The following is a 56119-nucleotide window of genomic DNA, read 5'->3' as shown; positions in this document are numbered from 1 at the left end:
GACGCGGAGGCCGCCAGTGCTCATCCCGAAAAGTCGGCACATATTCGTCGCCCTTCCCATGATCTTAACTGTGGGTGACGGCGATTTTACCGAACGTCGCGGCGGGCGTCCGGCGAACGCGCCGTGTCCCCGACAGGCAAGCCGGGACGTCCGGCATGGAGAAGGCGCGGCCGGACGTGCGCAGTTCACTGCTGGTCAAGGGACCGACCAGCTGGAGGATGCCATGCCGGAGGACGCGACCACCGAGTTCTGGAAGAACCTGAAGCCGATCCAGAACTCGCAGAAGCCGGACGCACTGCCCGAGGTGTGCCTGTCGAAGGTCGCCACCGACGACGACCGCTACTACGTGCCGTTCACCGAGACCGTCGGCTCACGCCCTCTCTGGATCAACGTCAAGGACAACTCCTGGGCCGACGTCCTGCGGGCCACCAGTGCCGGTCTCGTGAACAGGCACTACCACCCCCACGAGGTGTTCGCGTACACCATCTCCGGCAAGTGGGGCTACCTGGAACGTCCGTGGACCGCGACCGCGGGCGGCTTCGTCTACGAGGCGCCGGGGGAAGGCCACACGCTCGTCGCCTACGACAGCGATGAGCCCATGAAGACGATGTTCATCGTGAAGGGCCCGCTCATCTGGCTGGACGAGAACGGCGACGCGGAGGGGTATTTCGACGTCCACGACTACATCGCGATGTGCCGCGAGCACCACGACAGGGTCGGCCTGGGGTCCGACTACGTCGACTCCCTCTTCCGCTGAGGGACGGTGGTTAGACTCGGCCTCCCCACCTGCGAGACCACGCCGGGAGGTCGGGACGGCGGCCGTGCTGGAGTCGCGCGTATCGACCGAGGACGTCCCGCCGGGCGACCGGATCTCGTACTGGGAGGAGTACGACGCGCGTGCGCTGGTCGGGCTGGCCTGCTCCTCCTACGCGGACGGCGGCCTTCTGGCACGGCAGACCAACCTGCGAGGCGGCGGGCTTCGCTTGGCCGACATCCAGGGGAACGAACACGTCATAGAACGCACGCCTGGCATCTGCCGTGACTTCCCCAAGGAATCCGTGTTCGCCAGCCTCGTCCTCAAGGGCGAAGCCGTCTTCTTCCACTCGGGTGGCTGCCTGACGGTCGGGCCGGGAGACATCGTCCTCTACGACACGGCCCGTCCGTACCTGTTCGGCTTCTCCACCCCCATGCGGAAACTCTTGCTGGACGTCCCGCGCGAGGTGTTCGCGGAGCGTTTCCGTTCCTCGCTCCTGCCTGCGCCCGTCGCCCTCAGCGCGTCCCGTACCTCGCCGGCCTCGCGGACGCTCCGGTCGCTCCTCCACAACCTCGCCTCGGGCGGGGGCCCCGACCACGCCGAGGACCTGGCGCTCGAACTCCTCGGCCTGCTCGCAGCAGAGCGGGCCGGTGACCGCCCCGCCTCCCCCACCCGCCTGCTCCACCTGCTCGTGGCGAAGGACTACATCGACCGGCATCTGCACGACCCGGGGTTGAGCGCCCGACGCGTGGCGTCCGCTTTGGGGATCTCCGTCCGGCATCTCAGCCGCGTCTTCGAACCGGAGGGCCTCACCCCCGCCCGCTACGTCCTGGACCGCCTTCTCACGAGGGCGAACGCGGAGCTGGCCGACCCGGAATCGGCCCGGACGACCGTCGCCGAGATCGCGCACCGCCACGGGTTCGCCAGCCAGGCCCACTTCACCCGCGTCTTCCGCGAGCGCTTCGGCCGCACTCCCGGCGCCGCCCGGCCCCGCTGAATTATCCACAGAATGCCGTTCTAGTGATCCGGGTGCGGGCGGCCGCGCATGCTGGCCGTGTCCGTCCTGGAAGGAGCGGCCGATGGCCACGATCACGTTCCCGGTCCCGGCGACCACGACCTCGCGGTTCGCCGTCGCCTCCGACACCGTCCCGCACGACCTCGCGGGCCTTCTGCAACGGGCCGCGTCCGGCCCGTACCACGCCCACATCGCCGGTCGGCTTGGCTCGTCCCAGCTGCGGGTCGCCCGGGAAGACCTCGCGAACCTGCGGTGGGATCCGGGCGGCGTCCGCGCGGCCGGCCCGGAGGACCGGCCGGCCGCGCTGGCCTTCAACGACGCCTCGGAGTTCGCCGTCGTCACCGCATTCGCGCCCGTCACCGACCAGCCTCGCAGCGCCCAGGTCGCCCGCGCGGCCGCCTACACCATCGCCGAGGCCACCGGCGGCGTCATCGCCGACCTCGTCACCGGTCACGTCCTCGGCCCGTCCACCGCCGAGCGGACCCGCTTCGTCCTCGCCGACCGCTGGCTGGGCGACGTCCTGCCGCCCTTCCGCGCCAACGGCCGCTGCACGGCCCCCGACCCGGGCCTCGACCCCGAGGGCGTCAACGGCTGCGCCTGCGTCCGCCTCCGCACCCGCGGCCTGCGCCGCTTCGGCCTCCCCGAACTGCAGATCACCGACGTCGCCTGCCCGCACGACCTGGCCGCCCTGAACGTCCTGCGCACCACGGCCCGCCGCCTCCTGACCGAGCACTGGTCCTGGCTCGCCACGGGCCCGGCCGGCGGCACCCGGACGATCTCCGCCGCTCTCGGCCTCACCCGCCGCGACTTCAACGACTTCTGGGGGACCACGCGCCGTGTCGCCCTCAACCCGCCGTCCCCCTTCCAGGTCGCCCTCTCCCCGCTGACGTCCCGCCTCCTCTCCGTCGGCCCGCCCGATGACTTCGGCGGCACGGTCAACGACTGGCTCTGCGGCGACACACTCCCACTGGGCATGTACGACATCCTGAAATCCCCGGCCGACCCCCCATTCGCCGCCTAACCGGCCGACTCACCTCACGCAACCTCGTGGCGGCCCGTTGCCTGTGGCCCGTCCACTCGCCGCCAAATCGAACTCAGACGGCCTCAACCTCACGAAGCCCCGCAGAGCGCGGACGGCTTCCCGAGAAACGGAGCACCTACCGATCAAGGAGCAGAAGCCCAATGACCAGACCTCCGCTGCCCGCGAGCCCTTCGGGGCCCTGCCGAGACGGCTTCGATCGCGATGACGGACGAGCGTTGATCCCGACGTAATGGGCCCGCCGCATGCCCCCAAAGCCTCAACCCCCCGCCGCCAAGGCCCAGAGGAGCGGCCCAGCGCTAGATGTACTGACCCCAGAGGTTGTGGACGTGGCGACTCGCTGATGATCTTGGCGTGCGGGAGGGCCTCCGGGGTCGATGTGGATTGCGAGATCTACACCCAGCCCCCAGGAGGCCCTCATGCCTCACGGTAACGCCCCGCTGACCGAGACCGGCAGGCTCCACCTGGCCCACTGCGTGGCCGAGGACGGCTGGCCGCTGCGGCGGCCGCGAACGCCTTGAAGCAGGTGGCAACCGGCCGGCGGCTTCCGACCCAGCGAGCTACGCGAAGCACGCCAACCGACTCCACCTGGAACAGGGGTCAACCAATCCATCCATCGGGACCAATGACGCCTCCCCGGGTTGTACACGAGAGCGAGATGGCGGGTCGGTCAGGCGACGAACGCCGATGGACGTCAAAAGGTCACCTCGAAGGCCGACGACGTGGACGGAGGGAGTTCAGGCAACCCGCAGAATTCGGTGGATTGAGGATTGCCGACTCGGGACCTCACTCGATGACCGAGCTACGGACCCTGAAATTCCGGTCGACCCTCCCAAATCACCGAAATCGCTCTACCACTCGCGCCGGTGCGATCCCCGGCGGACGCCCTTCGGAGCCGCAACACCCGCTCTTCGCGTCGATAACGCCGAGTGAGACTTATAACACCATGCGGTCACCAGGGCATGTCGCATCGCCGCCTTCCGAATGGGAGGTCAGCTTGCACATTCACGCACGGGGTCAGCGTGCGGACATGAGGCCCGCGGATGCGAAAGCGCGTACCGGCAGGCGAAGCAGCGGAGTTAGCGGCACTCGTCCCGGGCCGCCGCCCGCCCGCCGGCCACATCATCCTTCTTGCTTCCATCCAGGACATAGCGCGCTTTTCGGCAGCCGTCCCGGCGGAGTCGGCGACAGGGAATGTTCCGTCGACTGTGAGCAATAAGCAACGCTCCGTAGCCAAACTGACTACGATCGGCATTCTCACGGTGACCGACGCGATCCCCCGGGGCGAAGATGAACCGTTTTCTGGCACATCCCAGGCTTGCCGTCCTGCTCGGCGAGTGGCTCCGCTGCACCTGCGGACTTCTGGGCTGTACCGCGGTGGCCGGCGCCATCTCCATCGGAGCCGCGGCGCCGTCCGACGCCGCCGCCCGGCCCGAACCGGGGCCCCGCAGGTCCGTGCCGCCGAACTGCCGTCACGCGGTGAGCATCGGCGACTGGTACACCGCGCACAAGTGCAAGGAGGCATGGCGGTCGATGTACGAGAGGTCTCGCAGAAGGTCCGGACGCGGCCGGGACTTCCCCCGCTGGACGGACCGGCACACCTGGAAGCCCAAGACAGGACACAGGCCGCCCTCGCCAATCCCGATCGAGAGGCCGAGTCCACGCGCCGCCCTGCCGGGCCCGCCGAGCAGCGAACCCCCGTTCCCCACTCCGAAGAAGAGCACCCCTCCTCCTGCACCTTCCTCCCCGCTGCCGACCCGCCCGCGAGAGCAGGCGGAGGAGCTGGATTCGCGTCCGGCCACGCTGCAACCGGTCTTCCTGCTGGGCCTGCTCATTCCCGCCGCGGCGGCGATCTGCTACCCCTTCCGGCACCGGCTCTACGCCGTCGCCACCGCGGGTCTGCCCGCTCTCCCCGCCGTACCCGAGGCGGAGACGACGCCGATCGGCTTCGGGTACCACTCCGCCCTCGACCCGTTCGCCGCCCCGGCGGCGGGCCTGTCCGGTCCCGGGGCCGTCTCCACCGCGCGGGTGCTCGCGCTGACCGCCCTCGACGAGCACGGCGACGACTCCTTGCTCGTCCTTCCGCGCCCCGACGCCACCACGCTCTTCGGGCTGGCCGAGGACGAACTGCTCGACGACAACACGGACGGGCTCTTCATCCCCGGCAATCTCGACGCCGCGCTCGCCTACCTCGAGACGGAACTCGCCATCCGCCAGAACACCGGCGTGACACAGGGCCGCCGGCTCCTCCTGGTGGCCGACTGCACCCAGGAGACCGACCGGATCCAAGCGCTCCTCACCCGGCACCCGGGCGGCGCCTCCGCCATCCTCCTCGGCCCGTGGACTGGCGACCAGGCCCTGATCGACGACAACGGACTGGTCGAGGCCCCTCCCGCACTCGCCACCACCCTCCCCGACCACGTCCCGGCCCTCTCCCGAACCGAAGCCCGCGACCGCCTTCTCGCCGCCCTGGCCCGACACAGCGAGACCAAGAAACCTCCACCCAAACGCCGCTCATCCCCCCGCCGGCCTTGACCGCAAACCACCACCAAGAGCGATACGAAACATCGCCAGACATCCAAAGTCAACGGCACCTCTCCGCCCACCTCCCCGGCCCCGGAGAGGTGCCCTTAGCCGGCCACACCCCGACTCGTACACATCCCGCTCAGCGTCTCCCCCAGACCGGTCGGACGTGACCCGGACGCGTCCCCCAGCAGCAACCCACTAAGACATGTGACCCAACGCCCCCGACCCCCACCCCCACCCCCACCAACGCCTGGCCCACCCAGCCCACATCGGTCCAACCCACATCGGTCCAACCCACATCGGACCTACCCAGCACCGCTCGACCCGCCGCATGCCACCGGCCCGGCACCCCCTCGCCTCGGATGTGAGGCGGCACCCAACTTCCACCCAACCCAGAGCACAACCCGTCCCGAAAGCCGACGCGAGGCGCCAGAAATTCGCCCAGCAAGCGTTTACCCCAGGGACCACCCCCACATCGGTCCTGCCCGGTACGCCGCGCGACACGGCCCAATCCCACTCGACACGAACCCGACCCACATCGCGTCCCCCATGTGCCTCCGGCTCGGCACCCGCTGGCAATCGCATCGCACGGCGGGACTCAGGGTCAGGCGGCAGTGCGCTCCTGTTTCTCGATCTCGCCCCTGACCGTGCCGAGGCTTCGGATCGCCCGGCTGAGGGGGCCGATGTCCGGCGGCTGGTCGGCGTCGCGGTCGACGTAGGCCGAACAGCGCAGAGTCCAGGCACGTATGACGTCTTCGACGTGGGCTTCGGTCTTGCGCATTCTCTTCAGGGTCAGGTGACGTTTCTCCTCCGCGATTTCGCGGGTGAGGTCCTCGTCTGCTCGCAGGGCCTGGACGTCGGGGAGGGCGTAGCGGCCGAGCCGGTCGGTCGGGAGTTCGCGTTCAGCGGCGATCCGGTCGAATGTCCGACGGGGCCATCCGAGGATCGCCGCCGCTCCGCCGGAGTCGACCGTGCCGCTGAGCGGGCCCTTCCTGGTGGTGACGACCGTCCGCACGGCGTCGGGGGCGAGTTGGTCGAGGTCGCGCATGAGGTAGACGGGGTGCCCGCGGAAACTGCTCACGACGTTGAGGGCGCCTTGGGCGACCAGGACCTCGATGTCCGGCCGCTCCACGTCGAGGCCCACGCGGGCGGCCAGTCGGGCCGCCGCGCGCGTGGAGCCGATCGGCGGATCGCCGCCGAACCGGGCGATGACCTCCTTGCCGGCCTCTCCGGCCTCCTCGGCCCGGGCGGCGGACCACCGGTCGCCGTCCAGGTCGGGGGCGGGGAGGATCCCGTGCTCCCGCCCTACGCGCAGCTGCCATCGGGTGAGGCCCAGGTGACCGGCGAACTGCTGGGCGCCGTACTCGGTGCGGTTGATCTGTGCGGGCATTGCCGTACCTTTCGTGCCGCGATCGGCATTGACGTGAGACAGCCTCGCGGACGCGCAATCCCGAGAACACTAGAACTCGATTCTGTGGATAAATCATCGAACAGAACGTCGCACTAATGGACAGGCCAGGCAAATAGGTCGTCTTGGGGGTGAGGCGCGGCGTGCGAGTCTGGAGACATGAACGCCATGGGTCACTTGGGGGTAGGGCTCGCCGCATTGGGACGGCCCGCATACATCAACGTCGGCAGCGCCGATGAACTACCGCCCGGACGGAGTGCGGAACTGATGCGCGAGGCGGCCTGGAGCGTCCTGGACGCCGCCTACGCGGCGGGCATCCGGTGGGTCGACGCAGCACGTTCGTACGGGAGGGCGGAGGAGTTCCTCGGGGGCTGGCTCAGCGCACGTGACCCCGAAGATCTGACCGTGTCCAGCAAGTGGGGCTACGCCTACGTGGGCGAGTGGAAGACCGATGTCGCGGTGCATGAGGTCAAGGAGCACAGTCTTGCCCGCTACCGAACCCAGTACAGGGAGACCCGCGAGTTCCTGGACGGACACCTTTCGGTCTACCAGGTTCACTCGCTGACCGAGGAGAGCCCACTGTTCCACGATGTCCGCCTACAGGAGGCCTTGGCGGAACTGAACTCCGACGGCGTCCGGGTCGGCTTCTCCACCTCGGGCCCGAGGCAATCGGACACGATCCGCCGGGCGATGGCGCTGAGCATCTCGGGCCAGAGGTTGTTCAGCACTGTCCAGTCAACATGGAACGTCCTGGAGACCTCGGCAGAGGACGCTCTGCGGGAAGCCCATGATGCGGGGCTGCACGTCCTGCTCAAGGAGGTGCTGGCCAACGGGCGGCTCGCCGTGCAGCCGCCGGCGGCCTTGCAGGCGATCGCGTCGGAGAACGATGTGGGGCCGGACGGCCTGGCGTTGGCGGCGGCTCTCAGTCGGCCATGGGCGGACACCGTTCTCATCGGCGCGGTCAGTCCGGCTCAACTGGAGTCGAACCTGGCGGCCGCGGAAGTGTCCCTCGACGAGGGGGAACTGCGGGTACTGGCAGGTCTGGGGGTCCCACCTGAGCGCTACTGGGACGAGCGGAGTGCGCTGCCCTGGACGTGACGCCACGCATTGCCGGACGAGTGTCCGCACATGGCACGATTAGGCGCGCCCCACCATGATCGGATCTCCGTGCCCATGCAGTCAGAACTCCCAGAGATGATCGGCCCGTACCGGGTGGTCGCCCGCCTGGGCGCCGGCGGGATGGGCGAGGTGTTCCTCGGGGCGTCCCCCAGCAGGCGCCTTGTCGCGGTGAAGGTCATCCGTCCGGAGCTTCTGGACGATCCCAGGTGGCGGACGAGGTTCGCGCGGGAGGTGGCGTCGGCGCGGTCGGTCAGCGGCTTCTACACGGCGCCCGTTGTCGACGCCGACCCCGACGCCGACCGGCCGTGGCTCGCGACCCAGTACATCCGCGGCGTGAGCCTGGCGAAGGTCATCCGCGAGAAGGGGCCGCTCCGCGAACGCACGGCATGCCGACTGGGAGCCGGCCTCGCGGAGGCGCTGATCGCGATCCACCGCGCGGGCATCGTGCACAGGGACTTGAAACCTTCGAACGTCCTGCTCGCTTCGGACGGGCCGAGGGTCATCGACTTCGGTATAGCAAGGCCCCTGAACGCACGGCCGCTGTCCCGCACGGAGATCCTGGGGACACCGGCCTACATGTCGCCAGAGCAGGCCCTGGGCGACCCCGTCCACCCGGAGAGCGACGTGTTCTCCCTTGGGTCGACCCTCGTGTTCGCTGCGACGGGAGCCGCACCCTTCGGCACCGACCACAAGGTCCGCGGCCGGATCGTGTACGGCGAACCGGACCTCACCCGGGTGCCCGCTCCCCTGCGCGGGCTCGTAACCCGCTGTCTCGTCAAGGACCCTGGGGAACGTCCCACACCGGAGCAGATCCTCGTCGCCCTGTCCACATTGCTGGACGCGCACTACGGCGATGAGTGGCCGCCCGTGGACGTCGAGCAACTCATCGGCGTCCAAGAGCAGACGCTGGTCGAGGTCACAGCCGAACTGCCCACGCTTCGGGAGTAATGGCCCGCCCGGTCAGGGCAAGCCGTCGGCGAGCACGTCCCAGAAGGCGGTCTCGTAGGCGTGCAGGAGGCGGGCCGCACGGGCCGCCTCGACCGGGTCGTCACCGGATGCGAGCCCTGACGCGATGACGTCCAAGGCTTGTTCCTCGAAGCCCGGCGGTGATTCGGCGAAGAACTCGAAGAACCCGACGGCTCGGTCCGAGAAGCCGTACCGCGTTCGGAGGGCCTGAGCGGTGCGGGCGCAGTAGGCGCCCCACTCCTCCAGGTTGGCCAGCATGGCCAGGGCGACCTCGCCGGCCGTCCCGAAGGCCGCCCTCTGCGCGAGATAGGCGGGGTAGGCCTGCGCGAGGGGTTTCGGCTCGTACGCCATGAGATTCTTCTCACTTTGACCGAGCGCGGCCGCGAAGTCGCCGAGCAGTGTCAGCGCCTGCCCTTCGCCCTGCGCGAGCCCCAGAAAGAGCCCACCAGACGGCGAATCGGGAAACCTGGCCGCGAGCAGGGCGAAACTGCGCCGATCGCTACTGACGATCCGATACTCCTCGCCGGCCAGCCAGACCAGGCGATCCTGGGGCATCTCGCCCGTTTCGAGCATGCTGACGAAGCGGTTGGCGGTCGTCGAGGCCGCGATCTCCCGGCGGGTGCGTGCGACGAGTTCGGCGGCGCCGTGATCGGTCATGACTCCACCGGAGCATCCGAGCCGGTCTCCCGTCAACGGGACGGGCCGGATCAGTGCGGGTGATCACGTGGATACGATGAAGAACGGAACGTCTGCGCAGGTGTGGACGCAGTTGGGAGTGAGCGAGTATGTCGGATTTCGAGCTCGACCACGCGAGCGGCCGGATGCCTCTGGAGGTCACCGAGGCGACCGAGGGGCCGTCAGGGCTGGTCGTCGGCAGCCTCCTGAAAGAGACGGGGCATGTCACGCTCGATCCCGGCTTCACCAACACCGCCTCCACCACGTCGGCCATCACGTACATCGACGGTGAGGCGGGCATCCTCCGCTACCGGGGCTACCCCATCGAGGAACTGGCGGAGAAGTCGTCCTTCCTCGAGGTGGCCTACCTGCTCATCTACGGCGAGCTGCCCACGCCCGGCCAGCTGAGCACGTTCACCGACAACGTGCGCAACCACACCCTGCTGGACGAGAAGTTCCGCGCGTTCTTCTCTGCGTTCCCGCGCCGGGCCCACCCGATGGCCGTGCTGTCGTCGGCGGTCAGCGCCCTGTCGACGTTCTACCAGGACAGCCTCGACCCGTTCGACCCCGAGCAGGTCGACCAGTCGAGCATCCGGCTCATCGCGAAGCTCCCCACCATCGCGGCGTACGCCTACAAGACCTCCAACGGGCAGCCGCTCCTGTACCCGGACAACTCCCTCGGGTACGTGGAGAACTTCCTGCGCATGATGTTCGGGCTCCCGACACAGCCCTACGACATCGACCCCGAGATCGCTCGTGTTCTGGACATGCTGTTCGTCCTGCACGCCGACCACGAGCAGAACTGTTCGACCTCGACTGTGCGGCTCGTCGGGTCCAGCCAGGCGAACCTGTTCTCGTCGGTGTCCGCGGGCGTCGACGCACTGTTCGGCCCGCTTCACGGCGGCGCGAACCAGGCCGTCCTGGAGATGCTGGAGCGCATCCACGAGGACGGCGACGACATCGACTCGTTCGTGGAGCGGGTCAAGAACAAGGAGCCCGGCGTCAAGCTGATGGGCTTCGGGCACCGTGTCTACCGCAACTACGACCCGCGCGCCGCGGTCGTGAAGAAGGCGACGGGCAAGGTCCTGGACGCGCTGGGCAAATCCGACCCGCTGCTGGACCTGGCGATGCGTCTCGAAGAGGTCGCGCTGAGCGACGACTACTTCGTCGAACGCAAGCTCTACCCCAACGTGGACTTCTACACGGGCGTCATCTACAAGGCGATGGGCTTCCCCACGAACGCGTTCACCGTGCTGTTCGCGCTCGGCCGGCTGCCCGGCTGGATCGCCCAGTGGCGCGAGATGATGAACGACCCGTCCACGAAGATCGGACGTCCGCGCCAGGTGTACGTGGGGCCGGGCGAGCGCCACTACGTGGACCCCTCCGCCCGCTAACCGGCCGGAACGTCGCCGGGTCGTCCACCGCTGCGCTTCGCTCACCCTTTCCGGGCCACGCCGGCGCCTCCTGACGGACGATCCGGCCGGGCGCACTGATGCAGGGCAAGGTCGATCCGGGAGTAGGCCCGGCGGGGGCGCCGTGGCGCTGCGCCGACGTCTTGCCCGACCGCGATCCCCGTATAGGGCCGGGGCCGTAGTCGAACCGGGCGCGGACCTGGGCATTCGGAGCCCTTATCCACAGAATCGCGTTCTAGTGAAAGTGCTCGGCGGCCTCCTCGAAGCTGGACTGCGAACGCCGGTCCACGGCCACGAGGAGGCTGCACATGCGCGTCACCATCACGGTCCCCGAGGAAACGACCGCCTGCTTCGTCGTCGCGACCGACCGGGAGGCCGGTGATCTCGCGGCAGCAGTCCGGCAACGGCTTCCCGTCCCGTTGGCCGCCGCGGTATCGGGACGCCTCGACACCCCGCATCTCAAGCTCGCCCGCCATCCCGCCGGGAACTCCCCCTGGGACCTCACCGAGGTGACCGGCGCCGACGAGGACGACGCGGAGAGAGCCCGCCAGGCAACCCGGCACATCGGTGTCACGTCCGTCCTCCCTGTCGGCGACCTGCCGTCCGGGCCGCACCTCGCACGGGCGACCGCCAGGGCGATCGCGGACTCCTTGTGCGGTGTTCCTGTGGACATCGCCACTGGCCGGACGCTGTCGCCGACGAACACCGCGCACCCGGAGGACTTCGTCCTCGCCGACGACTGGCTCGGCACCGTGCTGCCCCCGTACCGGAACTCGGGTCGCTGCACCGTCGACGAGGACGACATCGACGGCTGCGCCTGCGTCACGCTCAAGACCCGCGGCCTGCGCAGATTCGGGCTGCCGGAGCTTGAGATCGCCAACGTGGCATGCCCGCACGACCTGGCCGCGCTCAACGTCCTCCGCACCACCGCGCAGCGGCTTCTCCCCCTCGGCAGGCACCCCGGCGACCACGCCCTGCCTGGCGAACTGATGCTGACCAGCGCCGACTTCTCCACGTTCTGGGGCCACCGAGAGCCCATGTGGGACGACGGCCCCATCGAGGTACGGCTGACCGAAGTGGGGCCCCGCCGCTTGGGCATCCGGCCGCCGGCCGGCTTCCCGGGCACCTTGAACGAATGGCTCTGGGACGACCTCCCACCCGTCCTGCACGAGTTGCTCACCAGCGAACCCGACCACACCCCGCCGCCCAACTGACCAACGACGGCCCGCACCACGGGAACGGCAGAAGCTTCCCGGACAAGGTGTTCACCTTGCAGGGCGGCAGGAGCGCGCCCTCGAATTCGGGCACCTCAACGCACCGCAACGCCAGCAGGCACTGCCCGAACGGAGGCGTCCTTACAGCCTCAGGATCGGCAGGTTTCCCCCGGCGGGTTGTCCTCGCATCGCGGAAACGGCAGGTGCCCCTCTGGCGAACCGTCCTGGGGCGCCTAGACCCGGTGGTGGCTTCCGGGGGGAGACATCTCACGCCCCCTGAGGGAGGGGGGACCGTCTCCTGACGGGTGTCTCCTTGCGCCTCTGAGGGCTGTCGGCACGGCCCTGTCTCCCCGCACCGCCATACAGCATGCGCTTCCCCCGGACGGGGCGTCCTGCCGCGTTCCTGGGATGGCGGACGCCTCCGGGCAGGTGTGTCATTGCGCGCCACCGGAACGGCGGACGTCTCCCTCCCAGGTCAGGATGTCACTGCGCGCCACGGGGGCGGCGGAGGCCGCGGGGACGGGCGATCCTTGCGCGTCACGGCGGACGGCTCCCGAGCGGGCTGTCGTTGCGTCCTGCCGAAATGGCGGGCGCCTCCCTAGGGGCATGCCTGCGTCTCGTAGAAGTGGTGGGGCCGTCTCGGATCCGGGTGTTGCGGAGCGTTGCTGCGACGGCTGGTGCCCCTTGAGGAGGATGTCCCGGTGCGTCGTGGGGAAAGTCAGTGTCGTTCCGGTTTGAGGGGTCGAGGGGATGGCGAAGGGCGGTCGGGTGCCTTCAGGCCCAGACTCGATGGAGGGTCCAAGGAGCGGCTCCGGGGGCTTCGGGGCCGAGGACCTCCGCGATCGCGAGGCCGTCCGGTGTGGCGACCTGGAGGCGGTAGAACCTTGCCTGGCCGGGGGCCTGCCACTCCTCCAGGACACGGCGCACGGGGTAGCGGCCGCGCGGGCCGGTGAGGTGGGACGGTCGGCCGGTGGACGTGGTCTCCGCGGAAACGGGTTCATCGATCAGCACGAGACGACACCGTAATCCGAACACGCGTTCGAGGAAAGCGGAACACGCGATGAGGTTCTCATCGATGTCGCGGCTATCACGACGACCGTCGCGGGCCTGCGGGAAGCGGCGGGCCAGGATGCGGTTGGCGGTCACTTCGTCGCCGTCCGGTTGGAGGGAGCTTTTCGGGCGGCGTCCACCATCGGTCGTCCACCGAAGATCACTGCTCTGAAGGGGCCGACGTCCGTGGTGAGCGCAACTTCGGCGGCAGGTGCCTCGGCGCTGGTGACCTGGAACCGTCCGTTCTCGATTTCGGCGAGGAGGCGAGCGTCCTCGAAGTGGCCGGCCTTCGAACGTGCAGCGCGGCCGCAGCTTCTGGGGCAAGCGTCGTCTCTGAGTGCGAATGTCATGGCGTCCACGGTCGACTCCGCGGTGGGCGCGCCGAGCGGGTCACGTCCACCCGGGCGGGCGAACGCGAACGAGCTCGGCTCGGGTTCACGGCGCGCGAAACCATGTCGTGCACGGGCGCGCTCACCAGCGGGCCGGGTCGCCGGCGGAAGAGATCCTGGAGCCTTCGAGGTCGCTCAGACGCCGCGCGAGGACGTTCTACCTCATGCCGCGCAGCGCGGTGCCGCGCAGTGGTCGAGCGGTGCGATGCGGTGCCGCGCAGTGGTGAGCGGCGATGCAGCGCTGCTGAGCGCGGCGCGTGTAGTGCGGGGCGGTGGAGCGCGCCGCGGTGGAAGGTGCGGTCCGGTGCGGTGGTTGGAGGGCGGTGCCGCGCGGTGGACGTTGCAGCGGTGCAGCACGGGCAGTGCGGCGCGGGCCACTGCGGCGCAGGGCAGTGCGGCGCGGTGGACAGTGCGGTGCGGCGGTGCAGCACGGGGCCGGTACGGGGCAGCGCGGGGCGGGGCTGCCCGGGGCGGTGTTGGAGGGCGGTGCCCGCGGTGTAGTGCGGGGCGGTGGAGCGCGGCGCGCTGGAAGGTGCAGTGGGGTTCAGTGCAGTGGTGGAGGGCGGTGCCCGCGGTGGATGTGCGGTGCGGTCCGGTGCAGTACGGGGCCGGTGCAATACGGGGCCGATGCGGGGCAGTGCGGCGCGGTTGAGGGCGGCGCCGCGCGGTGGAGGGTGCAGAGCAGTGCAGTGCAGAGCGATCGAGGGCAGGGCGCTGGAGGGCGGCGCGGTGAGGCGCGAGGCAGTGCAGTGCGGGGCAGTGCAGTGCGGGGCAGTGCAGTGCGGGGCAGTGCCGAGCAGTGCAAGTGCGGGACAGTGCAGTGCCGGGCAGTGCAGTGCCGGGCAGTGCAGTGCCGGGCAGTGCAGTGCGGGGCAGTGCCGAGCAGTGCAAGTGCGGGACAGTGCAGTGCCGAGCAGTGCGGGGCGGGGCGGTGGAGGGCGGGGCAGCTGCGTGGTGCGTGTGGTGGAGAGCGGTGCCGCGCGGTGGACGGGGTAGTGCCGCGGGGTGGGCGGGCGGGGCGGTGGGGTGTTTCGGTTCGGGTAGGGAGTCGTGGGTGATCAGTGGTGCCGTTGGTCTCGGGGGCGTCGAGTGGGCGGGCGATATCGACACGGATCGTCGTATCTTCTCGCGCCCGCCGCGGCCGAGTGGTGCGAGGCGATCATCGATCGGGGGCGGGAGGTGAGAAATGTCAGTCGAGGCTCTTAGCCTGGCCGGTGTCGAAGCCGATCACACGGGACGGTGACCATGGCGACCTATGCACTCATCCCCGGAGCGGGCGGGCAGGCCTGGTACTGGCACCGCCTCGTCCCCGAGCTGCGAGCGCGGGGGCACGACGTCGTGGCCGTCGACCTCCCGGCGGGGGACGAATCGGCGGGACTGCGGGAGTACGCCGACACGGTGGTGAAGGCGGTCGGCGACCGAACCGAACTCATCCTGGTGGCGCAGTCCATGGGTGGGTTCACCGCTCCGCTCGTCTGCGAACGGCTGCCGGTCGACCTGCTCGTCATGCTCAACGCCATGGTTCCCGTCCCCGGCGAGTCGGGAGCCGCCTGGTGGGAGAACACCGGTCAGGCGCAGGCGATGGCCGACCAGGCCCTTCGCGAGGGGCGGACGCCGTCTGCGGAGTTCGATGTGGAGGAGTGCTTCTTCCACGACGTCCCGCCGGATGTGAAGGCCGAGGCGCTCTCGCAGGAGCCCCCGCAGTCGTCGACGCCGTTCGCGGAAGCGTGGCCGCTCAGCAGGTGGCCCGACACCCCGACCGTGTTCCTGCAGGGACGGGACGACCGCCTCTTCCCGCTGGACTTCCAGCGCCGTGTCGTGCGCGAACGGCTGGGGATCCCGGTCGACGACATGCCCGGTGGCCATCTGCTCGCGCTCAGCCGGCCCGAGGAACTGGCCGAACGCCTTGAGGCCCACCGCACCCGTTCCCAGTGACCCGGCCGCGGCCGGCGGTCGGCGGTCGGCGTCCAAGGAGGACGCGGCGCGCCGGCCGGCGGCCCTCGCGTTTGGCGATGCCGTCGTCTCCGCGCATCCGGAAGAGACGCCCACGCCAATCAGATCGCCAAGCGTCGCTGCACGCCTCGGCCATCCGGTCGAGGCCGTCCGCGCCCCGAGGCGTTCGTTAGACCCGGCGGCGGATAGATACGCCGCGCGCGATGGTGCGGCGAGCCATTCAGGTCACATTCCGAGGGGCAGGATATGCCTGCCTGTGGCGCATCTGTTTTGCCGTCTTGGGTACGGTATCCGCCTTATCTGACGGCATGTCGATTCGGCCGGGGAAAGGGTCTTAGGAGCCCGGGATGAGTGGCGGAACTGGGGCGCCGACGAGTTCAATGGTTGGAGTTGACGAGGCCCGAGCGAGAGGTTTTGACTGGTCAGGGCATTCCTAGGTGTGCGGCTAGGCCAGGAGGTACGGGGTAGGGACGTTCCTTCGGGAGGAGGGGATTTGCTTGGGTCGACCGGCCGGCCTTGAGGAGATCGTGGATTTTGCGGGCCAGGGGTGTGCGGTCTTCGATGTCCAGGATCCAGTCGTCGACGTAGCGGTCGATGATGTGGCGGCTCAGGCCGATCTGGATGCTGCGCATTTCCAGTTTACTGCCGTGCAGTGACCGTTCGGGATCCCATTGGACGTGGACGGCGGCGTTCGCGAAATGGCGGCGCCATTCGTCGGAACCGCGGAAGACGCGGCGGTCCGGGTCCGTCGGAACGGCCAGGCTCAGGGCCTCCTCCCATCCGGTGCGGCTGATCCGGACCGCGAGGACCGTCTGCTGCCCCGGCTTGCGGGCCCAGCCGCTGCGCGCCATGAGCCACAGGAACGACGGCTTGATCCACGTCATCCGCCCGCGGGAGAAGGGAGGGACGAAGGTGCCGTGCTCGGTCGCGGGCAGGCCGATCTCGGGGGCGTACGCCTGGTAGACCGTGATCGAGTCGCGGTCGTAGCGGGCCCGGATTTCGCGTGTGCGCATGATCCGGCCAGGCTGGCCAGGCCGGGGAAGCCGCTCAACCGCTTTTCGGGGCCGCGTTCTTGCGGCGATGCGCCTTCTGACGGCATGACGCACTGCAGAAGCGGGCGGGACGGCCGGTCGGGGCCGGCGTGAGCGGAGCCCCGCACCACTCGCACAGTGCGTCATCACAGGAGACGAAAGTTTCGTTTCGTTTCGTCACAGGGCGGAGCGCATCACAGGCCAGGGAGGTCATGCGGCCGGGACGGCCGTCCGGACGACGCAGGCGCTCCATCTGCATCATGCCCGCAGTGAGGGCGCGGACGTCCCGGATGTCCACGTCGGGGCGTACGGCGCCCGCGTCCTGCGCCCTCCGCAGCAGGACGTCGAGGGCCGCGGTGAACTGCTCGTCCATGCCGCCCGCGTCGAATCCGCCCTGGCCTGCCGACAGCGCATCGCAGACGGCGTGGTTGAACATGGCCTGATCGACGACCCGCGTGACGAAACCATAGAAGGCCCCGGCAGGGTCTTCCGCGTCCCCGAGGGCTTTCGCCTCGTCCACGATCGAGGCGATCCGGGCCGTGACGACGGCCTGGAACAGCACCTCCTTGGTGGGGAAATTGCGGTAGACCGTGCCCGCTCCCACACCGGCGCGGCGGGCGATGTCGTCGAGCGGAACGAGGCGCCCCTCGGCGGCGAACGCCTCGAACGCCGCCCGGAGGATGCGCTCACGGTTCCTGCGCGCGTCCGCGCGGCGGGGCGGGCTGCTCAACCGGTACTCCTTCACGCGTTGACAAGCGGGGCGAGCGTTCCGGTACGCTCCTTAAACGGGTGGCACGTTCCGATTATAGGAGGACCGATGACGATCGCGGCTGTGGCGGACATGCGCGGAAGGCTGGGCCGGGTCGGCGCGGCGCTCATGACGCCGATCGCCCCCGCCGGCGAATGGCGGCGCACGGCACGGCGTGTCGAACGGGCAGGCTACGGATCGCTCTGGACGAACGAGGCCGTCGGAGGCCGCGAGGTGTTCACGCAGCTGAGCGTGATGCTCGCCGCGACGGAGCGGATCGTCCTCGGGTCGGCGGTCGCGAACCTGTGGGCGCGGCATCCCGCCACGATGCAGGGTGCGGCATCGGTTCTCGCGGACGCCCATCCCGGCAGGCTCGCGCTCGGCGTGGGGGTCAGCATGGCCGGACTCGTAGAGCAGAGCGGGCAGAAGTGGACGAGTCCGCTGAACCGGATGCGCGAGTACCTCGACGGGATGGACGCGTCCGTCGAGGCGGCGCCGGTCCCCGAGGTGCCGTTCCCCCGGCTGCTGGCGGCGCTCGGCCCGAAGATGCAGGGACTGGCCCGCGATCACGCGGACGGCGCGCTGCCCGCCGCGATGCCGGTCGAGCACACCCGTGCCGCCAGGAAGCGGCTGGGCCCGGACAAGCTCCTGATCGTCATGCAGACGGCGATCCTTGAGACGGATCCCGAGAGGGCGCGCGCCAGCGCGAGGCGGACTCAGCTGTTCAGCCTTCCTGGTTCTCCGTATGTCCGCTCGCTGAGGGAACTCGGGTACCCGGACGAAGCGCTCGCCGGCGGCGGCTCGGACGAGGTCGTCGACGCGTGCTTCAGCTGGGGTGACGAGGCCGCGATCGGCGAGCGGGTCCAGGACCACCTGGACGCCGGCGCCGACCATGTGGCGATCGCGGCCCTCGCCCCGGACCTCGCGTCGGCCGCCGACGTTCTCGAACGGCTCGCTCCCGCACTCCCCTGAGATGCCACGCCTCCCCCGGGGTGCCACGAGGCGGCCGAGGCGCGGGGTCAGGCCGGGTGGATCAGGCGGGTTTCGTAGGCGGCTATCACCAGTTGCGCTCTGTCGCGGGCCTGGAGTTTGGACAGCAGGTGGCCGATGTGGGTCTTCACCGTGGCGGGGCTGAGGTGGAGGTGTTCGGCGAGTTCGGTGTTGGAGAGGCCGCGGGCGACGAGGGTGAGGACTTCGCGCTCGCGGTCGGTCAGGGCGTCCAGGGCGGCGGGCGGCGGCTGGACGGGGGCCGGGCGGCGGACGAACTCGGCGATCAGGCGGCGGGTCACCGTGGGGGCGAGGAGGGAGTCGCCGGCGGCGACGGCGCCGATGGCCGAGAGCAGGTCGGCGGGCGGGGTGTCCTTCAGCAGGAAGCCGCTCGCCCCGGCGCGCAGCGCCGAGTAGACGTAGGAGTCCAGGTCGAAGGTCGTGAGGATCAGGACGCGCACGTCCGGAAGGTCGGCGCAGATCCGCCGGGTCGCCTCGATGCCGTCCATCTCGGGCATGCGGACGTCCATGAGGACGACGTCGGGGCGTTCGCGCTCGGCGACGGCGACGGCCTCGGCGCCGGTGCCGGCCTCGCCGACGGTGCGGAGGCCGGGCGCGGTGTCGATGAGGACGCGGAAGCTCCCGCGCAGCAGGGCCTGGTCGTCGGCGACGAGGACGCGCAGTTCCAACGGGGTTCCTAGGGCTCGTACGGGAAGGCGGCCGACACGGCGAACCCGCCGCCCGGCCGGGGTCCCGCGGTGAAGTCGCCGCCGTACATCATGACGCGTTCGCGCATGCCGATGAGCCCGTGCCCGTCGCCGCCCGGCAGGACGCGGACGCCGGGCCCGTCGTCGGTGACGTCGATGCGCATGCGGAGCCCGTCGGTCTTGACGCGCACGTCGCAGCGGGCGGGCGCGGCGTGCTTGACGACGTTGGTGACCGCTTCCTGGACGATGCGGTAGGCGGAGAGGGCGACGCCCTCCGGCAGGTCGGCGGCGTCCACGTCCAGGTCGACGCGGACGCCGGCCATCGCGGCGCGTTCGGCGAGGGCGGTGAGGTCGGCGAGCCCGGGCGCCGGGCCGAGGTCGGCGTCGGTGCGCAGGACGCCGAGGAGGTGGCGCATCTCGGCGAGAGAGCTGCGGCTCGTGGTCTCGATCACGCGGAGGGCGTCGAGGGCCTCCTCCGGGCGGGCCGCGGCGACGTGGACGGCGACGCCCGCCTTGACGGCGATCAGGCTCATGCTGTGCGCGACGACGTCGTGGAGTTCGCGGGCGATGCGGAGCCGCTCGTCCGAGACGGCCTGGTCGGCGAGGCGGCGGGCGGAGCGCGCGGCCTGCGCGCGGCGTTCGCGGACGACGCGGCCGAGCGTCCAGGACGCGCCGAGGACGGCGAGGCCGAGCACCAGCCTCCCGGCGATCTCGGCGTGCCAGTCCGCGGTGCCGACGAGGGCGCCGGCGAAGATGAGCAGGGCGCTGAGGACCCCGATCAGCGGGGTGGGGACCCAGCGGCGGCGGCGCCGGGTGAGCGCGACCGGGTAGAGGGCGAACGCGGCGGCGGCGTAGGAGTCCCAGGGCAGGCCGAGCGCGAACGAGACGGTCGAGGCGGACAGGACGGCCGCGAGGACGGGGACCGGCCAGAGGCGCCGCACCGCGAGGGGCAGTCCGGTCGCGGCGGCGAGCGGGACGACGGCGAGCGCGGACGCGCCGGTGTCGGCGGGGAGCATCACCAGCGCGAACGTGCAGCCGATCGCGGCCGCCGCGTCCAGCTTGATGAGGGCGCGCCGGCCGAGCCGCATGAAGAACGGGGCGCGCAGCTCGGATTCGTCCACGTCGCGACGGTATCCGGACGGCGCCGCGCCGCGCCTCCGACCGGCGGCCGTCATACCGGGGTCGGAGGCGGGCGGTGCTTCTCCGCGCACGGTCGGACGCGCGGGTCCCGCCCGTGCTCCGATGCGCGGCGGGCCGGTCCCGTACGAGCGTCGACCCATGATCGAAGTACGCGAGCTGACCAAGCGCTACGGGGGGACCACCGCGGTCGACCGCCTCTCCTTCGTGGTGAGGCCGGGGACGGTGACCGGCTTCCTCGGTCCGAACGGCGCGGGGAAGTCGACCACGATGCGCGTCCTGCTGGGACTGGACGGGGCGACGTCCGGCGAGGCGCTGGTGAACGGGGGCCGGTACGCGGCGCTGCGGCGGCCGATGCTGGAGGTGGGGGCGCTGCTGGACGCGGGCGCCGTGCACGGCGGGCGCCGGGCGTTCGACCACCTCGGGTGGCTGGCGCGCAGCAACGGGATCGGGACGCGGCGGGTGGCGGAGGTCCTGGAGCGGGCGGGTCTCGCCGGGGTGGCGCGCAAGCGGGTCGGCGGGTTCTCGCTCGGCATGCGGCAGCGGCTCGGGATCGCGGCGGCGCTGCTCGGCGATCCGGGGGTGCTGATGTTCGACGAGCCGGTGAACGGCCTGGACCCGGACGGCGTCCGCTGGGTGCGGGAGCTGATGCGCTCGCTCGCCGCCGAGGGGCGGACGGTGCTGATCTCCAGCCATCTGATGAGCGAGATGCAGCTGACGGCCGATCGGCTGGTCGTCATCGGGCGGGGGCGGCTGATCGCGGACACGTCCGTGCGGGAGCTCGCGGACCGGTTCCGGCGCGGCGTGCGGGTCCGCTCGCCGCGTGCGGCGGACCTGACCGCGGTGCTCGCCGCCGCCGGCGGCGGGGTCGAGGCGGTGCCGGGCGGAGCCCTCACCGTGACCGGGCTGGACGTCGCCGCCATCGGGGACGCGGCGGCCGCGCACGGAATCCCCCTGCACGAGGTCACGCCGCACAGCGCCTCGCTGGAGGAGGCGTACATGGAGCTGACCGCGGGGAGCGCCGAGTTCGGGACGGCGGCGCGATGACCGGCCCGGCGAGCGGCGCCCGGACGTCCGGCCGAGACCGGGTGAACGTAGGTGGTCCGCTGAGGGACGTGGCCGATGTGGTCGCGGCGGAATGGTTCAAGTTGCGGAGCGTCCGGTCGACGGGTGCGGTGCTCGGCGTGGTCGCCGGGTTCACGGCGCTGTGCGTCCTGTGGTCGTGGTACGTGGCCCGCTACTGGGACGGGCTTTCGGCCGCGCGGAGGGCGACGGCCATGGCGGCGCCTGCGGAGCAGCCGCTCGCGGTCTCGCTGCCGGTGTGCGCGGTCGTGCTGGGGGCGCTGGCGCTGACGCCGGAGTACTCGTCCGGGATGATCCGGACGACGCTGGCGGCGGTGCCGCGCCGCAACGCGCTGTTCATGGCGAAGGCGGGCGTGGCGGGGGGCGTCATGGGCGCGGCGGCCCTCGCGGCGCTGGCCGCCGGCTCCGCCGCGGGCGCGGCGGTCGTCGGCGACCGGCCCGTGGCGACGTTCCAGGGGCCGGCGGCGGAGGTCGCCGCGCACCTGCTGTGGCTCGGACTGACGACGGCGGCGATCACGCTCGCCGCGTTCGGGCTGGGCGCGGTGCTGCGCTCGACGGCGGCGACGATCACGTCCGGAATGGCGGTGCTGTTCGTGCTGCCCGCGCTCGCGCGGCTGCTGCCGTCCCCGTGGGACGAGCGGATCTGGTCGGCGCTGCCCGGCAGCCTGTCGAACCAGATCGCGGGGGCGCCGGGCTCGTCCGGCGACCACGGCGCCCTGCCGCCGCCGGCCGCGGCGGCGGTCCTGGCGGGCTACGTCGTCGTCGCGCTCGGAGCCGGCGCGTTCGCGTTCGCGCGGAGGGACGCGTGATGGGCGACGCGATCGCGGCCGAGTGGTGGAAGCTGCGGTCGGTCCGCTCGACGTACACCGCGCTGGCGGTGACGGCGGGGTTCACCGGGGTCGTCCTGCTGCTGGCGTTCCAGATGGCGCACGTCTGGGACGGCCTGCCGGCCGAACGCCGCGCCGACCTGCTGCTGCGTCCGCTGCAGGAGCTGAGCGGCTGGGCGGCGTCGCTGTGCCTGGGCGTTCTGGGCGTGCTGTCCGTGGCGTCCGAGTACCGGACGGGCATGATCCGCACGAGCCTCGCCGCCGTCCCGAGGCGCGGCGCGCTGCTCCTGGCCAAGGGCGCGGTGGTCGGGGCGGTGGCGCTGGCCGCCGGCGAGGCGGTGACGGTCGGCGCGTTCCTCGGAACCCGGCTCGTCGTCGGCGACCGGCCCTTCCCCGATCAGCAGGCGTCCGTCGCGCACGAGCTGCCGGGTTTCGTCCTCGCGGGGACGGTGGTGCCGGTGTTCGCGCTGCTCGGCCTGGCGCTGGGCGTGCTGCTGCGCTCCACGGCGGGAGCGCTCGTGTCGGTCGTCTTCGTGTGGCACGTCCTGCCCCTGCTCGTCTTTCACCTGCCGGGGCCGTGGAGCGAGCGCGCCGGGTCGGTGATGCCCGCGGGTCTTCCCCGGCAGATCGCGGGGCTCGGCGCGGACGGCTCCGTGTACGGCGATCTCCTGTCCCCGGGCGCGGCGTCGGCCGTGCTGCTCGCGTACGCGCTCGTCCCGCTCGGGTTCGCGGCGCTCATCCTGACCCGGCGCGACGCCTGAAGGCCGCGACGGACACGGGCGGGCTGTCAGGATCAGCCCGCCTGGAGGGACGTCGCCCGGACGGCCAGGCGCTCGCGGAGCATGTCGGTGGCCTCGCCGATGCGGGGCGCGGCGGCCTGGGCGCGGACGCGCCGGCCGTCCAGCTCGACGACGGCCTGGGCCAGCGCCGGCCTCGGCAGCGACGGGTCGTTGACCACGCTCAGCGTGACCTGGACGGACGTGACGGCGGGGGCGCCGGCCAGTGCCGCGCGGACGGCGCGCTCCGCCGCCGTGCGCTCGTGCGCCGAGACGTCTCCCGAGGTCAGGAATCGGATCTCCGGTCGCTCACGGGTCGCGTTCATGATTTCTCCCAGATGCGTGGTGGTGGTCGCCTCTCCTGCAGAGCGGCGGCCGCGGCCGCCCTCTGCGGGGTGAACGCCCGGGCGGCCGGAGATCTTGCCCGGCCGGGACGAGAGCTTCGTCACGCCGCCGCGCGCCGCGCGCCGCGACGGTCCGCGACCGCCCGCGCCGCCGCCTGGAGATTCACCGGAATGTAAGACGCGCGACATTCACGCGTCATCCGACGCGCCCTGGAATGGCCTGTCAGGATTGGTCGCCGACAATGCCCGGGAACGGCGGGCAATTGGCGGGCCGGCGGCGGTGCGGGCGCCGGCGAAATGACCCGTCGGCCGTCTCGGGCGGCGCGCCGGCGCCACGTTCCGCAGCCGCGCCGACACCGACAGCACTGGTCACCGGGCGTCCGGGCCGCCGGGCGAGTCGCGCTCGCCGGGCGCGGCCCCGAGCGGGAACGCTTTTCCATACCTCCCAAAAACGTCTCCGCATCCTCTAACATAGGGCGATGCCGTCCGGCCTCCGCACAGACCCGTCAACTGGCTGGTGACCCCTTGTCCGAGGATTCAGCTGCCCCCGCACCTCCGTCCGAAGGTGATCCGGCCGGACGGCTGATCGATTATCCCCGGCGCGGCGGCCCCACCGTGCTGCGCATTCTGCTGGGCGCGCAGCTGCGCCGGCTGCGCGAGGCCCGCGGCATCTCCACCGAGCAGGCGGGCTACGAGATCCGCGGCTCGCACTCCAAGATCAGCCGGATGGAGCTGGGCCGGGTCGGGTTCAAGGAGCGCGACGTCGCCGACCTGCTCACCCTCTACGGCGTCTCCTCCACCGCCGAGCGCGCGCCGCTGCTGCAGCTCGCCAAGGAGGCCAACGACCCCGGCTGGTGGCACCGGTACGGCGACATCCTGCCGAGCTGGTTCGAGGTGTACCTCGGCCTGGAAGAGGCCGCCTCGATGCTGCGCGCCTACGAACTGCAGTTCGTCCCCGGGCTCCTGCAGACCGAGGACTACGCGCGCGCCGTCGTCCGCCTCGGCTACTCCGACGCCTCCGAGGAGGAGGTCGAGCGGCGCGTCCAGATCCGCACGACGCGGCAGGAGCGGTTCACCTCTCCGGGGGCGCCGACGCTGTGGGCCGTGCTGGACGAGGCGGTCGTGCGCCGCCCGCTCGGCGGACGCGAGGTGATGCGGGCCCAGCTCCAGCACCTCATCGAGGTGTCGGAGCTGGCCAACGTGACGCTGCAGATCGTGCCGTTCGGGGCGGGCGGGCACGCGGCCGCCGGCGGCCCGTTCACGATCCTGCGCTTCGCCGAGCCCGGCCTGTCCGACGTCGTCTATCTGGAGCAGCTCACCAGCGCGCTCTACCTCGACAAGCCGACGGACGTCGACACCTACATGCGCGCGATGAACAACCTGTGCATCACGGCGGCGCGTCCCGACGACACGGCCCGGTACCTCACCGGGGTGCTGAAGGACCTCTGACCCGGGTCAGGGCGGGTCGCCGCCGCTGACCCGCAGGTCGCGGCTGCGGCCTCCGCCCCGGAACTCCGGTGCCCGGCCGGGGGCGATCTCGACGAGGTCCATGGCGAGGTCATGCACGACCTTGTCACGTGCGTACTGCACGACCTTGTCACGTGCGTACATCGTCTCGGCGCATCGCCGCGCCGCCTCCGCCGCGTCGTCCACCGGGCCAGCGCAATGACCCGGGACGCGGGCGGGGCATGGGCAGGGCGTGAGCGGGGAGGTCTGCGGGGCACGGCTTGATGTCCGCGCCGCTGGGAAGGTCATCCTGCGTTCGGGGGTTGGCACCTGTGGCCGCGCAAGGGCCCAGTGCCGGAACAAGGAGGACCGATGCTGTACGGCAAGGAACATGTCCAGCGCTACCAGGAGACCGACGGGGCGGAGGGGCACGACTGGCAGGGCACGACCACGCTGCTGCTCACCACGACGGGGCGCAAGACGGGCAAGGAGCGCACGACGCCCCTCATCTACCAGCCCGAAGGCGACGCCTACCTCGTGGTGGCGTCCAAGGGCGGGGCGGACGAGCCGCCGCTCTGGTACCAGAACCTCCAGGCGAACCCGGAGGTGAAGGTGCAGGTGAAGGGCGACAGGTTCACCGCGCGGGCGCGGACCGCGAAGCCCGCGGAGAAGCCGCCGCTGTGGCGGAAGATGGCCGCCGTCTGGCCCGACTACGACGAGTACCAGAAGCAGACGAGCCGCGAGATCCCCGTGGTGGTGCTGGAGCGCGTCTGAACCGCCGCCCGGGCGGGTTCCCTTTCGCGGTGCGGGCCGGGCGTGTAGCGTCGGCGTAGAACATCCATTCGACCGCCGTCCGCCCGACGCAGCCGAGGTGCCTAGGTGCCCACGACCGAGACCGCCGACACCGGTGAGCCGCCGCCGCGGCTGCTGAGACGCTGGGACATCGGCGCACCGGACGGCGCCAGCCCGCTGGCGGCCGGGCCGGGCCGCCGGTGCTGGCGCGTCGAGGCCGCCGCGGGGACGTTCTTCCTGCGGGAGTACGCCGAGCCCGACCGCCGCCGCGTGCTCTTCCAGCACACCGTCACCGCCGCGCTGGACGAGGCCGGGCTGCCCGTGCTCGCGCCGCTGCCCGTCCGCGCCGGCCGGACGCTCGTCGCGTCCGGCGGCCGCGGCTATGTCCTGTACCCGTGGGTCGGGGGCCGCGGGCGCGGCGGGCTGGAGCTGACGTTCGCCCAGTGCGAGGCGCTCGGCGGGCTGCTCGGACGGCTGCACGCGGCGCTCGACGAGGCGACGGCGCCCGTCCAGCAGAGCATGCTGGTGCCGACGCCGCGCGCCGCCGACGCGGCCGCCGCCGTCGACGGCATGCTGGCGGACGTCCCGGGCGACGGCACCGACTTCGACGCGCTGACGGGGCGCCGCCTGCGCGAGCGCCGCGACCTGCTCGCCGAGTTCGCGGGGCACCAGCCGCCCGACATCGAGGTGAGCACGGTCGGGCATCTGCACGGCTCGTTCCACGCCGGGCACCTGCGCTACGGCGGGTCCGGCAACGTCACCGCCGTCCTCGGCTGGGACGGGCTGACGGCGGGCCCGGTCGCGGGCGAGGTGGTCCGCTCGGCGGCGCGCCTGTTCGCCTGCGACGACGAGCGCGGCCTCGACCTCGACCGCGTGCAGTCGTTCGTGCGGGGGCACCGTTCGGCGTATCCGCTGGACGCCGGGCAGATCCAGTCGGCGGTGCATCGCGAATGGTGGGAGCGGCTCTGCGACGTCGCGCCGCTGCGGCACCGGTACCTGGGCGAGGACGGGACGGGCGGGCGCGGCCCCGCGTCGCTCGTGGCGTGGTGGTCGGCGCAGCTCGACCGCACCCTCGACGCGTTCGCCGCGCCGTACACGGCCGGGTACGCCGACGCGCCGGACGACGGCCACGCGTTCGGCTGACCGCGCCGGCCCGCCGCGGTCACCGGCCCGATGGCGGGTAGGGACCTCCGGGAATCGGACATCGGACAACGGGAGTACGAGATGACACAGGTCGCGCTGCTCGGAACCGGGATCATGGGGGCCGCGATGGCCCGGAGCCTGCTCCGGGCCGGCCACCGGGTCGCCGTCTGGAACCGCACGGCGGCGCGGGCCGAGCCGCTCGCCGCGGACGGCGCCGCGGTGGCGGGCTCCCCCGCCGAGGCGGTCGACGGCGCCGAGGTCGTCATCACGATGCTGAAGGACGGCGAGACCGCCCTGTCGGTCATGACCGAGGCGGCGCCCTCGCTGCGCTCCGGGCAGATCTGGGCGCAGATGGGCACGGTCGGCCTGCCGTCCCTCGGCCGGCTCGCCGCCTTCGCCGCGGAGCGGGCGATCACGTTCGTGGACGCGCCCGTCCAGGGGACGAAGCAGCCCGCCGAGCAGGGCAGGCTGATGGTGCTCGCCGCCGGGCCGCAGGACGCGCGGACCGTCCTCGCCCCGGTGTTCGACGCCGTCGGCGCCAGGACGCTCTGGCTGGACGAGAGCGGCACGGGCGGCGCCGGCACCCGGCTGAAGCTCGCCGCGGTCAGCTACGCCATCTCGCTGACCTCGGTCGTCGCCGAGTCCGTGGCGCTGGCGAAGGGCCTCGGGCTCGACCCGGCGCTGCTCGGCGAGGTCCTGACCGGCGGCCCGCTCGACAGCGCCTACCTCCAGGCCAAGATGAAGGCCATGATCGAGGGCGACTTCGAGCCGAGCTTCGCCGTCCGCAACGCGGAGACGAACACGCGGCTCATCCATGAGGCGGCGGAGTCCGCCAAGATCCGCGTGGACGTCAACGACGCCGCCGGGGAGCGCTTCCGGCGCGCCATCGAGCGTGGGCACGGCGACGAGGACATGGCCGCCACGTACCGCGCCAGCTTCCCCACGTGAACACGGTGACCGGCGGCCACCGCAGCCCCGGCCCGATCGTCCGGCAGAAACCCCGCCGGCCCCGGACCGCCCGCTGACCCCGGGCGCGCCGCTGATTCCCGGTCGGGACCGCAAAGCTGGAAAACACTGGAACTGTCCGGAAGCACCTGTACTGTCTGCGGCATGTCCAGGTCCCCCGGCCTGCCGTCCCCCGACGAGCTGGAGACGCGCATCGGCGAGCTGCGCACCGCCGTGCGGCGGGCCATGGCCGCCGGCGACCGGCGGGCGGCCCGCGACCTGCGCGCCGAGCTGCGCGAGGCCGAGCGGGCGTGGGACGACGCGGTGCTCGGCGCGCCCGCGCCCGCGCCCCGCGAGGAGGCCGGGCGCGGCCTGCTGCCCGTCCGCGAGCAGGTCCACCAGGCGCTCACGCTCCTCGGCGCGCCGGCCGCGCCGAAGCTGATCGGGTCGGTGTACGCGGCGTTCTTCCCCGGCGAGATCCCGGGGGCCCGGCTGACGAGCCTGCGCCGCGACGAGGAGCGCTCGTTCCGCACCGCGCCGTACGCGCGGCCGTACTACCTGTGCGCCGCGCTCACCGCCGATCTGCTCGCCCCCGCGCGCGGCCTGCTCACCGTGAGCACGTGGCCGCTGGAGCAGCGGATCGTCGGGCCGCTGAGCCCGCGCACCGACTTCCTCACGTCCGCGCTGCGCCTCGCCGAGCACGCCGGGCGCGGGACGCCGTCCCCGGACGTGCAGCGGCTGCTGTGGCGTTTCGCGTCCAACATTCCCGGCGCGGTCACCGGTACGGTCGGTACGGCCGATCCGGCCGTGCTCGCCGACGCCGCCCGGGCCGAGCTGGACGTCCACCGCGAACCGGACCGGCGGCGCCGCGAGGCCGCCGCGGCCCGCGCCCGGGAGCGGCTCGACGACGCGGAACGGCTGTTCGGCAGCCGGCTGCGCGCCGTGCGCGCGTCCGGGCGGCGCCCTGCCATCAACGGAGAAACGGACCCATGACCGACACCGCACCGGATCTGGACCGGCTGCGCGGCGGCGCTCCCCCGCGCAACCACGACGCCCGCACGATCGCCGCGCTGACGTCCAATCCGGGCTGCGCCCGCCGCGGGGTGATGGACGCGGCGGGCGTCGACAAGGACGCGGTGGCGCGGGCCCTCGGGTTCCCCGCGCCGTTCGGGCAGTCGCAGTTCGCGATCACGCGCGGGAACGCGTTCGAGGCGCAGGTGAAGGCGGACGGGTGCGCCGAGCTGCTGACGCTGCTGCGCGAGCGGCTCGGCCTCGACGTGCCGGAGGTCGCCTACGACGACCTGGAGGTGGTCGCGGGCAACGAGGGCCGGGAGCTGCGGCACTCGCGGACCCGGCGGCTGCTCGCCCGCGCGCTCGAGTCCGGCGAGGGGACGCTGTTCGACCATCCGCTGCTGCGGCTGGAGATCGCCGGGTGTCCCGCCTACCTGGAGCCGGACGTCATCGCGTTCCAGCTCGCGGGCCGGCTGCACGTCATCGAGATCAAGTCGTTCGCCGTCGTGGACGGGCAGGCCGAGCCGGAGCAGGTCGCCGCGGCGGCCCGCCAGTCGGCGGTGTACGTGCTGGCGCTGCGCCGGCTGGTGGCCGAGCTGGGGCACGACCCGGCGCGCGTGTCGCACGAGGTGTTCCTGGTCTGCCCGGAGAACTTCTCCAACCGGCCGACGGCGACGCCGGTGGACGTGCGCCCGCAGCTCGCCGTCCTCGAACGGCAGCTCACGCGCCTGACCCGCGTCGACGAGCTGCTGGCGGAGCTGCCCGGCGGGCTGACGTTCGAGACCGGCGAGGCGCTCGCGGCGTCGGTCCGGGCGGTGGAGGCGCGGTACGCGCCCGAGTGCATGTCGGGCTGCGAGATGGCGCTGTTCTGCCGGGACGAGGCGCGGGCGTGCGGCGCGACGGGCGCGCTCGGCCGGTCCGTCCGCGACGACCTGGGCGGCGTCGACACGATCGGCACCGCGCTGGCGCTGGCGGACGGCTCGCTGACCCCGTCCGACGACCTGGCCGAGACCGCCGAGCAGCTGCGCGCCGCGGCCCGGCTGCGCGCCGAGGCCCTGGACGGGGCGGCGTGATCGGTTCATGAGCGCACTGTCCTCGCTCGCGCGGTTGCAGGCGGTGGCGGCCGGGGTCGCGCAGCCGCTGGCGACCGTGCGGCACTGCCACGTCCCGGACGCGCCGCTGGCGCTCGTCCCGCTGAAGCTCGCCGGGGAGGCGGCGGCGCCGCTCGCCGTCATGATCGGGAGCGCGCCGGACGACGCCACGCTGCTCGTCGTGCCGCAGCCCCGCAACCGCGACCTGCGGTTCGCGTTCGCCGCCGACCTGGCCAAGCTCGTCCTGAACCACATCGAGACGAGCCGGGGCGCGGTGGAGGAGCTGCCGCCCGGCAAGGAGGGCGACGAGCGGATCCGGTACGGGGACGCGCCGCAGCTGCTCGTCCCGAACCGGGGCGGCATCGCGTTCCTGCGGCTGATGGGCCGGTCGACGCGGTTCCGCGGCACGGAGGGCCCGTACGCGGTCGATCCCGCGGTGCCGGTCCTCGGGCGGTGGCTGACGTGGTTCGCCGACCGGTACGACCATCCCGGGTCGTCGCTGCTGCTGGCGGTGACGGAGGCGCTCCGGCTGCACTGGGCGACGGGCCAGAGCTCGCTGGAGGACGGCAACCTCGCCGCGCTGATGGGCTGGATCGACCCGCCGGACGGCATGGACGGCCCCGCCGCGGCGGCCCTCGCCGAGGACCCCGTGGCCTTCCCGCCCGCCGGGCCGACCACCGACCCGACGTTCGACAACGAGGTCCTCGCCCCGGCCATCGCCGCCTTCGACCGGGCGGGGCGCGGCTCCCGCGCCGAGGAACGGCTCAGGGAGGCCCTCGCCGGCCAGCTCACCCCCACCTGGGACCTGATGTGGCGGGCCGTCGGGCTGCTCCGCGCGCTGCCGGAGGGGGCGAGCGTGCCGCGGCGCTGGGAACGCGACCGGGACGCCTTCACCTATTACCACCAGACGTTCGGCGAGGCGTATCCTCAGGCGCGCCGCGACCCGCCCGTCCGGGCGGCGCGGCGGCTGCACGACCTGGAGCGCGCGCAGGACGCCTACGACGCGCAGCGGGCGTTCGACGACCCGCTGGTCATGGCCGAGCACCGGCTGGACGGCCAGGCGTTCGGCGGGACGGTCGCCGAGTGCGACCCGGCCCGGCTCGACGAGACGGGCAAGCGGCCGAAGCTTCGGCCGCTGCTGCGGGTCGCCACGCGGGACCCGGTGCGCCTCGACGCCGGGACGACCGTCTGCAACGCGGCCCGGCCCGCGCTCAAGGGGAGGATCGTGGAGACCGGCGACGGGTCCGTGCTGCTGGAGCTGACCGGCGGGATGGGCCGCAAGCTCACCCCGGAGCCGGGCGCCGTGCCGCAGGCGGGCGACCGGGTCTGCTTCACCTCGCTGACCGAGGGCTCGTTCGGCGCGGCGAAGTTCCCCGACCGCGAGGACACGCCGTGGACGCACGGCGGGCCGCCCGGCGAGTACGCGCCGACCGACGAGGACGCCGAAGAGGAATGGTCGTGACCGAACACGCGCGCCGCCACCTGGTACCGGTGGCGGCGGAGGACCCCGACCCGTCCAGGGCGGCCACGCGGGTCGTCGAGGACGTCCTGGCCGATCTCGCGGGCGCGCACCGCGGCGTGGTGGTCGACTCGCCGCCCGGCGCGGGCAAGTCGACGCTGGTCGTCCGCGCCGCCGCGCACCTCGCCGAGGCCGGCGAGCGGCTGATGATCGTGGCGCAGACCAACGAGCAGGTCGACGACCTCATCGAGCGGATCGCGGCCGGGCATCCCGGGATCACGCTCGGGCGGCTGTCGGCGTCGGGGTACGTGCCGTCCGAGCGGGTCCTGGCGCACCCGTCGGTGCGGGTCGCGCAGAAGGCCGGCGACCTCGCCGAGCACACCGTGGTGATCGCGACGGCGGCGAAGTGGGCGACGCTGCCGGAGGGCTCGTGGCCGTGGGCGATCGTCGACGAGGCGTACCAGATGCGCTCGGACATGCTGCTGCGCATCGCGGGCCGGTTCGAGCGGGCGCTGTTCGTCGGCGACCCCGGGCAGCTCGACCCGTTCTCCACGGTCGAGGTCGAACGCTGGGCCGGGCTCACCTGGGACCCGATGCGCAGCGCCGTGTCGGTCCTGCTCGCGCACAACCCGGAGCTGCCCGTCCACCGGCTGCCGGTGTCGTGGCGGCTGCCCGCGTCGGCCGCGCCCGTCGTGTCGCGCGCGTTCTACCCGTTCACCGGGTTCCGCGCCGGGACCGGGCCGGGCGACCGCCGGCTGGAGTTCGGCGCGGGCGGCATGGGCACCACCTACGACCGGGCGCTCGAAGAGGCCGCGGCGACCGGCTGGGCCCTGTACGAGCTGCCGGCGCGGCACACGCTGCGCACCGACGCCGAGGCGGTCCGGGCGACGGCGGCGCTCGCCGTCCGGCTGCTGCAGCGCGGACCCGTCGCGCACTCCGAGCGGGGGGCGGGCCCGGTGGACGCCTCCCGCGTCGCGATCGGCGCCGCGCACCGCGACCAGGTCACCGCGATCCGCGCCGCGCTCGGCCCGCACGGCGACGGCATCACCGTCGACACCGCGAACCGGCTGCAGGGCCGCGAGTACGACGTGACGGTCGTCCTGCACCCGCTGTCGGGGCGCCGCGACGCCACCGCGTTCCACCTGGAGTCGGGGCGGCTCTGCGTCCTCGCGTCGCGGCACCGGCACGCGTGCGTGGTGGTGGCGCGCGCGGGCATCCCCGAGCTGCTGGACGCGCACCCGTCCGCGGAGCCGGTGCGTCTCGGCGTGCCGGTGAAGTTCCCGGACGGGTGGGAGGCGAACCAGTCGGTCCTCGCCCACCTGGCCGGGCACCGCGTCGCGGGCGGCTGAGGGCCGCGCGCGGGCGGCCCCGGCCCGCGTCAGCCCTGGCCCGCGGTGGCGGCCCAGCGCCCGTTGTGCCGGTTGATCGTGATCGGGTGGTCGAAGCACTCGCTGACCAGCTCGGTCGTGAGGACGTCGGCGGCCGGGCCCGACGCGAGCACCTGCCCGTCCCGCAGCAGCAGCGCGTGGCTGGTGCTGACGGGCAGTTCCTCCAGATGGTGCGTGACGAGCACGGTCGTCAGGTCGGGACGGTCGGCGCGCAGCTGGTCGATGCTCTGCAGCAGCCGCTCCCGCGCGGCGACGTCCAGGCCGGTGGCGGGCTCGTCGAGCAGCAGCAGCGCCGGGTCGGGCATCAGCGCCCGCGCGATCAGCGTCCGCCCCCGCTCCCCCTGCGACAGGGTCGGCCAGCGGGCGTCGGCGCGCGCCGTCAGGCCCAGCAGGGCGATCAGCTCCCCGGCGCGGCGCAGCTCCTCGTCCGCGGGCGTCCAGCGCGGGACCAGCTCGATCGTCCCGGTCACGCCGGTCAGGACGATCTCCCGGACGGTCCGCGCCGACTCCAGCGGATGGCGCGGGTTGACCTGCCCGATCAGTCTGCGCAGGTCGTGGACGTCGACCCGGCCGAGCCTGCGCCCGAGGATCTCCGCCGTCCCCCGCGTCGGGTGCGTGTACGCGCCGAGGATGCCGAGCAGCGTGCTCTTCCCCGCGCCGTTCGGGCCGATCAGCGCCCAGTGCTCGCCGCGCAGCACGGTCATCGTGACGCGGTCGAGCAGCAGCCGCCGCTCGCGGACCAGATCGATCTTGTCGGCGTTCAGCACGACATCGGACACGGGACCTCCCGTTCAAGGGCTCGGCAGGGGGGCACGCGGGGAAGGTGGGGCATGCGGGGACGCGGCGGCCGGGATCGCCGGGGAGCGCATCGGTGACGATCTTCAACGTACCCGAGCGGCGCCGCCGGGTACGACGGAGGCGTCCGGCCGGATACTGTGAGATCCGGTGCCTCAGCGATCAGGAGGGGGACATGGAGGACATCGGCCTCATGTGCGCCCGCTGCGGCGGCGAGGTGCACGACGTGACGCACAACCGCGAGGGTTCGCTCGACGGCGTCGGATACCGCCACAACCGGCGGGTCGAGCCGTGGGACCACGAACTCGAACTCGCGGTCGGCGAGCCGCTCCCGCGCGAGCCGGGCTGCGACTTCTGCGGCGCGGCCGGGCCGAGCTGGCTCTACTACCCCACGCTCGATCCCGACGACACCGACATGTTCGAGGTCGAACTCGACACCACCGACCTGTCGGACGACGACACCGCCGTGGCCGTCCTCAACATGCTCTATCCCTGGTACGCGTGCGACACGTGCTCCGTCCTCGTCGCCGACCGCAACATCGACGTCCTCATCGACCGCGCCCTCGACCGCACCCCCGTGCCCGAGGACGGGCCCGTCGACGAAGAGACCGTCCGCGCCCGCCTCCAGGGCTCCCTCTCCGTCTTCTTCACCACCCGCCCCGGCCGCCCCCAGCCCTCGCGGGCCGTGTAGCCCAGGCCCCCCGTTACGAGCCGGTCGATCCTCACGCCACTGTTGCGGCGGGGCCGGGGGGGGCGGTTCGTGGGCCTTCTCAGGGGTTGCGGGGTGGGATGTCGGTGGGGGTCATTACAATCGGTGCCGTTTTGGTGAGGCGCGTGTGTTTACGGGGGCGCAAATGATCATTGATGGGCGGTTCCACGGGCCCGACGGGTCGGGGAACGGCGGATACGTGGCGGGGCGGCTCGCGGGGCGGGTGCCGATCGACACCGTGACGGTGGCGCTGCGGCGGCCGCCGCCGCTGGACACCGAGCTCACCGTCACGATGGAGGACGAACGGGGCCACAGCGCGCGGCTGTGGGACGGGGAGCGGCTGATCGCGGAGGCGCTCGCGGGGGCGATCGTCGTGCCGCCGATCGCGCCCGTCCCGTTCGAGCGGGCCGCGGAGGCGGCGGAGAAGTTCCGGACGCAGGAGAACCACCCCTTCCCCGGCTGCTTCGTCTGCGGCCCGGACCGGGAGCCCGGCGACGGGCTGCGGCTCGAGCCGGGGCAGGTCGGCGAGGCGACCGTCGCGACGCCGTGGATACCCGAGCGGACGCCCGAGCGGGAGCTCGTGTGGGCGGCGCTCGACTGCCCCGGCGGCTGGTCGTTCGACGTGGCGGGCCGCCCGGCGGTGCTCGGCACCATGACCGCGCAGGTGATGGACGTCCCCGGGGCCGGCGAGCGGTGCGTCGTGATGGGTCACGCGCGCAGCCGCGAGGGCCGCAAGATGCACGCGGCGACGGCGCTGTACGGGGCGGACGGGCGGCTGCTGGGCCGCGCCGAGCAGATCTGGATCGAGATCGACCCCGAGGCTTTCGGGCGGTGAGCGCGGCGGCCGGCCGGTGATCCGCCACCGTCCGGCCCGGTCCGGTTCCGCATGTGCCGCGGAAATGTGTCGCCCGACGCTGTCATCGCGGCCCGATCCGCTGTTCAATCTGAGCTTCCGCGGATACGGAGGCGCAACACATGAGCGGAGACGGGTTACTCATCCTGGCGCTGGCGGCGCTGGCGATCTACGCGGGGATCCACTGGGAGCGGGCGCGCCGCACCGTGACGGACCTGCGGAACGGCCGCCGGCGCGTGGCCACCCTGCGGCAGGCCGCGGCGCGGGAGCGCAGCCACGTCGTGGTGATCGCCGCGGTGATGGGGCTGGCGTTCTTCCTGGCCGTCAAGTACGGCTGAACCCGGGCGGGCGTCCGCCCGGGCGCGTACCGGGTCAGGGGCCGGCGAAGAGGGGGTCCTCGCGGTCCACGCCGTTCAGGGGGCGGCCGTGCCGCCGCGCTTCGCCGCCGGGCACCTGGTGGCCGCCGGTGTTCGAGCCGGGCGTCCCGTTGGGGGCGGCGCCCGGGAGGGGCGCCCCGAGCGGCATCGGGGCGCCGTTCGGCACGGGCGCGTTCGGCGCGGGCGCGTACGGGGCGGGTCCGCCGATGGGCGGCGGGGCCGCCGGCGGGCCGGGCTGCGGGCCGGTGCCGCGCGGGACGCCCTGCGGGGGCATCGGGGCGCCGGCGCCCGGCATCCGGCCGCCCGGCGGCATGCCGGACGACAGCGTGTGGTGCGTGAACTGGTCGATCTGGCGGCGGGCGCGGTCGGCCTCGGCACGGGCCGCGTCGCGCTCCTCGGCGAGGGCGGTGAGCGCGGCCTGCTGCTCGGCGACCGACTGCGCCAGCTGGCGCAGCTGGACGGCCTGGTCGTTGATCTTGACGGTCAGCTCGTCGCGCTCCGCCGTCGCGGCCTGGGCCTGCGCCTGGGCGCCGTCGCGTTCCTTGGCGGCCTCGTCGGCGCGGGCGTTGGCGCGGACGAGCTCCGCCTCGGCCTCGGACTGGGCGCGCAGCGCCGTGCTGCGCTCGGCCTCGGCCTTGCTGGCGGCCTGCATGGCGCGCTGCCGCTGCGCCTCGGTGTCGCGCATGGCGTTGCGCAGGTCCTCCGCGCCCTGCCTGGCGACGGCGGCCTCGACGCGCTGCGACTCGGCGGCGCCCTCGGCCTCGGCGAGCTTGGCGTGCAGGCCGACGAGCTCGGCCCGCGCCGACTCCAGCGCGGCGAGCAGTTCGGTCTCGCGGGCGGCGACGCGGTCGCGCTCGCTCTCGGCGGCGAGCTTGGCCGTCATCGACTGCTGCGCGACCTGGTGGGCCTCCTCCCACGCCTGCTGCGCGGCGTCGCGCTTGGCGGTGGCGACCCTCGCCTCCTCCTTGGCGCGGCCTGCGTCCTGCTCGGCGCCCTCGGCGCGCTTGCGGGCGGTGGCCGCCTCCTGCCACGCCTCTTCGGCGCGGCGCTGGGACGCGTCGCGCTCGGCCTGCGCGATGGCGAGCTCCCGCGCGGCCTCGGCGCGCACCTCGGCGACGCGGCGCTCCACGCCGGCGACGCTCAGCTCGGAGGTCAGCGAGTCGGCGAGCAGGTCGGCGGCCTTCTCCAGCCGCTCGACCATCTCCCAGGCGGACGCGACCTGCCCGGTGAGGCCGGGCGCGTCCCGGCCCCGGTCGCGGCGCTCGCGGGCCTCGCGGGCGCAGACGCCCTCGTTGTCCTGGCAGTAGCGGATGGCGCGGACCACTCCCACGGGCTGCGGGACGGGACGTCCGCAGTTCGCGCACGGCCATACCGTGACCGGGTCCCCCACGCGGGCGACCTCCGTCTCGGTGGATTCCCCCGAGCCCTCGGAGACCGCGCCGCCCTGGGGAGCCGCGGCCGTCCCCACGGGGCCGCTATTGTCGCGCTCTTCGCTGTAAGGCATGGAATGAACCTTACGCACTGATCGGTGTTACTGCAGTGAGTTGGGAGGCGGATGTGGGGGTGCCCACGTCGTGCCGAAGTGAGCGGCGAAGCGGTCCGTGGCCTCGATCAGCCGGTGCCGGACGCCCGGCTCGGATCCGCCGTGCCCGGCGTCCTCGACGATGTGGAACTCCGCCTCCGGCCACGCGCGGTGCAGGTCCCACGCCTGGTCGGGCGGCGTCTTCATGTCGTAGCGGCCGTTGACGATCACGGCGGGGACGCCGCGGACGCGGTCGACGCCCGCGAGCAGCCCCTCCTCCGGGAGGAAACCGCGGTTGGAGATGTAGTGGTGGGTGATGCGGGCGAACGCCAGGACGGCCGCGTCGTCCAGGTCCGGCGGCGGGACGGGCCGCAGCGTGTTGGCGGAGAGCTCCCAGGCGAGCCAGGCGCGGGCGGCCGGGAGGTGCACGGCCGGGTCGGGGTCTTCGATGCGGCGGCCGTAGGCGGTCATCAGGTCGTCCTGCTCGGCGGGCGGGATCGCGTCGCGGAACGCCGCCCACTCGGCCGGGAAGAGGTGCGCCGCGCCGGTCGGCGTGAACCCCCACGCCTCGTCGGGCGGACGGACGAGGTAGACGCCGCGCAGCACGATCTCGGTGACGCGCTCCGGGTGCGCCTGCGCGTAGGCGAGCGCGAGGGTGCTTCCCCAGCTCCCGCCGAACACGAGCCACCGGTCGACGCCGAGGTGCTCGCGCAGCCGTTCGACGTCGTCCACCAGGTTCGGCGTGACGTTGTGCTCCAGCGACACCGACGGGTCGCCGGCGTGCGGGACGCTCCGCCCGCAGCCGCGCTGGTCGAACAGGACGATCCGGTAGGCGGCCGGGTCGAAGAACCGCCGGTGGTCGGGGAGCACGCCGCCGCCGGGCCCGCCGTGCAGGAACACGGCGGGTTTGCCGTCCGGGTTCCCGCAGACCTCCCAGTGGACGCGGTTCCCGTCGCCGACGTCGAGCAGCCCCGAGTCGTGCGGCTCGATCGGCGGATAGTGGTCCCGAAGCTCCATGCCCCAGTTCTACCCGATTCGTGATCATGCTGCGGACCGCGCCGCCGGAGACCGCTAGAGCTGGGCCATCGCCTTGCGGATGCGCTTGTCGGAGACGGGGAAGCGCGTTCCGAGCTGCTGGGCGAAGAGGCTGACGCGCAGCTCCTCCAGCATCCAGCGGATCTGCCGGGCGGGCTCCTCCTCGCGGCGGGACGGGGGCAGGCGGCGCAGCGCCTGCTCGTACTCCTGCGCCAGGACGTCGACCTGGTGCGCGAGCATCCGGTCGCGTCCGGGGTTCTCGGGGAGCTTGTCGAGCCTGACCTGCAGGGCGCGCAGGTAGCGGGGTAGGTCGGGCAGCCGCGCCCAGCCCGTCGCGGTGACGAAACCGGGCCGGATCAGCGCGCCGAGGAGGCCGCGCATCTCCGTCAGCGCCGGGACGAGCGTGAGGCTCGCCGTGCCGCGCAGCCGCCGGTCGACCTCGTGCGCCTCGGCCAGGATCCGCTCGACCAGGGCGACGATCTGCGCCGTCGCGTCGTGCAGGCCGGCGCGGACGCGTTCGTACAGGGCGCGGAAGGCGTCCTCGTCCCACGCGGGGCCGCCCGCCTCGGCGATGAGCCGGTCGGCGGCGGCGGTGACGCAGTCGTCGAACAGCGCCGCGACCGAGCCGTGCGGGTTGTGGCTGAGCGCCAGCTTGCCCTGGTTGGTGAGGCCGCCCCGGATGAGCTTCACCGGGGACGGCGCGTTCAGCAGGATCAGGCGGCGCGTGCCGAGCCACATGGCGCGGCGCTGCTCGGCCTCGGTCTCGTACATGCGGACGGCGACGCTCTCGCCCTCGTCGGTCAGCGCCGGGTACGCCTTGACGTCGTAGCCGTTCTGCTTCTGCTCGTAGGTGCGGGGCAGCTCGCCGATCGTCCACTCGGTGAGGCCGGAGCGCTCGATGGTGGACGCCGCCTTCGACAGCGTGCCGCGCACCTTGCCGGCGAGGCGGCGCTTCAGCTCGTCGAGGTCGGTGCCCTCGCCGAGGGTGCGGGCCCGGTCGTCCACGACGCGGAACGTGATGCGCAGGTGGGCGGGCAGCCGGGCCGGGTCCCACGCCTCCCGCGCGACGGGGACGCTCGTCATCGCGGTCAGCTCGCGCTCCAGGGCGTCCAGCAGCGGCTCGCTGCGCGGCGCGACGCGGCCGAGGACCTTGCGGGCGTAGTCGGGCGCCGGGACGAAGTTGACCCGCAGCTGCTTCGGCAGCGACCGGATCAGCTCGGTGACCAGCTCGGTGCGCAGGCCCGGGACCTGCCATTCGAACCCGTCCGGCCGGACCTGGTTGAGGACCTGGACGGGGACGTGCACGGTGACGCCGTCGGCGTCGGCGCCGGGCTCGAACTGGTAGGTGAGGCGCAGCCGCAGCGGGCCCTGCTTCCACACGTCCGGGTAGTCGGACTCGCTGACCCCGCCCGCGGTCTCGTTGATGAGCATCGACTTCTCGAACCCGAGCAGATCGGGGTCGGAGTGCCGCGCCTTCTTCCACCAGGCGTCGAAGTGCCGCCCGGAGACGACGTCCTCGGGGATCCGCTCGTCGTAGAAGTCGAAGAGGGTCTCGTCGTCGACGAGGATGTCGCGGCGCCGGGCGCGGTGCTCCAGCTCCTCGACCTCGTCCAGCAGGGCGCGGTTGTCGTGGAAGAACCGGTGGTGGGTCTCCCAGTCGCCCTCGACCAGCGCGTGCCGGATGAACAGCTCGCGCGACAGCTCCGGGTCGATGCGGCCGTAGTTGACGCGGCGGTCGGCGACGATCGGCACCCCGTAGAGGGTGACCTTCTCGCGGGCCATGACGGCCGCCTGCTTCTTCGACCAGTGCGGCTCGCTGTAGTTGCGCTTGACGAGGTGCTCGGCCAGCGGCTCGATCCAGTCGGGCTCGATCTTGGCGTTGACCCGGCCCCAGAGCCGGGACGTCTCGACCAGCTCCGCCGACATCACCCAGCGCGGCGGCTTCTTGAACAGCGACGATCCGGGGAACACGGCGAACTTCGCGCCCCGCGCGCCGAGGTACTCCTGGCCGCGGCGCTGCTTCTCCGTCTTCTCCGCGTCGATCAGCCCGATGTGCGAGAGGAGGCCGGCGAGCAGCGAGGTGTGGATGCGGTCGGGCGGGGCGTCGGCGGTGTTGAGGGTGACGCCGAGCGCCTTGGCGACCTGCTTGAGCTGGCCGTGCAGGTCCTGCCATTCGCGGACGCGCAGGAAGTGCAGGTACTCGTTCTTGCACATCCGGCGGAACGCGCTGCCCGACAGCTCCTGCTGCCGCTCGCGCAGGTAGTTCCACAGGTTCAGGTAGGCGAGGAAGTCGGACGTGGGGTCGGCGAACCGCCGGTGCCTGTCGTCGGCGGCCTGCTGCGCCTCGGCGGGACGCTCGCGCGGGTCCTGGATGGACAGGGCCGACGCGATGACCAGGACCTCTCGGACGCAGCCGTTCTTGTCGGCCTCCAGGACCATGCGGCCGAGGCGCGGGTCGACGGGGAGCTGCGCGAGGCGGCGGCCGAGCGGGGTGAGGCGCTTGCGCGGGTCCTTCTCGGCCGGGTCGATGGCGCCCAGCTCGTGCAGCAGGTCGACGCCGGCCTTGACGTTGCGGCGGTCCGGCGGCTCCACGAACGGGAACGCGGCGATGTCGCCGAGGCCGAGCGCGGTCATCTGCAGGATGACGGACGCGAGGTTGGTGCGCAGGATCTCCGGGTCGGTGAACTCCGGGCGGGACTCGAAGTCCTCCTCGGAGTACAGCCGGATGCAGACGCCCTCGGAGACGCGGCCGCAGCGTCCCTTGCGCTGGTTCGCCGACGCCTGCGACACCGGCTCGATCGGGAGCCGCTGCACCTTCAGCCGGTGGCTGTAGCGGGAGATCCGGGCGGTGCCGGGGTCGACGACGTACTTGATGCCGGGGACGGTCAGCGACGTCTCGGCGACGTTCGTGGCGAGGACGACGCGGCGCCCGCGGTGCGCCTGGAACACCCGGTGCTGCTCGGCGGCCGACAGCCGCGCGTACAGCGGCAGGACCTCGGTGGCGCCCCGCTGCCGGGTGAAGTGCTTGGTCAGCGCGTCGGCGGTGTCGCGGATCTCCCGTTCGCCGCTGAGGAACACGAGCACGTCGCCGGGGGCCTCGCGGCCCAGCTCGTCCACCGCGTCGGTGATCGCCTGGATCTGGTCGCGGTCGGGGTCGGCGGACGGGTCGTCCGGGTCGGCGACGGGCCGGTACCGGACCTCCACGGGATAGGTGCGCCCCGACACCTCCACGATCGGCGCGTCCCCGAAGTGGCCGGAGAACCGCTCGGGGTCGATCGTCGCCGAGGTGATGATGACCTTGAGGTCGGGCCGCCGCGGCAGGATCTCCCGGACGTACCCGAGCAGGAAGTCGATGTTGAGGCTGCGCTCGTGCGCCTCGTCGATGATCAGCGTGTCGTACTGGCGGAGCAGCCGGTCGGTCTGGATCTCGGCGAGCAGGATGCCGTCCGTCATCAGCTTGACGAGCGTGTCGTCGCTGGAGCGGTCGGTGAACCGCACCTTGTAGCCGACGGTCTCGCCCAGCTCGGTGCCGAGCTCCTCGGCGATGCGGTCGGCGACCGTCCGCGCCGCCAGCCGGCGCGGCTGGGTGTGCCCGATCGAGCCGAGCACGCCGCGGCCCAGCTCCAGGCAGATCTTGGGGATCTGGGTGGTCTTGCCGGACCCCGTCTCGCCCGCGACGATCACGACCTGGTGGTCGCGGACGGCGGCGAGGATGTCGTCCTTCTTCTGCGCGACGGGCAGCTCGGCCGGGTAGGCGATCGCGGGCACGGCGCGGCGCCGCCGCTCGACCCGCCGCTCGGCGGCCGCGATCTCGGCGGTGATCTCCTCGGCGGCCTTCGCACGGCGCGCGGCGTCCCGCATCTTCTCGACGCCGTCGATCCGCCGGCGCAGCCGGTGCTGGTCGCGCGGCATCAGCTGCGGCAGGCGCGCGCGCTGGCCGGCGAGCGGCGATTTCACACTCGTCCCCATAACCATCGACAAGGATAGGGTTCCGGACCCCCGGGTCCCGCTCACCCCGCAAACCTTCGCACCGTAGCCGGAACGCCTCGCGGGAGGCGATCCATTTTCCCGCAGCTACAACACTCCTCGCCGTGGCCGCATTCCGTGCCGGGGCCGCCACGGGTTCCGCGGCGGCCCCGGCGCGCGGTCAGCCGGCGCCGTAGACGGGCTCGGGGGCGGGAGCCTGGGCGAGGAGGTCCTTGACGACGCCGCCGACCTCGGCCGGGTCCCACTTCGCGCCCTTGTCGGCCGCGGGGCCGTGCCGGAAGGCGTCCATCACGCAGATCTTGCCGCCCTCGGCCTCGAAGACCCGGCCCGTCACGCCGCGGGAGTCCGCGGAGCCGAGCCAGACGACGAGGGGCGAGACGTTCTCGGGGGCCATGGCGTCGAACTCGCCCTCGGCCGGGGCGGCCATCGTCTGCGCGAAGACCTCCTCGGTCATCCGGGTGCGCGCGGCGGGCGCGATCGCGTTGACGGTGACGCCGTAGCGGCCCAACTCGGCGGACGCGACGAGGGTCAGCCCGACGATGCCCGCCTTGGCGGCGGAGTAGTTGCCCTGGCCGACGCTGCCGAGCAGCCCGGCGCCGGAGGAGGTGTTGATCACACGGGCGTCGACGGGGCGGCCCGCCTTGCTCTCCGCCCGCCAGTGGCGGCCGGCGTGCTTGAGCGGCAGGAAGTGGCCCTTGAGGTGGACGCGCATGACGGCGTCCCACTCGTCCTCGGCCAGGTTGATCAGCATGCGGTCGCGCAGGAACCCGGCGTTGTTGACCAGGACGTCCAGCCGCCCGAACGCGTCGACCGCCGTGGCCACCAGCGCGGCGGCGCCCGCGTCGGAGGCGATGTCGTCGGTGCTGGCGACGGCCTTCCCGCCGAGCGCCTCGATCTCCCGGACGACGTCGTGCGCGGGCCCCCCGGACGCGTCGCCGGTGCCGTCCCGCGCGACGCCCAGGTCGTTCACGACGACGAGGGCGCCCTCGCGGGCGAACTCCAGCGCGTGCGCGCGGCCGAGGCCGCGTCCGGCGCCGGTGACGGCGACCACCCGGTCCTTGCAGATCATCGCGATTCCTCCTTGTTCACGGTGGCGGCGTCCAGGAAGGCGGGGCGCTCGCCCCCGCCGTGGACCTGCATCGACGCCCCGGTGACGTAGGACGCCAGGTCGGACGCCAGGAAGGCGCAGGCGGCGCCGATCTCGTAGGGGTCGGCGAGGCGGCCGATCGGGACGGTCCGCCCGATCGCGGCGATGCCGTCCTCGTCCCCGTAGTGCAGGTGCGCCAGCTCGGTGCGGACCATCCCGAGCACGAGGGTGTTGACCCGGATGTGCGGCGCCCATTCGACGGCCAGCGACGCGGTGAGGCTGTGCAGGCCGGCCTTCGCCGCGCCGTAGGCGGCGGTGCCGGGCGACGGCCGCACCCCGCTCACGCTGCCGATGTTGATCACCGAGCCGCCGCCCGCCGCGAGGATCTTCGGCTGGAGCGCCCGCGCCATGATCAGCGCGGAGGTCAGGTTCAACTCGATGATCTTGAGGTGGGTGCGCAGGTCGCCTTCGGCGAGGGGCAGGAACGGCCCGCCGCCCGCGTTGTTGACCAGCACGTCGACGCGGTCCAGCCGGTCGGCGAACGCCTGCGCGGCGTCCGGGTCGCGCACGTCCAGCGACACGAACCGCGCCGTCCGGCCGCCCGCCTCCGGCAGCGTCTCCGGCTCGCGCCGGGCGACCGCGACGACGTCGGCGCCCGCCTCCAGCAGGGCGCGGCTGATCCCGGCCCCGACCCCGCGCACGCCCCCCGTGACCACGGCGGTCCTGCCGCCCAGGTCGAGCGTCAGTGACATTCCGCCTCCTCTGTGCAGCTCTGCTACCTTCTGTTCTAACAAATGTTTGGTGGAAAGGTAGCGCATGGGAGTCTCCACCACGACCCTGGACGGGGTCGCCGAGATCGTCGTGGACGCGCCGCCGGTCAACGCACTGACCGTCGCGGGCTGGTACGAGCTGGCCGACGCGGTGCTCGCGGCGGGCCGCGACCCCGAGGTCGGCGCGGTCGTGCTCCGGGCCGAGGGCCGGGGCTTCAACGCGGGCGTCGACATCAAAGAGATGCAGAACACCCAGGGCCATGCCGCCCTGGTCGGAGCGAACCGCGGGTGCTACGCGGCGTTCGCGGCCGTCTACGACTGCGAGGTCCCGGTCGTCGCCGCGGTCCAGGGCTTCTGCCTGGGCGGCGGCGTCGGGCTCGCCGGCAACGCCGACATCGTGATCGCGGCGCAGGACGCCTACTTCGGGCTTCCCGAGGTGGACCGCGGCGCGCTCGGCGCCGCGACGCACCTGGCCCGGCTCGTCCCGCAGCACCTGATGCGCGCGATGGTCTACACGTGCCGCAACGTCACGGCGGAGGAGCTGCACCACCACGGCTCGGTGCTGGAGGTCGTCCCCGCGGACGAGCTGCGCGCCAAGGCCATGGCGGTCGCCGCGGACATCGCCGCCAAGGACAAGTACGTCATCCGGCGCGCCAAGGAGTCGCTGAACGGCATCGACCCGATCGACGTCAAGCGCAGCTACCGCTTCGAGCAGGGCTTCACGTTCGAGCTCAACCTGGTCGGCGCCGGCGACGAGCACCGCGACGCCTTCGTCGCGAAGGGGGCGAAATGAGCAGCAAGGTGATGTCTCCGGACGAGGTCGCCGCGTCGCTGGAGAGCGGCATGACGGTCGGGATCGGCGGCTGGGGGTCGCGGCGCAAGCCGATGGCCCTGGTCCGGGCGATCCTCCGCTCCCCCGTCACCGACCTGACGGTGGTGGCCTACGGGGGGCCGGACGTGGGCCTGCTGTGCGCGGCCGGCAAGGTCCGGCGGCTGGTCACCGCGTTCGTGACGTTGGACTCGATCCCGCTGGAGCCGCACTTCCGGCACGCGCGCCAGACCGGGGCCATCGAGCTGACCGAGTACGACGAGGGCATGTTCATGTTCGGGCTGTACGCGGCGGCGCACCGGCTGCCGTTCCTGCCCACCCCGGTCGGGCTCGGCTCGGACGTCCTGAAGGTCAACCCGGAGCTGAGGACGATCCGGTCGCCGTACGAGGACGCGACCGAGCTCGTCGCCGTCCCGGCCCTGAGGATGGACGCGGCGCTGGTGCACATGAACCGCGCCGACGCCCGCGGCAACGCCCAGTACCTCGGCCCCGACCCGTACATGGACGACCTGTTCGCCAAGGCGGCCGACCGCACGTACGTGTCGTGCGAGCGGCTCGTCGACACGGCCGACTTCGCCAAGGAGGGGCCGGTGCAGTCGCTGCTGATCAGCCGGTCGCACGTGGCGGGCGTGGTGGAGACCCCGAACGGGGCGCACTTCACCGACTGCGCGCCCGACTTCGGGCGGGACGAGAAGTTCCAGAAGCTCTACGCGCAGTCGGCGGCCGACCCGGAGAAGTGGGCCGAGTTCAGCGGGCGGTTCCTGTCCGGCGACGAGGCCGCCTACCAGGACGCCGTCCGGGTCTGGCGCGAGGAGAATTCGTGAGCGGCCGCGAACGGGCGAACGGAGTGAGCCGATGAGTACGAGCGACATCACGCGCGCGGAGGTGTGCGCGGCGGCGTGCGCCGACCTCTTCCGCGGCGACGGGGAGATCGTCGCGGCGGCGGTGGCCGGGTTCGTGCCGATGCTGGGATCCCGGCTGGCGCGGGCCACGTTCGCGCCCGACCTGCTGACGACCGACGGCGGGCCCGCGCTGAGCGCCGAGCCGGTGCCGCTCGGCCGGTCGGCGGAGACCGTCGAGGGCTGGCTGCCGTTCCGCGACCACCTGTGGCTCGTCCTGAACGGGCGGCGGCACGTGGTGATGGGGCCGAGCCAGATCGACGCGCACGGCAACACCAACATCTCGTGCATCGGCGACTGGGAGCGGCCGTCCCGGCAGCTCCTCGGCGTGCGCGGCGGGCCCGGCAACACGCTGCTGAACCCGACGAGCTACTGGGTGCCGAAGCACTCGACCCGCGTGTTCACCGGGAAGGTCGACATGGTGAGCGGCGTCGGCTGGGACCGGGGCGCGCACGAGATCCGCGCCGTGGTGACCAACCTCGCCGTCCTCGACTTCGACACCCCGGACCGGCGGATGCGGCTGCGCTCCGTCCACCCCGGCGTGAGCGCCGAGGACGTCGTGGCCGCCACCGGGTTCGAGCTGGCCGTCCCGGACGAGGTGCCCGAGACGCGGCTGCCGGACGACGCCGAGCTGCGGATCATGCGCGAGGTGCTCGACCCGAAGGGGCTGCGCGAGCGGGAGGTCCCGTCCTGATGGAGCAGGTCCTCGATACGCCGCTGACCCGGCTCACGGGCGTGCGGCACCCCGTCGTCCAGACGGGCATGGGGTGGGTGGCCGGGCCGAAGCTCGTCACGGCCGTGGCGAACGCGGGCGGGCTCGGGATCCTGGCGTCGGCGACGATGACGCTCGACCAGCTCGCCGGCGCGATCCGCGAGGTCAAGGACCGCACGGACGCGCCGTTCGGAGTCAACCTGCGGGCGGACGCCGGGGACGCGGGCGACCGCATCGACCTCCTGATCAAGGAGGGCGTGCGGGTCGCCTCGTTCGCGCTCGCCCCGAAGCGGGAGCTGATCGCCAAGCTGAAGGACGCCGGGCTCGTCGTGATCCCGTCGGTCGGCGCGCGGCGGCACGCGGAGAAGGTCGCCGGGTGGGGCGCGGACGCCGTGCTCGTCCAGGGCGGCGAGGGCGGCGGCCACACCGGCGCCGTCGCCACCACGCTGCTGCTCCCGCAGGTCGTGGACGCGGTGGACATCCCGGTCATCGCGGCCGGCGGCTTCTTCGACGGGCGCGGCCTCGCCGCCGCGCTCGCCTACGGGGCGGCGGGCGTCGCCATGGGCACCCGGTTCCTGCTGACGTCCGACAGCTCCGTGCCGGACGCCGTCAAGCGGGTCTACCTGGAGACCGGCGAGACCGTGGTGACGCGGCAGGTGGACGGCATGCCGCACCGGGTGCTGCGCAGCGAGCTGGTCGACACGCTGGAGCGGTCCGGCCGCCTCGGCGGGCTGACGCGGGCGGTGCGCAACGGCGCCCGGTTCAAGAAGCTGTCCGGGATGTCGTGGCGCGCGATGATCGCCGACGGCAAGGCGATGAAGCACGGCAAGGACCTGTCCTGGTCGCAGGTGCTCATGGCCGCCAACACGCCGATGCTGCTGAAGGCGGCCATGGTGGACGGCCGTCCCGACCTCGGCGTGATGGCGTCCGGCCAGGTCGTCGGCGTCATCGACGACCTGCCGACGTGCGGTGAGCTGATCGACGCCGTCGTGGCGCAGGCCGCCGCGGCGATCGCCGCCCAGCAGTCGCTCCTGGTGCGCTAGGAGGCGCCCGCCTCCGAGACCGCGCGGCACGGCCGCCGGTCCCCCGCGGAACTCCTCGCCGGGGCCGATCCGCCGGACGTGCCGCGCGGTCTCCACCAGGTAGGGAACTCCCCGGTGGACGGGCCCGGCGACGCGGTCCAGGACGAGGAACGCGGTGGCGCCCGCATCAGTAACGGCCCCCGACGGCCGCGGGGACGTCGTCCAGCTCGGCCAGGTCGGCCTCGGTGAGGTCCAGGTCGGCGGCGCCGATGTTGTCGTGCAGGTACCGCCGCTTCTTGGTGCCGGGGATCGGGATGACGTGCTCGCCCTGTGCGAGCGTCCAGGCGATGGCGACCTGCGCCGGGGTGGCGCCGTGCCGGGCGGCGACCGCCTTGACGACGTCGACGATGCGCAGGTTGGCCTTCAGCGCGTCCTCCTGGAAGCGCGGGTTGCCGCCCCGGTAGTCGGTGTCCTCGAAGTCGGCGGAGGTGACCGTCCCGGTGAGGAAGCCCCGGCCGAGCGGCGAGTACGGCACGAACGCGGCGCCGTTCGCGGCGCACCAGGCGACCACGTCACCCGGGCCCTCCCCCGTGCCGGCGGTGTGGCCCGGCCCCATGCCGGCCGCCCCGCCGGGCGCGCCCAGCGCGTCGCGGGTCCACAGGGAGAGCTCCGACTGGACCGCCGCGACCGGGTGGATCGCGTGCGCCCCGGCCGCCTGCGCGACGCCGACCTCCGACAGGCCCAGCCTGCGGACCTTCCCCTCGGCGACCAGCTCGGCCATCGCACCCCACGTGTCGGCCAGCGGCACGTCCGGGTCGACCCGGTGCAGGTAGTAGAGGTCGATCACGTCGGTGCCGAGGCGGCGCAGGCTGTCCTCGGCGGACGCCTTGACGTGCTCGGGCGTCCCGTTCCGGACGAGGTTCCAGGCCGCCCCGTCCCCGCCGACCAGACCCGTCTTGGTCGCCAGGACCGCCTCGTCCCGGCGTCCCCTCAGCGCGCGGCCGACCAGCGCCTCGTTGTGGCCGTCGCCGTAGGGCTGCGCGGTGTCCAGGAAGGCGACGCCGAGGTCGAGGGCCTCGCGGATCAGCTCCACCGACGCGTCGTCGTCCCGTTCCGACGCGGTGTAGGCCCAGCTCATCCCCATGCAGCCGAGCCCGACGGCGCCGACCCGCGTCCCGGCGAATTCACGCGTCCTCATGATTCCTCCTCAGTGGTTCTCGCTATGAGGACGATCGTGCGGGACGCGTCCGGTCCCCGACAGAGTCCGCTCATCATGGGTGCGGCACCACCACCCTGGGACGCCTCAGCTCGCGGCGGCCATCCCGCGGCGCGCCATCAGCCGCTCCAGCCGCTCCCGCGTGCCGGTGCCGGGCCGCGGGTTGTGCAGCACCAGGCTGCAGCCCGGACGGTCGGCGAGCGGCAGCAGCGTCCCCTCGAAGACCAGCTCGCCCGCCTCCGGATGCCTGATGCCCTTCACGGCCTGCGTGCTCCCGCTCACGTCGTGGCGGGGCCACAGCTCGGCGAACTCCGGGCTGACGGCCAGCAGGTCCGCGATGATCCGGCCGAACTCGGGGTCGTCGGGATGGCGGGCGACGTCCGCGCGGAACCGCGCGACGACGTCGGGGGCCGTCGCGGCCCAGTGCGTGTTCATCGACCGGTAGCGGACGTTCGTGAAGAACGTGACCAGGCAGTTGTGGTCGGTGTCGCCGTAGCCGAAGACCTCGCGGGCCGCGTCGTTGATCGCGAGGAAGTTCCAGTGCCGGTCGCGGACGTAGGCGGGACGGGGCGACCATGCGTCCAGCACCCGCTGCAGCTCGGGCGTCACCGGGGCGGCCGGGGGCGCGTCGGCGCGCGGCGGGTTCAGGCCGGCGAGCAGGTAGAGGTGCTCGCGCTCGGCGGCGTCCAGGCGCAGGGCGCGGACGATCGCGTCGAGCACGTCGCCGGACACCGTGATGTCGCGGCCCTGCTCCAGCCACGTGTACCAGGACACCCCGACCCCGGCGAGGACGGCGACCTCCTCGCGGCGCAGGCCCGGGGTGCGGCGGCGCCCCCCGTCGGGCATGCCGACGTCGGCGGGGGTGAGCCGGGCGCGGCGGGTCCGCAGGAAGTCGCGCAGCTCGTCGCGGCGGCCGGGGGCGGGAGTCGGGCTTGCCATGCCGCCACGATATCGCCGCCCCGGTCGGCGATCGCGCCCGCGGCGCGGCGACCGTGACCCCTCGCGGAGGCCGGTCAGCCCTCCAGGAGGCGGCGGCCGATGATCATTTTCTGGATGTCGGCGGTGCCCTCGCCGATCAGCAGCATCGGCGCCTCGCGGTAGAGGCGCTCGATCTCGTACTCCTTGGAGTAGGCGTAGCCGCCGTGGATGCGGAACGCGTCCTCCACGACCTCCTTGCAGTACTCGCTGGCGAGGTACTTCGCCATGCCCGCCTCGAGGTCGTTGCGCTCGCCGGAGTCCTTGCGCCGCGCCGCCATCACCATCATCTGGTGCGCGGCCTGGACCTTGGTGGCCATCTCGGCGAGGCGGAACAGGACGGCCTGGTGCTCGGCGATCGGCCTGCCGAACGTCTCGCGCTGCTTCGCGTAGCCGAGGGCCAGCTCGTAGGCGCGCTTCGCGACGCCGCAGCCGCGGGCCGCCACGTTCACACGGCCCACCTCGACGCCGTCCATCATCTGGTAGAAGCCGCGGCCCGGCGTTCCGCCGAGGATCCGGTCCGCCGGGACGCGGAACCCGTCGAAGATCAGCTCGGTGGTGTCGACGCCCTTGTAGCCCATCTTCTCGATCTTGCCGGGGACGGTCAGGCCGGGCGCGACCTCGCCGAAGCCGGGCGTCTTGTCGACGAGGAACGTGGTCATGCCGCGGTGGCCCGCGCCGGGGTCGGTCTTGACGAGGGTGGCGACGAGGTCGGCCGAGCCGCCGTTCGTCAGCCACATCTTCTGGCCGTCGATCACGTAGTCGGCGCCGTCCGGGACGGCGCGGGTCGTGATGGCGGACACGTCCGAGCCGCAGCCGGGCTCCGACATCGAGAACGCGCCCCGGATCTCGCCGGTCGCCATCTTCGGCAGGTAGTGCGCCCGCTGCTCGGCCGTCCCGTGGTGGGTGATCATCCAGGCGACGATGAAGTGGGTGTTCACGATGCCGGACACGCTCATCCAGCCGCGCGACAGCTCCTCCACGGCCAGCGCGTACGTCAGCAGCGACTCGCCGAGCCCGCCGTGCTCCTCGCCGATCATCAGGCCGAAGATCCCGAGGTCCTTCATGCCGTCCACGATGGCCTGCGGGTACTCGTCGGCGTGCTCCAGGTCGGTGGCGACCGGGAGGATCTCCGCGTCGACGAACGCCCGGACGGTCGCGACGATCTCGCGCTGCTCGTCCGTCAGCCCGTGGGTCTGCTGCAGCCTGCTCACTCCTGCTCCTCCCCGCGGCCGTCTAGCGGTCTTCCGTGGCCGGTGACCGTGACCACCCCGTCCCCATCGGCCCTTCAAGAAATTTTTTATACGATACGGCGGCCGCGAACGCGGGGCGTCACCCGGGTGCGTCGTCCCAGAACCCCCGCGCCTCCAGGTGGACGACGAGCAGGGTGCCCGCGTGCCGGATGTGGGCGCGCATCGCCTGCCGCGCGGCGCTCTCGTCCCCCGCCCGCAGCGCGGCGAGGACGAGCTGGTGGTCGTCGACCGACGCCCGGGTCCAGCCGTCGATGCCGGCGTAGAAGCGGCGCGGCGCGTACCGGACCACCGTCCGCAGCAGCCAGGCCGTCTTGGGCGAGCCGGCGGACAGGTTGATCAGCCGGTGGAAGCCGTGGTTGGCGCGCTCGATGCCCGCCGAGTCCCCGGCCTCGAACGCCTCCTCCAGCTGCGCCTGGAACCGGTCGAGCGCGTCCAGGTCGGCCCCGGCGATCCGCCCGGCGGCGCGGGCGGCCAGCTCGCCGGCGAAGTACGCCTGCGCCTCGAACAGGTCCTGGACGTCCTGCCGGGTCAGCGGCGCCGGCATGAACCCGCGCCGCGGCTCCAGGGTCACGAACCCCTCGCCGCGCAGCGAGAGCAGGGCCTCCCGGACGGGGGTGACGCTGACCCCGAGGTCCTCGGCGATCCGCTCCAGGCGGAGGAACTCCCCGTGCCTGACCTGGCCCGCCATGATGAGGTCGCGGACGTGGGCGGCCACCTCGTCGCTCAGCTGGCGGCGCCTGCCGAGGGCCTGGTCGCCGGAACGGGCCACAGTCATCGTCTCCCCGTGCGCCTGCGTGAAGGGGTGTATTTTCACATCAAATATATGAGAGATCGCCGCCGTGCGGGAGGAGACCGAGCCGCCGTGTTCACGCTCAGCGACGAAGAGCGCGCCATCGTCGAGGTCGTCGCCGACTTCGTCGACAGGGAGGTCCGCCCGGTCGCCCGGGACCTGGAGCACGCGGGCGCCTACCCCGCCCGCCTCATCGACCGGATGAAGGAGCTCGGCGTCTACGGGCTCGCCGTGCCCGAGCCGTACGGCGACGCCGCGGTGTCCAAGGCGTGCTACGCGCTCGTCACCGAGGAGCTGGCGCGCGGCTGGATGACCCTGGCGGGCGCGTTCGGCGGCCACACGGTCGTCTCGCACCTGCTCGCCCTGTTCGGCACCGACGAGCAGAAGGCCCGCCTCCTCCCCCGGATGGCGACCGGCGAGCTGCGCGCCACGATGGCGCTCACCGAGCCGTCCGGCGGCTCCGACCTGCAGGCGATGACGACGACCGCGCGGCGGGACGGCGACCGGTACGTCGTCGACGGCGCCAAGATGTGGATCACCAACGCCCGGATGTCGGGCCTCATCGCGCTGATGTGCAAGACCGACCCGGGGGCGTCCCCGCGCCACCGGGGCATCAGCATCCTGCTGGTCGAGCACGGGCCCGGCCTGACCGTCTCCCGCGACCTGCCCAAACTCGGCTACAAGGGCGTGGAGAGCTGCGAGCTGTCCTTCGACGGGTACGAGGCGCCGCTCGGCGCGCTGCTCGGCGGCGAGGAGGGGCGCGGCTTCGCCCAGATGATGCGCGGCCTCGAAGTGGGCCGGATCCAGGTCGCGGCGCGCGCGCTGGGCGTCGGGCGCGCCGCCCTTGAGGACTCCCTGCGCTACGCCCAGGAGCGGGAGGCGTTCGGCAGGCCGATCTGGCAGCACCAGTCGATCGGCAACTACCTCGCCGACATGGCCACGCGGCTGCGCGCCGCGCGGCTGCTCACCCTCGACGCCGCCCACCGCCTCGACGCGGGCGAGCGCTGCGACATGGAGGCGGGCATGGCCAAGCTGTACGCGTCGGAGGCGGCGATGCAGATCGCGCTGGACGCGGTCCGCATCCACGGGGCGGCCGGGTACTCCACCGAGTTCGACGTCGAGCGCTACTTCCGCGACGCCCCGCTGATGATCGTCGGCGAGGGGACGAACGAGATCCAGCGCAACGTGATCGTCAAGCAGCTGGTGGAGCGGAACCGGGTCCGGGGAGCGGAGCGGAAGCAGGTCTAGGGAGCGGAGCGGAACGGAGTCTAGGGAGTGGAGGCCGGGTCCTCGCCGGCGCGGATCCAGTCGAACGTGCGCTCCACGGCGCGCTTCCAGTTGTCGTACTCGGCGGCGCGCCGCGCCGGCTCCATCGCCGGGACCCAGCGGGCGGCCCGGTGCCAGTTGCGGCGCAGCCCTTCGAGCCCCGCCCAGTATCCGACGGCGAGCCCGGCGGCGTAGGCGGCGCCGAGCGACACCGTCTCGACCACCATCGGGCGCTCGACCGGCACGTTCAGGACGTCGGCGACCATCTGCATGGCGAGGTTGTCGGACGTCATGCCGCCGTCGGCCTTCAGCTCCTTCAGGCCGAGCCCGGAGTCGGCGTTCATCGCGTCGACGACCTCGCGGGTCTGCCAGCCGGTCGCCTCCAGCACGGCGCGCGCCAGGTGCCCCTTCGTGATGTAGGACGTGAGGCCGACGATGATGCCGCGCGCCTCGCTGCGCCAGTGCGGGGCGAACAGCCCGGAGAACGCGGGGACGATGTAGCAGCCGCCGTTGTCGTCGACCGACCGGGCCAGGGTCTCGATCTCCGGCGCGGTGCCGATCAGCCCGAGGCCGTCCCGGAACCACTGGACGAGCGCGCCGGTGATCGCGATCGAGCCCTCCAGCGCGTACACCGCGGGCTCGTCGCCGATCTTGTAGCCGACGGTGGTGAGCAGCCCGTTGTCCGACTTCACCGGCGTGGTGCCGGTGTTCATCAGCAGGAACGCGCCCGTCCCGTAGGTGCACTTGGTCTCGCCGGGGGCGAAGCACGTCTGCCCGAACAGCGCGGCCTGCTGGTCGCCGAGGGCGGCGCCGATGCGCACCCCGGGGAACACGCGGCGCGCCGTGCCGTAGGTCTCGGTGGACGACCTGATCTCCGGCAGCATCGCCTTGGGCACGCCGAAGAAGCGGAGCAGGCCGTCGTCCCAGCTCAGCGTGTGCAGGTCCATGAGCAGGGTGCGGCCGGCGTTGGTCACGTCGGTGACGTGGACGCCGCCGTCGACGCCGCCGCTGAGGTTCCAGATCAGCCAGCTCTCCATCGTGCCGAAGAGCACCTCGCCGCGCTCGGCGCGTTCCCGCAGGCCGGGCGTGTGGTCGAGCAGCCAGCGGATGCGCGGCGCCGAGAAGTAGGTGGCGAGGGGCAGGCCGCTGCGCTCGGTGACCAGCGCGGCGCCGGGGGCGCGGCCCAGCTCGTCCACCAGGGCGCCGGTGCGCATGTCCTGCCACACGATGGCGCGGCCGATCGGGACGCCGGTCAGCCGGTCCCACAGGACGGTCGTCTCCCGCTGGTTGGCGATCCCGACGGCGGCGACCTGCTTCGCGGTCGCGCCCGCCTGGGCGAGCGCCTCGGGGGCGATCCGCTCGAGGTTGCGCCAGATCTCCATCGGGTCGTGCTCGACCCAGCCGGGCTTCGGGAAGTGCTGCCGGTGCTCGCGCTGCGTCACCGACACGAGGCGTCCGCCGTGGTCGAACAGGATGCACCGGGTCGAGGTGGTGCCCTGGTCGATCGACATCACGTAGCGTTCCGTCACGACCGGCCCCCTCCCCCCGGACGCGCCGTCACCGCGGCGGCGTCACCAGCGCGAGCCGCCGAGGTCGCGGGAGACGGCGCGGGCCGCGTCCCGCACGTACGCGACGAGCCTCGGCTCGGGGACGCGGCGGGCGTCGCAGATCCGCTCGACCGCGCCGGAGATCCCGATGGCGCCGACCACCAGTCCCCCGTGGCCGCGGATGGGCGCGGCGACGCCGGCCTCGCCGATCGACAGCTCCTCGGTCTCGGCGGCCCAGCCGTTCTCCCGGACGCGGGTGGCGGCCCGTGCGAGTTCTCGCGGATCGGTGATGGTGCGCCGGCAGTAGGACTCCAGGACGGTGTCGCGGATCGACGCCGCCGCGTTGGCGTCGTGGGCGAGCAGCGCCTTGCCGAGCGCGGTGGCGTGCAGGGGCAGCAGCGAGCCGACGTCCATGGCCTGGAGCGTGTCGTCGGGGCGGAACACGTGGTGGACGACCAGGACCTTGCCCTCCAGCAGGGTCCCGATCCGGACGGCCTCGCCGCTGCGCGAGGCCAGCGCGTCGGCCCAGTTGATGGCGCGGGAGCGCAGTTCGTTGACGTCGAGGTAGCTGGTGCCGAGGTGCAGCAGGGCGGCGCCGAGCTGGTACTTGCCGGTGCCGCCGTCCTGCTCGACGAAGCCGACGCGCTCCAGGGTCCGGAGGATGCCGTGCGCGGTGCCCCGGGCGAGGCCGAGCGAACCGGCGATGTCGCCGACTCCGAGGCGGCCCGAACTCGCGGCGAGCAGGCGCAGGATCGCGGCGGCCCGCTCGATCGATTGCACAGGTCCGGGCATGGATCCGATGGTAGTTCGCCCGGCAGGGTGCCGACAATGTCGGCACCCGTCGTCATCGTCGTCGCTTGCGCCCCGAACTGCCCGGATTCTGTGATCTGGTGCACAGACTGGAGGGTAACCGGCACCGAGCGTCGGGGAAAGTGTTCGACATTGTCGGCATGCTCCCGTTGTCGTCCGTTACGTCCCGGCTTAGCGTCCGAGCTGCCTCACGGGCCCGCTTCCACCCCAGCTGCCGAGGAGTCTCCCCATGGCGGAACGAACAGCGGAACGACCCAGAATCCCCGCGCTCGCCGGTGAGCTCGCCGCCGAGTTCGCCGGCACCATGATCCTCATCCTGTTCGGCGTCGGCGTGGTCGCGCAGGTCGCCGGCGCCGGCATCGGCGACCACGACAGCATCGCCTGGGCGTGGGGCCTCGGCGTCACGCTCGGCGTCTACGTCGCCGCGCGGATCAGCGGCGCCCACCTCAACCCGGCCGTGACCGTCGCGCTCGCCGTGTTCCGGGAGTTCGCCTGGCGCAGGACGGCGCCCTACATCGCCGCGCAGACCGCGGGCGCGTTCGTCGCGGCGATGATCGTCCGCTGGAACTACAGCGAGGTGCTCGCCAAGGTCGACCCCGGCCACACCATCAAGACGCAGGGGGTCTTCTCCACCCTCCCCGGCAACGGCACCCTCCCGGTCGGCACCTGGGGCGCGTTCCGCGACCAGGTGATCGGGACCGCGATCCTGCTCTTCGTGATCAAGGCGCTGACCGACGTGCGCAACTCCCCGCCGCTCGCCAACCTCGCCCCGCTCATGATCGGCCTGCTGGTGGTGGCGATCGGGATGGCGTTCGGCACCGACGCCGGGTACGCGATCAACCCCGCCCGTGACTTCGGGCCCCGGCTCGCCTCGTTCCTCACCGGCTACGGCAGCGCCTGGCGGGACCAGCACGGCGAGCTGTACTTCTGGGTCCCGATCGCCGGGCCGCTGATCGGCGGCGTCCTCGGCGCCGGGCTCTACAAGGCCCTGGTCGGACGGTTCCTGCCCGCCGGGGAGCAGCCTCCCCAGGAGACCGCCGAGCCCGAACCGCAGTACGAGACCGCGTGACCCGCCCCATCCCCTCGTCCCAGGAGAACACGCGCATGGCCGACTTCGTCGGAGCCCTCGACCAGGGCACGACCAGTACCCGTTTCATGGTCTTCGATCACGGCGGGAACGAGATCGCCCGTCACCAGTTGGAGCACGAGCAGATCCTGCCGCGGGCGGGG

54 protein-coding genes (1 of these 54 cut by a window edge) are annotated in these 56119 nt (G+C 72.7%); 31 read left to right on the top strand and 23 right to left on the bottom strand.

Annotated features, from left to right (window positions below):
• A protein-coding gene (locus tag ACA511_RS40120) for a class II glutamine amidotransferase (protein WP_375030028.1) crosses the window boundary here: on the bottom strand, nucleotides 1-42 show its 5' portion. 906 nt of this gene lie to the left of the window's left edge; the window shows 42 of its 948 coding nt (coding positions 1-42); its start codon is at nucleotides 40-42; the stop codon falls past the left edge of the window.
• A 181-nt stretch (nucleotides 43-223) separates the two neighbouring features.
• Here ACA511_RS40120 and ACA511_RS40115 point away from each other — a divergent pair, with 181 nt between their 5' ends.
• The 4 genes from ACA511_RS40115 (at nucleotide 224) to ACA511_RS40100 (ending at nucleotide 5343) form a co-directional block, all read left to right on the top strand.
• Nucleotides 224-757 (top strand): 2,4'-dihydroxyacetophenone dioxygenase family protein, encoded by a 534-nt coding sequence (locus tag ACA511_RS40115; RefSeq protein ID WP_375029995.1) that lies wholly within the window; start codon nucleotides 224-226, stop codon nucleotides 755-757.
• 64 nt (nucleotides 758-821) lie between these two features.
• The gene (locus ACA511_RS40110) at nucleotides 822-1751 is read left to right on the top strand and encodes a helix-turn-helix domain-containing protein (protein ID WP_375029994.1); all 930 of its coding nucleotides are present in this window, start codon (nucleotides 822-824) and stop codon (nucleotides 1749-1751) included.
• A gap of 82 nt (nucleotides 1752-1833) precedes the next feature.
• Nucleotides 1834-2790 carry a hypothetical protein gene (locus tag ACA511_RS40105; RefSeq protein ID WP_375029993.1) on the top strand — a complete coding sequence of 319 codons (957 nt, stop codon included), beginning with the start codon at nucleotides 1834-1836 and terminating at the stop codon, nucleotides 2788-2790.
• 1308 nt (nucleotides 2791-4098) lie between these two features.
• Nucleotides 4099-5343 carry a hypothetical protein gene (locus ACA511_RS40100; RefSeq protein ID WP_375029992.1) on the top strand — a complete coding sequence of 415 codons (1245 nt, stop codon included), beginning with the start codon at nucleotides 4099-4101 and terminating at the stop codon, nucleotides 5341-5343.
• Nucleotides 5344-5938: 595 nt separating this feature from the next.
• Here ACA511_RS40100 and ACA511_RS40095 read toward each other — a convergent pair.
• Nucleotides 5939-6724 carry a hypothetical protein gene (locus ACA511_RS40095; protein WP_375029991.1) on the bottom strand — a complete coding sequence of 262 codons (786 nt, stop codon included), beginning with the start codon at nucleotides 6722-6724 and terminating at the stop codon, nucleotides 5939-5941.
• Nucleotides 6725-6901: 177 nt separating this feature from the next.
• Between ACA511_RS40095 and ACA511_RS40090 the strand changes: the two genes are divergently transcribed.
• Nucleotides 6902-7840, top strand: a complete 939-nt coding sequence (locus tag ACA511_RS40090) for an aldo/keto reductase (RefSeq protein WP_375029990.1) — start codon at nucleotides 6902-6904, stop codon at nucleotides 7838-7840.
• A gap of 75 nt (nucleotides 7841-7915) precedes the next feature.
• Nucleotides 7916-8809 (top strand): serine/threonine-protein kinase, encoded by an 894-nt coding sequence (locus ACA511_RS40085; RefSeq protein ID WP_375030027.1) that lies wholly within the window; start codon nucleotides 7916-7918, stop codon nucleotides 8807-8809.
• 12 nt (nucleotides 8810-8821) lie between these two features.
• Here the strand turns inward: ACA511_RS40085 and ACA511_RS40080 are convergent, their stop codons facing one another.
• Nucleotides 8822-9484 (bottom strand): hypothetical protein, encoded by a 663-nt coding sequence (locus ACA511_RS40080; RefSeq protein ID WP_375029989.1) that lies wholly within the window; start codon nucleotides 9482-9484, stop codon nucleotides 8822-8824.
• Nucleotides 9485-9612: 128 nt separating this feature from the next.
• On the opposite strand from ACA511_RS40080, the gene ACA511_RS40075 reads away from it, so the two are divergent.
• Together ACA511_RS40075 and ACA511_RS40070 are read left to right on the top strand one after the other, a co-directional pair.
• Nucleotides 9613-10896 carry a citrate synthase gene (locus ACA511_RS40075; RefSeq protein ID WP_375029988.1) on the top strand — a complete coding sequence of 428 codons (1284 nt, stop codon included), beginning with the start codon at nucleotides 9613-9615 and terminating at the stop codon, nucleotides 10894-10896.
• A gap of 326 nt (nucleotides 10897-11222) precedes the next feature.
• Nucleotides 11223-12128, top strand: a complete 906-nt coding sequence (locus ACA511_RS40070; RefSeq protein WP_375029987.1) for a hypothetical protein — start codon at nucleotides 11223-11225, stop codon at nucleotides 12126-12128.
• A gap of 774 nt (nucleotides 12129-12902) precedes the next feature.
• Here the strand turns inward: ACA511_RS40070 and ACA511_RS40065 are convergent.
• Nucleotides 12903-13139 carry a hypothetical protein gene (locus tag ACA511_RS40065; RefSeq protein ID WP_375029986.1) on the bottom strand — a complete coding sequence of 79 codons (237 nt, stop codon included), beginning with the start codon at nucleotides 13137-13139 and terminating at the stop codon, nucleotides 12903-12905.
• Nucleotides 13140-13270: 131 nt separating this feature from the next.
• The gene (locus ACA511_RS40060; RefSeq protein ID WP_375029985.1) at nucleotides 13271-13528 is read right to left on the bottom strand and encodes a hypothetical protein; all 258 of its coding nucleotides are present in this window, start codon (nucleotides 13526-13528) and stop codon (nucleotides 13271-13273) included.
• Between the two features lie 1284 nt (nucleotides 13529-14812).
• Here ACA511_RS40060 and ACA511_RS40055 point away from each other — a divergent pair.
• Nucleotides 14813-15502, top strand: a complete 690-nt coding sequence (locus ACA511_RS40055; RefSeq protein ID WP_375029984.1) for an alpha/beta fold hydrolase — start codon at nucleotides 14813-14815, stop codon at nucleotides 15500-15502.
• 440 nt (nucleotides 15503-15942) lie between these two features.
• Here the strand turns inward: ACA511_RS40055 and ACA511_RS40050 are convergent, their stop codons facing one another.
• Entirely contained in the window at nucleotides 15943-16533 is a 591-nt protein-coding gene (locus tag ACA511_RS40050; protein ID WP_375029983.1) for a DUF4291 domain-containing protein, read from the bottom strand.
• Between the two features lie 34 nt (nucleotides 16534-16567).
• Complete coding sequence (locus tag ACA511_RS40045; protein WP_375029982.1) at nucleotides 16568-17281, bottom strand: TetR/AcrR family transcriptional regulator; 714 nt, start codon at nucleotides 17279-17281, stop codon at nucleotides 16568-16570.
• Between the two features lie 87 nt (nucleotides 17282-17368).
• Between ACA511_RS40045 and ACA511_RS40040 the strand changes: the two genes are divergently transcribed.
• Nucleotides 17369-18271, top strand: coding sequence for a TIGR03620 family F420-dependent LLM class oxidoreductase (locus tag ACA511_RS40040; protein WP_375029981.1), 903 nt, complete (start codon nucleotides 17369-17371; stop codon nucleotides 18269-18271).
• Between the two features lie 47 nt (nucleotides 18272-18318).
• Here ACA511_RS40040 and ACA511_RS40035 read toward each other — a convergent pair whose 3' ends face one another.
• Complete coding sequence (locus ACA511_RS40035; protein ID WP_375029980.1) at nucleotides 18319-18975, bottom strand: response regulator; 657 nt, start codon at nucleotides 18973-18975, stop codon at nucleotides 18319-18321.
• An 8-nt stretch (nucleotides 18976-18983) separates the two neighbouring features.
• A complete protein-coding gene (locus tag ACA511_RS40030; protein ID WP_375029979.1) occupies nucleotides 18984-20114 on the bottom strand; it encodes a sensor histidine kinase in 1131 nt (376 codons plus the stop codon).
• Nucleotides 20115-20271: 157 nt separating this feature from the next.
• Here ACA511_RS40030 and ACA511_RS40025 point away from each other — a divergent pair, with 157 nt between their 5' ends.
• From ACA511_RS40025 to ACA511_RS40015, 3 genes are all read left to right on the top strand, one after another.
• Entirely contained in the window at nucleotides 20272-21177 is a 906-nt protein-coding gene (locus ACA511_RS40025) for an ATP-binding cassette domain-containing protein (RefSeq protein ID WP_375029978.1), read from the top strand.
• Between the two features lie 68 nt (nucleotides 21178-21245).
• A complete protein-coding gene (locus tag ACA511_RS40020; RefSeq protein ID WP_375029977.1) occupies nucleotides 21246-22022 on the top strand; it encodes an ABC transporter permease subunit in 777 nt (258 codons plus the stop codon).
• Entirely contained in the window at nucleotides 22022-22801 is a 780-nt protein-coding gene (locus tag ACA511_RS40015; RefSeq protein WP_375029976.1) for an ABC transporter permease, read from the top strand. Before ACA511_RS40020 ends, ACA511_RS40015 begins: the two co-directional genes overlap by 1 nt.
• Before the next feature lie 32 nt (nucleotides 22802-22833).
• On the opposite strand, the gene ACA511_RS40010 is transcribed toward ACA511_RS40015, so the two are convergent.
• Nucleotides 22834-23142 (bottom strand): hypothetical protein, encoded by a 309-nt coding sequence (locus tag ACA511_RS40010; protein WP_375029975.1) that lies wholly within the window; start codon nucleotides 23140-23142, stop codon nucleotides 22834-22836.
• Between the two features lie 600 nt (nucleotides 23143-23742).
• Here ACA511_RS40010 and ACA511_RS40005 point away from each other — a divergent pair.
• Nucleotides 23743-24609, top strand: coding sequence for a helix-turn-helix domain-containing protein (locus tag ACA511_RS40005; protein WP_375030026.1), 867 nt, complete (start codon nucleotides 23743-23745; stop codon nucleotides 24607-24609).
• 6 nt (nucleotides 24610-24615) lie between these two features.
• Here ACA511_RS40005 and ACA511_RS40000 read toward each other — a convergent pair whose 3' ends face one another.
• The gene (locus ACA511_RS40000; RefSeq protein ID WP_375029974.1) at nucleotides 24616-24813 is read right to left on the bottom strand and encodes a hypothetical protein; all 198 of its coding nucleotides are present in this window, start codon (nucleotides 24811-24813) and stop codon (nucleotides 24616-24618) included.
• Nucleotides 24814-24978: 165 nt separating this feature from the next.
• Here ACA511_RS40000 and ACA511_RS39995 point away from each other — a divergent pair, with 165 nt between their 5' ends.
• From ACA511_RS39995 to ACA511_RS39965, 7 genes are all read left to right on the top strand, one after another.
• A complete protein-coding gene (locus ACA511_RS39995; protein WP_375029973.1) occupies nucleotides 24979-25380 on the top strand; it encodes a nitroreductase family deazaflavin-dependent oxidoreductase in 402 nt (133 codons plus the stop codon).
• Nucleotides 25381-25485: 105 nt separating this feature from the next.
• Nucleotides 25486-26541, top strand: a complete 1056-nt coding sequence (locus ACA511_RS39990; RefSeq protein WP_375029972.1) for a phosphotransferase enzyme family protein — start codon at nucleotides 25486-25488, stop codon at nucleotides 26539-26541.
• An 81-nt stretch (nucleotides 26542-26622) separates the two neighbouring features.
• Entirely contained in the window at nucleotides 26623-27489 is an 867-nt protein-coding gene (locus ACA511_RS39985) for an NAD(P)-dependent oxidoreductase (RefSeq protein ID WP_375029971.1), read from the top strand.
• A 162-nt stretch (nucleotides 27490-27651) separates the two neighbouring features.
• Nucleotides 27652-28479, top strand: coding sequence for a hypothetical protein (locus ACA511_RS39980; protein WP_375029970.1), 828 nt, complete (start codon nucleotides 27652-27654; stop codon nucleotides 28477-28479).
• Nucleotides 28476-29570: a hypothetical protein gene (locus tag ACA511_RS39975; RefSeq protein ID WP_375029969.1), complete on the top strand. Its 1095-nt coding sequence runs from the start codon at nucleotides 28476-28478 to the stop codon at nucleotides 29568-29570. The genes ACA511_RS39980 and ACA511_RS39975 overlap by 4 nt, the downstream gene beginning before the upstream one ends.
• A 7-nt stretch (nucleotides 29571-29577) precedes the next feature.
• Entirely contained in the window at nucleotides 29578-31050 is a 1473-nt protein-coding gene (locus tag ACA511_RS39970) for a hypothetical protein (protein ID WP_375029968.1), read from the top strand.
• Nucleotides 31047-32396 carry an AAA family ATPase gene (locus ACA511_RS39965; protein ID WP_375029967.1) on the top strand — a complete coding sequence of 450 codons (1350 nt, stop codon included), beginning with the start codon at nucleotides 31047-31049 and terminating at the stop codon, nucleotides 32394-32396. Before ACA511_RS39970 ends, ACA511_RS39965 begins: the two co-directional genes overlap by 4 nt.
• Nucleotides 32397-32425: 29 nt before the next feature.
• Here ACA511_RS39965 and ACA511_RS39960 read toward each other — a convergent pair whose 3' ends face one another.
• On the bottom strand, nucleotides 32426-33214 hold the full coding sequence (locus tag ACA511_RS39960; RefSeq protein WP_375029966.1) for an ABC transporter ATP-binding protein: 789 nt from the start codon (nucleotides 33212-33214) through the stop codon (nucleotides 32426-32428).
• A gap of 191 nt (nucleotides 33215-33405) precedes the next feature.
• On the opposite strand from ACA511_RS39960, the gene ACA511_RS39955 reads away from it, so the two are divergent.
• From ACA511_RS39955 to ACA511_RS39945, 3 genes are all read left to right on the top strand, one after another.
• Nucleotides 33406-33921 carry a hypothetical protein gene (locus ACA511_RS39955; protein WP_375029965.1) on the top strand — a complete coding sequence of 172 codons (516 nt, stop codon included), beginning with the start codon at nucleotides 33406-33408 and terminating at the stop codon, nucleotides 33919-33921.
• Nucleotides 33922-34084: 163 nt separating this feature from the next.
• Complete coding sequence (locus ACA511_RS39950) at nucleotides 34085-34774, top strand: hypothetical protein (RefSeq protein WP_375029964.1); 690 nt, start codon at nucleotides 34085-34087, stop codon at nucleotides 34772-34774.
• Nucleotides 34775-34914: 140 nt separating this feature from the next.
• The gene (locus ACA511_RS39945; RefSeq protein WP_375029963.1) at nucleotides 34915-35130 is read left to right on the top strand and encodes a hypothetical protein; all 216 of its coding nucleotides are present in this window, start codon (nucleotides 34915-34917) and stop codon (nucleotides 35128-35130) included.
• A 34-nt stretch (nucleotides 35131-35164) separates the two neighbouring features.
• On the opposite strand, the gene ACA511_RS39940 is transcribed toward ACA511_RS39945, so the two are convergent.
• From ACA511_RS39940 to ACA511_RS39920, 5 genes are all read right to left on the bottom strand, one after another.
• A complete protein-coding gene (locus ACA511_RS39940) occupies nucleotides 35165-36673 on the bottom strand; it encodes a chromosome segregation ATPase (RefSeq protein ID WP_375029962.1) in 1509 nt (502 codons plus the stop codon).
• Between the two features lie 27 nt (nucleotides 36674-36700).
• On the bottom strand, nucleotides 36701-37708 hold the full coding sequence (pip, locus tag ACA511_RS39935; RefSeq protein ID WP_375029961.1) for a prolyl aminopeptidase: 1008 nt from the start codon (nucleotides 37706-37708) through the stop codon (nucleotides 36701-36703).
• Nucleotides 37709-37762: 54 nt separating this feature from the next.
• Nucleotides 37763-41695, bottom strand: coding sequence for an ATP-dependent RNA helicase HrpA (hrpA, locus tag ACA511_RS39930; protein ID WP_375029960.1), 3933 nt, complete (start codon nucleotides 41693-41695; stop codon nucleotides 37763-37765).
• A 178-nt stretch (nucleotides 41696-41873) separates the two neighbouring features.
• Nucleotides 41874-42782, bottom strand: a complete 909-nt coding sequence (locus tag ACA511_RS39925) for an SDR family oxidoreductase (protein WP_375029959.1) — start codon at nucleotides 42780-42782, stop codon at nucleotides 41874-41876.
• Complete coding sequence (locus tag ACA511_RS39920) at nucleotides 42779-43552, bottom strand: SDR family oxidoreductase (protein ID WP_375029958.1); 774 nt, start codon at nucleotides 43550-43552, stop codon at nucleotides 42779-42781. The genes ACA511_RS39925 and ACA511_RS39920 overlap by 4 nt, the downstream gene beginning before the upstream one ends.
• 64 nt (nucleotides 43553-43616) lie before the next feature.
• Here ACA511_RS39920 and ACA511_RS39915 point away from each other — a divergent pair, with 64 nt between their 5' ends.
• Genes ACA511_RS39915 through ACA511_RS39900 form a run of 4 tightly spaced genes read left to right on the top strand, consistent with a single transcriptional unit; the run spans nucleotide 43617 to nucleotide 47053 of the window.
• Complete coding sequence (locus ACA511_RS39915) at nucleotides 43617-44363, top strand: enoyl-CoA hydratase family protein (RefSeq protein WP_375029957.1); 747 nt, start codon at nucleotides 43617-43619, stop codon at nucleotides 44361-44363.
• The gene (locus tag ACA511_RS39910) at nucleotides 44360-45223 is read left to right on the top strand and encodes a CoA transferase subunit A (protein ID WP_375029956.1); all 864 of its coding nucleotides are present in this window, start codon (nucleotides 44360-44362) and stop codon (nucleotides 45221-45223) included. The genes ACA511_RS39915 and ACA511_RS39910 overlap by 4 nt, the downstream gene beginning before the upstream one ends.
• Before the next feature lie 31 nt (nucleotides 45224-45254).
• Nucleotides 45255-45992, top strand: a complete 738-nt coding sequence (locus ACA511_RS39905) for a CoA-transferase subunit beta (protein WP_375029955.1) — start codon at nucleotides 45255-45257, stop codon at nucleotides 45990-45992.
• Nucleotides 45992-47053, top strand: a complete 1062-nt coding sequence (locus ACA511_RS39900) for an NAD(P)H-dependent flavin oxidoreductase (protein ID WP_375029954.1) — start codon at nucleotides 45992-45994, stop codon at nucleotides 47051-47053. The genes ACA511_RS39905 and ACA511_RS39900 overlap by 1 nt, the downstream gene beginning before the upstream one ends.
• 166 nt (nucleotides 47054-47219) lie before the next feature.
• On the opposite strand, the gene ACA511_RS39895 is transcribed toward ACA511_RS39900, so the two are convergent.
• From ACA511_RS39895 to ACA511_RS39880, 4 genes are all read right to left on the bottom strand, one after another.
• Nucleotides 47220-48230 (bottom strand): aldo/keto reductase, encoded by a 1011-nt coding sequence (locus tag ACA511_RS39895; protein ID WP_375029953.1) that lies wholly within the window; start codon nucleotides 48228-48230, stop codon nucleotides 47220-47222.
• Nucleotides 48231-48335: 105 nt separating this feature from the next.
• On the bottom strand, nucleotides 48336-49187 hold the full coding sequence (locus ACA511_RS39890; RefSeq protein WP_375029952.1) for a helix-turn-helix transcriptional regulator: 852 nt from the start codon (nucleotides 49185-49187) through the stop codon (nucleotides 48336-48338).
• Between the two features lie 74 nt (nucleotides 49188-49261).
• Complete coding sequence (locus ACA511_RS39885) at nucleotides 49262-50437, bottom strand: acyl-CoA dehydrogenase family protein (protein ID WP_375029951.1); 1176 nt, start codon at nucleotides 50435-50437, stop codon at nucleotides 49262-49264.
• A gap of 118 nt (nucleotides 50438-50555) precedes the next feature.
• Complete coding sequence (locus tag ACA511_RS39880; RefSeq protein ID WP_375029950.1) at nucleotides 50556-51251, bottom strand: GntR family transcriptional regulator; 696 nt, start codon at nucleotides 51249-51251, stop codon at nucleotides 50556-50558.
• Between the two features lie 87 nt (nucleotides 51252-51338).
• Here ACA511_RS39880 and ACA511_RS39875 point away from each other — a divergent pair, with 87 nt between their 5' ends.
• The gene (locus ACA511_RS39875; RefSeq protein WP_375029949.1) at nucleotides 51339-52514 is read left to right on the top strand and encodes an acyl-CoA dehydrogenase family protein; all 1176 of its coding nucleotides are present in this window, start codon (nucleotides 51339-51341) and stop codon (nucleotides 52512-52514) included.
• Nucleotides 52515-52534: 20 nt separating this feature from the next.
• On the opposite strand, the gene glpK is transcribed toward ACA511_RS39875, so the two are convergent.
• A complete protein-coding gene (gene glpK, locus ACA511_RS39870) occupies nucleotides 52535-54061 on the bottom strand; it encodes a glycerol kinase GlpK (RefSeq protein ID WP_375029948.1) in 1527 nt (508 codons plus the stop codon).
• A gap of 42 nt (nucleotides 54062-54103) precedes the next feature.
• Nucleotides 54104-54871, bottom strand: a complete 768-nt coding sequence (locus tag ACA511_RS39865) for an IclR family transcriptional regulator (RefSeq protein ID WP_375029947.1) — start codon at nucleotides 54869-54871, stop codon at nucleotides 54104-54106.
• Nucleotides 54872-55118: 247 nt separating this feature from the next.
• On the opposite strand from ACA511_RS39865, the gene ACA511_RS39860 reads away from it, so the two are divergent.
• Complete coding sequence (locus tag ACA511_RS39860; RefSeq protein WP_375029946.1) at nucleotides 55119-55958, top strand: MIP/aquaporin family protein; 840 nt, start codon at nucleotides 55119-55121, stop codon at nucleotides 55956-55958.
• 35 nt (nucleotides 55959-55993) lie between these two features.
• Nucleotides 55994-56119 (top strand): FGGY family carbohydrate kinase (locus ACA511_RS39855; RefSeq protein ID WP_375030025.1); only part of this gene is annotated, 126 nt, incomplete at its 3' end.

This window comes from Actinomadura sp. GTD37 (genome assembly GCF_041951365.1).
GTDB lineage: Bacteria > Actinomycetota > Actinomycetes > Streptosporangiales > Streptosporangiaceae > Spirillospora.
This window is presented reverse-complemented; position numbering and strand designations above follow the sequence as displayed.

Bases quoted from the DNA above. Each gene is read 5' to 3' on its own strand.
- ACA511_RS40115 (WP_375029995.1), top strand. From the start codon at position 224: ATGCCGGAGGACGCGACCACCGAGTTCTGGAAGAACCTGAAGCCGATC.
- ACA511_RS40105 (WP_375029993.1), top strand. From the start codon at position 1,834: ATGGCCACGATCACGTTCCCGGTCCCGGCGACCACGACCTCGCGGTTC.
- ACA511_RS40100 (WP_375029992.1), top strand. From the start codon at position 4,099: ATGAACCGTTTTCTGGCACATCCCAGGCTTGCCGTCCTGCTCGGCGAG.
- ACA511_RS40095 (WP_375029991.1), bottom strand. From the start codon at position 6,724: ATGCCCGCACAGATCAACCGCACCGAGTACGGCGCCCAGCAGTTCGCC.
- ACA511_RS40090 (WP_375029990.1), top strand. From the start codon at position 6,902: ATGAACGCCATGGGTCACTTGGGGGTAGGGCTCGCCGCATTGGGACGG.
- ACA511_RS40085 (WP_375030027.1), top strand. From the start codon at position 7,916: ATGCAGTCAGAACTCCCAGAGATGATCGGCCCGTACCGGGTGGTCGCC.
- ACA511_RS40080 (WP_375029989.1), bottom strand. From the start codon at position 9,484: ATGACCGATCACGGCGCCGCCGAACTCGTCGCACGCACCCGCCGGGAG.
- ACA511_RS40075 (WP_375029988.1), top strand. From the start codon at position 9,613: ATGTCGGATTTCGAGCTCGACCACGCGAGCGGCCGGATGCCTCTGGAG.
- ACA511_RS40070 (WP_375029987.1), top strand. From the start codon at position 11,223: ATGCGCGTCACCATCACGGTCCCCGAGGAAACGACCGCCTGCTTCGTC.
- ACA511_RS40060 (WP_375029985.1), bottom strand. From the start codon at position 13,528: ATGACATTCGCACTCAGAGACGACGCTTGCCCCAGAAGCTGCGGCCGC.
- ACA511_RS40055 (WP_375029984.1), top strand. From the start codon at position 14,813: ATGGCGACCTATGCACTCATCCCCGGAGCGGGCGGGCAGGCCTGGTAC.
- ACA511_RS40050 (WP_375029983.1), bottom strand. From the start codon at position 16,533: ATGCGCACACGCGAAATCCGGGCCCGCTACGACCGCGACTCGATCACG.
- ACA511_RS40040 (WP_375029981.1), top strand. From the start codon at position 17,369: ATGACGATCGCGGCTGTGGCGGACATGCGCGGAAGGCTGGGCCGGGTC.
- ACA511_RS40025 (WP_375029978.1), top strand. From the start codon at position 20,272: ATGATCGAAGTACGCGAGCTGACCAAGCGCTACGGGGGGACCACCGCG.
- ACA511_RS40015 (WP_375029976.1), top strand. From the start codon at position 22,022: ATGGGCGACGCGATCGCGGCCGAGTGGTGGAAGCTGCGGTCGGTCCGC.
- ACA511_RS40010 (WP_375029975.1), bottom strand. From the start codon at position 23,142: ATGAACGCGACCCGTGAGCGACCGGAGATCCGATTCCTGACCTCGGGA.
- ACA511_RS39995 (WP_375029973.1), top strand. From the start codon at position 24,979: ATGCTGTACGGCAAGGAACATGTCCAGCGCTACCAGGAGACCGACGGG.
- ACA511_RS39985 (WP_375029971.1), top strand. From the start codon at position 26,623: ATGACACAGGTCGCGCTGCTCGGAACCGGGATCATGGGGGCCGCGATG.
- ACA511_RS39980 (WP_375029970.1), top strand. From the start codon at position 27,652: ATGTCCAGGTCCCCCGGCCTGCCGTCCCCCGACGAGCTGGAGACGCGC.
- ACA511_RS39975 (WP_375029969.1), top strand. From the start codon at position 28,476: ATGACCGACACCGCACCGGATCTGGACCGGCTGCGCGGCGGCGCTCCC.
- ACA511_RS39970 (WP_375029968.1), top strand. From the start codon at position 29,578: ATGAGCGCACTGTCCTCGCTCGCGCGGTTGCAGGCGGTGGCGGCCGGG.
- ACA511_RS39955 (WP_375029965.1), top strand. From the start codon at position 33,406: ATGGAGGACATCGGCCTCATGTGCGCCCGCTGCGGCGGCGAGGTGCAC.
- ACA511_RS39950 (WP_375029964.1), top strand. From the start codon at position 34,085: ATGATCATTGATGGGCGGTTCCACGGGCCCGACGGGTCGGGGAACGGC.
- ACA511_RS39945 (WP_375029963.1), top strand. From the start codon at position 34,915: ATGAGCGGAGACGGGTTACTCATCCTGGCGCTGGCGGCGCTGGCGATC.
- ACA511_RS39940 (WP_375029962.1), bottom strand. From the start codon at position 36,673: ATGCCTTACAGCGAAGAGCGCGACAATAGCGGCCCCGTGGGGACGGCC.
- pip (WP_375029961.1), bottom strand. From the start codon at position 37,708: ATGGAGCTTCGGGACCACTATCCGCCGATCGAGCCGCACGACTCGGGG.
- hrpA (WP_375029960.1), bottom strand. From the start codon at position 41,695: ATGGGGACGAGTGTGAAATCGCCGCTCGCCGGCCAGCGCGCGCGCCTG.
- ACA511_RS39925 (WP_375029959.1), bottom strand. From the start codon at position 42,782: ATGATCTGCAAGGACCGGGTGGTCGCCGTCACCGGCGCCGGACGCGGC.
- ACA511_RS39920 (WP_375029958.1), bottom strand. From the start codon at position 43,552: ATGTCACTGACGCTCGACCTGGGCGGCAGGACCGCCGTGGTCACGGGG.
- ACA511_RS39915 (WP_375029957.1), top strand. From the start codon at position 43,617: ATGGGAGTCTCCACCACGACCCTGGACGGGGTCGCCGAGATCGTCGTG.
- ACA511_RS39910 (WP_375029956.1), top strand. From the start codon at position 44,360: ATGAGCAGCAAGGTGATGTCTCCGGACGAGGTCGCCGCGTCGCTGGAG.
- ACA511_RS39905 (WP_375029955.1), top strand. From the start codon at position 45,255: ATGAGTACGAGCGACATCACGCGCGCGGAGGTGTGCGCGGCGGCGTGC.
- ACA511_RS39900 (WP_375029954.1), top strand. From the start codon at position 45,992: ATGGAGCAGGTCCTCGATACGCCGCTGACCCGGCTCACGGGCGTGCGG.
- ACA511_RS39895 (WP_375029953.1), bottom strand. From the start codon at position 48,230: ATGAGGACGCGTGAATTCGCCGGGACGCGGGTCGGCGCCGTCGGGCTC.
- ACA511_RS39890 (WP_375029952.1), bottom strand. From the start codon at position 49,187: ATGGCAAGCCCGACTCCCGCCCCCGGCCGCCGCGACGAGCTGCGCGAC.
- ACA511_RS39880 (WP_375029950.1), bottom strand. From the start codon at position 51,251: ATGACTGTGGCCCGTTCCGGCGACCAGGCCCTCGGCAGGCGCCGCCAG.
- ACA511_RS39865 (WP_375029947.1), bottom strand. From the start codon at position 54,871: ATGCCCGGACCTGTGCAATCGATCGAGCGGGCCGCCGCGATCCTGCGC.
- ACA511_RS39860 (WP_375029946.1), top strand. From the start codon at position 55,119: ATGGCGGAACGAACAGCGGAACGACCCAGAATCCCCGCGCTCGCCGGT.